Origin of the sequence: Streptomyces sp. NPDC059906 (assembly GCF_042730645.1) — a bacterium.
Taxonomy (GTDB): Bacteria; Actinomycetota; Actinomycetes; order Streptomycetales; family Streptomycetaceae; genus Streptomyces; species Streptomyces rubrogriseus.
Genome location: NZ_JBHWKU010000003.1, coordinates 243,957 through 299,772 on the forward strand (window position 1 = coordinate 243,957; position 55,816 = coordinate 299,772).

51 protein-coding genes (1 of these 51 running past the window's edge) are annotated in these 55,816 nt (G+C 73.0%); 21 read left to right on the top strand and 30 right to left on the bottom strand.

Translation table 11 applies throughout. The features are described from left to right. Positions 1–315 precede the first annotated feature (315 nt). The 4 genes from ACFV9J_RS06530 to ACFV9J_RS06545 are packed head-to-tail and all read right to left on the bottom strand — an operon-like array spanning position 316 to position 5,490. Positions 316–1,440: a DUF917 domain-containing protein gene (locus ACFV9J_RS06530; RefSeq protein ID WP_385350714.1), complete on the bottom strand. Its 1,125-nt coding sequence runs from the start codon at positions 1,438–1,440 to the stop codon at positions 316–318. Between the two features lie 10 nt (positions 1,441–1,450). Further along, complete coding sequence (locus ACFV9J_RS06535; protein ID WP_385350716.1) at positions 1,451–2,530, bottom strand: DUF917 domain-containing protein; 1,080 nt, start codon at positions 2,528–2,530, stop codon at positions 1,451–1,453. After that, entirely contained in the window at positions 2,523–4,085 is a 1,563-nt protein-coding gene (locus tag ACFV9J_RS06540) for a hydantoinase/oxoprolinase N-terminal domain-containing protein (RefSeq protein ID WP_385350718.1), read from the bottom strand. Before ACFV9J_RS06540 ends, ACFV9J_RS06535 begins: the two co-directional genes overlap by 8 nt. 55 nt (positions 4,086–4,140) lie before the next feature. After that, a complete protein-coding gene (locus ACFV9J_RS06545) occupies positions 4,141–5,490 on the bottom strand; it encodes a purine-cytosine permease family protein (protein WP_385350720.1) in 1,350 nt (449 codons plus the stop codon). 339 nt (positions 5,491–5,829) lie between these two features. On the opposite strand from ACFV9J_RS06545, the gene ACFV9J_RS06550 reads away from it, so the two are divergent. Further along, positions 5,830–6,549, top strand: coding sequence for an aspartate/glutamate racemase family protein (locus ACFV9J_RS06550; protein ID WP_385350723.1), 720 nt, complete (start codon positions 5,830–5,832; stop codon positions 6,547–6,549). A 75-nt stretch (positions 6,550–6,624) separates the two neighbouring features. Continuing rightward, positions 6,625–7,827 carry a cysteine desulfurase-like protein gene (locus ACFV9J_RS06555; RefSeq protein ID WP_385350725.1) on the top strand — a complete coding sequence of 401 codons (1,203 nt, stop codon included), beginning with the start codon at positions 6,625–6,627 and terminating at the stop codon, positions 7,825–7,827. A 130-nt stretch (positions 7,828–7,957) separates the two neighbouring features. Here the strand turns inward: ACFV9J_RS06555 and yicI are convergent, their stop codons facing one another. Continuing rightward, positions 7,958–10,228, bottom strand: a complete 2,271-nt coding sequence (gene yicI, locus ACFV9J_RS06560) for an alpha-xylosidase (RefSeq protein WP_385350728.1) — start codon at positions 10,226–10,228, stop codon at positions 7,958–7,960. A gap of 284 nt (positions 10,229–10,512) precedes the next feature. On the opposite strand from yicI, the gene ACFV9J_RS06565 reads away from it, so the two are divergent. From ACFV9J_RS06565 to ACFV9J_RS06580, 4 genes are read left to right on the top strand one after another with little or no spacing between them, the layout of a single operon-like run. Continuing rightward, on the top strand, positions 10,513–11,799 hold the full coding sequence (locus ACFV9J_RS06565) for an ABC transporter substrate-binding protein (protein WP_385350730.1): 1,287 nt from the start codon (positions 10,513–10,515) through the stop codon (positions 11,797–11,799). A gap of 12 nt (positions 11,800–11,811) precedes the next feature. Beyond that, the gene (locus ACFV9J_RS06570) at positions 11,812–12,780 is read left to right on the top strand and encodes a carbohydrate ABC transporter permease (protein WP_385350733.1); all 969 of its coding nucleotides are present in this window, start codon (positions 11,812–11,814) and stop codon (positions 12,778–12,780) included. Positions 12,781–12,785: 5 nt separating this feature from the next. Further along, positions 12,786–13,613: a carbohydrate ABC transporter permease gene (locus tag ACFV9J_RS06575; protein WP_385350735.1), complete on the top strand. Its 828-nt coding sequence runs from the start codon at positions 12,786–12,788 to the stop codon at positions 13,611–13,613. 56 nt (positions 13,614–13,669) lie between these two features. Next, positions 13,670–15,049: a GH1 family beta-glucosidase gene (locus ACFV9J_RS06580; protein WP_385350738.1), complete on the top strand. Its 1,380-nt coding sequence runs from the start codon at positions 13,670–13,672 to the stop codon at positions 15,047–15,049. A 46-nt stretch (positions 15,050–15,095) separates the two neighbouring features. Here ACFV9J_RS06580 and ACFV9J_RS06585 read toward each other — a convergent pair whose 3' ends face one another. The 6 genes from ACFV9J_RS06585 to ACFV9J_RS06610 form a co-directional block, all read right to left on the bottom strand. Then, positions 15,096–16,337: an ROK family protein gene (locus tag ACFV9J_RS06585; protein ID WP_385350741.1), complete on the bottom strand. Its 1,242-nt coding sequence runs from the start codon at positions 16,335–16,337 to the stop codon at positions 15,096–15,098. 55 nt (positions 16,338–16,392) lie between these two features. After that, positions 16,393–18,060 (bottom strand): ricin-type beta-trefoil lectin domain protein, encoded by a 1,668-nt coding sequence (locus ACFV9J_RS06590; protein WP_385350744.1) that lies wholly within the window; start codon positions 18,058–18,060, stop codon positions 16,393–16,395. A gap of 89 nt (positions 18,061–18,149) precedes the next feature. Then, a complete protein-coding gene (locus tag ACFV9J_RS06595) occupies positions 18,150–20,234 on the bottom strand; it encodes a glycoside hydrolase family 2 protein (RefSeq protein ID WP_385350747.1) in 2,085 nt (694 codons plus the stop codon). A gap of 75 nt (positions 20,235–20,309) precedes the next feature. Beyond that, positions 20,310–21,203, bottom strand: a complete 894-nt coding sequence (locus tag ACFV9J_RS06600) for a carbohydrate ABC transporter permease (protein WP_385350750.1) — start codon at positions 21,201–21,203, stop codon at positions 20,310–20,312. A gap of 2 nt (positions 21,204–21,205) precedes the next feature. Then, a complete protein-coding gene (locus ACFV9J_RS06605; RefSeq protein WP_385350754.1) occupies positions 21,206–22,141 on the bottom strand; it encodes a carbohydrate ABC transporter permease in 936 nt (311 codons plus the stop codon). Next, positions 22,138–23,499 carry an ABC transporter substrate-binding protein gene (locus ACFV9J_RS06610; protein ID WP_385350757.1) on the bottom strand — a complete coding sequence of 454 codons (1,362 nt, stop codon included), beginning with the start codon at positions 23,497–23,499 and terminating at the stop codon, positions 22,138–22,140. Before ACFV9J_RS06610 ends, ACFV9J_RS06605 begins: the two co-directional genes overlap by 4 nt. A gap of 278 nt (positions 23,500–23,777) precedes the next feature. On the opposite strand from ACFV9J_RS06610, the gene ACFV9J_RS06615 reads away from it, so the two are divergent. The 3 genes from ACFV9J_RS06615 (at position 23,778) to ACFV9J_RS06625 (ending at position 26,949) form a co-directional block, all read left to right on the top strand. Next, positions 23,778–24,800, top strand: coding sequence for a LacI family DNA-binding transcriptional regulator (locus ACFV9J_RS06615; protein ID WP_385350760.1), 1,023 nt, complete (start codon positions 23,778–23,780; stop codon positions 24,798–24,800). A 147-nt stretch (positions 24,801–24,947) separates the two neighbouring features. Continuing rightward, positions 24,948–26,120, top strand: coding sequence for an MFS transporter (locus ACFV9J_RS06620; protein WP_385351328.1), 1,173 nt, complete (start codon positions 24,948–24,950; stop codon positions 26,118–26,120). Positions 26,121–26,208: 88 nt separating this feature from the next. Further along, positions 26,209–26,949: a maleylpyruvate isomerase family mycothiol-dependent enzyme gene (locus ACFV9J_RS06625; RefSeq protein WP_385350763.1), complete on the top strand. Its 741-nt coding sequence runs from the start codon at positions 26,209–26,211 to the stop codon at positions 26,947–26,949. 22 nt (positions 26,950–26,971) lie between these two features. On the opposite strand, the gene ACFV9J_RS06630 is transcribed toward ACFV9J_RS06625, so the two are convergent. Next, a complete protein-coding gene (locus tag ACFV9J_RS06630) occupies positions 26,972–27,370 on the bottom strand; it encodes a MarR family winged helix-turn-helix transcriptional regulator (protein WP_385350766.1) in 399 nt (132 codons plus the stop codon). 75 nt (positions 27,371–27,445) lie between these two features. On the opposite strand from ACFV9J_RS06630, the gene ACFV9J_RS06635 reads away from it, so the two are divergent. Next, positions 27,446–27,730: a DUF6332 family protein gene (locus tag ACFV9J_RS06635; RefSeq protein ID WP_385350769.1), complete on the top strand. Its 285-nt coding sequence runs from the start codon at positions 27,446–27,448 to the stop codon at positions 27,728–27,730. Here the strand turns inward: ACFV9J_RS06635 and ACFV9J_RS06640 are convergent. From ACFV9J_RS06640 to ACFV9J_RS06650, 3 genes are all read right to left on the bottom strand, one after another. After that, positions 27,691–28,356, bottom strand: a complete 666-nt coding sequence (locus tag ACFV9J_RS06640) for a response regulator (protein WP_385350771.1) — start codon at positions 28,354–28,356, stop codon at positions 27,691–27,693. The genes ACFV9J_RS06635 and ACFV9J_RS06640 overlap by 40 nt on opposite strands. Then, entirely contained in the window at positions 28,353–29,600 is a 1,248-nt protein-coding gene (locus tag ACFV9J_RS06645; protein ID WP_385350774.1) for a sensor histidine kinase, read from the bottom strand. Before ACFV9J_RS06645 ends, ACFV9J_RS06640 begins: the two co-directional genes overlap by 4 nt. A 317-nt stretch (positions 29,601–29,917) precedes the next feature. Next, positions 29,918–31,186, bottom strand: coding sequence for a geranylgeranyl reductase family protein (locus tag ACFV9J_RS06650; protein WP_385350776.1), 1,269 nt, complete (start codon positions 31,184–31,186; stop codon positions 29,918–29,920). Positions 31,187–31,340: 154 nt separating this feature from the next. On the opposite strand from ACFV9J_RS06650, the gene ACFV9J_RS06655 reads away from it, so the two are divergent. Then, the gene (locus ACFV9J_RS06655) at positions 31,341–32,696 is read left to right on the top strand and encodes a dipeptidase (protein WP_385350780.1); all 1,356 of its coding nucleotides are present in this window, start codon (positions 31,341–31,343) and stop codon (positions 32,694–32,696) included. Positions 32,697–32,808: 112 nt separating this feature from the next. Here the strand turns inward: ACFV9J_RS06655 and ACFV9J_RS06660 are convergent, their stop codons facing one another. The 3 genes from ACFV9J_RS06660 to ACFV9J_RS06670 all read right to left on the bottom strand — a co-directional run bounded on the left by ACFV9J_RS06660 (position 32,809) and on the right by ACFV9J_RS06670 (position 35,263). Next, on the bottom strand, positions 32,809–33,852 hold the full coding sequence (locus ACFV9J_RS06660) for an NUDIX domain-containing protein (protein WP_385350783.1): 1,044 nt from the start codon (positions 33,850–33,852) through the stop codon (positions 32,809–32,811). Positions 33,853–34,019: 167 nt separating this feature from the next. Next, entirely contained in the window at positions 34,020–34,214 is a 195-nt protein-coding gene (locus ACFV9J_RS06665; RefSeq protein ID WP_385350786.1) for a hypothetical protein, read from the bottom strand. Positions 34,215–34,309: 95 nt separating this feature from the next. Further along, a complete protein-coding gene (locus ACFV9J_RS06670) occupies positions 34,310–35,263 on the bottom strand; it encodes an ROK family protein (RefSeq protein WP_385350788.1) in 954 nt (317 codons plus the stop codon). A gap of 214 nt (positions 35,264–35,477) precedes the next feature. On the opposite strand from ACFV9J_RS06670, the gene ACFV9J_RS06675 reads away from it, so the two are divergent. Together ACFV9J_RS06675 and ACFV9J_RS06680 are read left to right on the top strand one after the other, a co-directional pair. Further along, positions 35,478–36,554: a LacI family DNA-binding transcriptional regulator gene (locus ACFV9J_RS06675; protein WP_385350791.1), complete on the top strand. Its 1,077-nt coding sequence runs from the start codon at positions 35,478–35,480 to the stop codon at positions 36,552–36,554. 259 nt (positions 36,555–36,813) lie between these two features. Continuing rightward, complete coding sequence (locus ACFV9J_RS06680) at positions 36,814–37,677, top strand: hypothetical protein (RefSeq protein WP_385350794.1); 864 nt, start codon at positions 36,814–36,816, stop codon at positions 37,675–37,677. Here the strand turns inward: ACFV9J_RS06680 and ACFV9J_RS06685 are convergent. From ACFV9J_RS06685 to ACFV9J_RS06705, 5 genes are all read right to left on the bottom strand, one after another. Next, entirely contained in the window at positions 37,658–38,956 is a 1,299-nt protein-coding gene (locus tag ACFV9J_RS06685; RefSeq protein ID WP_385350797.1) for a DUF6986 family protein, read from the bottom strand. The genes ACFV9J_RS06680 and ACFV9J_RS06685 overlap by 20 nt on opposite strands. Positions 38,957–39,136: 180 nt before the next feature. Then, the gene (locus ACFV9J_RS06690; RefSeq protein ID WP_385350799.1) at positions 39,137–40,099 is read right to left on the bottom strand and encodes an electron transfer flavoprotein subunit alpha/FixB family protein; all 963 of its coding nucleotides are present in this window, start codon (positions 40,097–40,099) and stop codon (positions 39,137–39,139) included. A gap of 55 nt (positions 40,100–40,154) precedes the next feature. Further along, positions 40,155–40,943: an electron transfer flavoprotein subunit beta/FixA family protein gene (locus ACFV9J_RS06695; RefSeq protein WP_385350802.1), complete on the bottom strand. Its 789-nt coding sequence runs from the start codon at positions 40,941–40,943 to the stop codon at positions 40,155–40,157. 220 nt (positions 40,944–41,163) lie between these two features. After that, positions 41,164–41,673 (bottom strand): flavin reductase family protein, encoded by a 510-nt coding sequence (locus tag ACFV9J_RS06700; RefSeq protein ID WP_385350805.1) that lies wholly within the window; start codon positions 41,671–41,673, stop codon positions 41,164–41,166. Positions 41,674–41,819: 146 nt separating this feature from the next. Then, positions 41,820–42,200 carry a TlpA family protein disulfide reductase gene (locus tag ACFV9J_RS06705; protein WP_385350807.1) on the bottom strand — a complete coding sequence of 127 codons (381 nt, stop codon included), beginning with the start codon at positions 42,198–42,200 and terminating at the stop codon, positions 41,820–41,822. A 265-nt stretch (positions 42,201–42,465) separates the two neighbouring features. Between ACFV9J_RS06705 and ACFV9J_RS06710 the strand changes: the two genes are divergently transcribed. Next, a complete protein-coding gene (locus tag ACFV9J_RS06710; RefSeq protein WP_385350810.1) occupies positions 42,466–43,194 on the top strand; it encodes a lysophospholipid acyltransferase family protein in 729 nt (242 codons plus the stop codon). Positions 43,195–43,204: 10 nt separating this feature from the next. Here ACFV9J_RS06710 and ACFV9J_RS06715 read toward each other — a convergent pair whose 3' ends face one another. The 4 genes from ACFV9J_RS06715 to ACFV9J_RS06730 all read right to left on the bottom strand — a co-directional run bounded on the left by ACFV9J_RS06715 (position 43,205) and on the right by ACFV9J_RS06730 (position 47,150). Next, positions 43,205–43,777 carry a transglutaminase domain-containing protein gene (locus ACFV9J_RS06715; protein ID WP_385350813.1) on the bottom strand — a complete coding sequence of 191 codons (573 nt, stop codon included), beginning with the start codon at positions 43,775–43,777 and terminating at the stop codon, positions 43,205–43,207. Between the two features lie 87 nt (positions 43,778–43,864). Next, positions 43,865–44,935 carry a threonine aldolase family protein gene (locus ACFV9J_RS06720; protein ID WP_385350816.1) on the bottom strand — a complete coding sequence of 357 codons (1,071 nt, stop codon included), beginning with the start codon at positions 44,933–44,935 and terminating at the stop codon, positions 43,865–43,867. Next, positions 44,932–45,678, bottom strand: a complete 747-nt coding sequence (locus ACFV9J_RS06725; protein WP_385350819.1) for an SDR family NAD(P)-dependent oxidoreductase — start codon at positions 45,676–45,678, stop codon at positions 44,932–44,934. Before ACFV9J_RS06725 ends, ACFV9J_RS06720 begins: the two co-directional genes overlap by 4 nt. 68 nt (positions 45,679–45,746) lie before the next feature. Beyond that, positions 45,747–47,150 carry a DUF6421 family protein gene (locus ACFV9J_RS06730; protein WP_385350822.1) on the bottom strand — a complete coding sequence of 468 codons (1,404 nt, stop codon included), beginning with the start codon at positions 47,148–47,150 and terminating at the stop codon, positions 45,747–45,749. Positions 47,151–47,376: 226 nt separating this feature from the next. Between ACFV9J_RS06730 and ACFV9J_RS06735 the strand changes: the two genes are divergently transcribed. Beyond that, complete coding sequence (locus ACFV9J_RS06735; protein WP_385350825.1) at positions 47,377–48,060, top strand: glycerophosphodiester phosphodiesterase; 684 nt, start codon at positions 47,377–47,379, stop codon at positions 48,058–48,060. Positions 48,061–48,063: 3 nt separating this feature from the next. Here ACFV9J_RS06735 and ACFV9J_RS06740 read toward each other — a convergent pair whose 3' ends face one another. Beyond that, the gene (locus ACFV9J_RS06740; RefSeq protein ID WP_385350828.1) at positions 48,064–48,603 is read right to left on the bottom strand and encodes a GNAT family N-acetyltransferase; all 540 of its coding nucleotides are present in this window, start codon (positions 48,601–48,603) and stop codon (positions 48,064–48,066) included. 83 nt (positions 48,604–48,686) lie between these two features. On the opposite strand from ACFV9J_RS06740, the gene ACFV9J_RS06745 reads away from it, so the two are divergent. Together ACFV9J_RS06745 and ACFV9J_RS06750 are read left to right on the top strand one after the other, a co-directional pair. Further along, on the top strand, positions 48,687–49,079 hold the full coding sequence (locus tag ACFV9J_RS06745) for a VOC family protein (protein WP_385350831.1): 393 nt from the start codon (positions 48,687–48,689) through the stop codon (positions 49,077–49,079). 121 nt (positions 49,080–49,200) lie between these two features. Then, positions 49,201–49,965 (top strand): VOC family protein, encoded by a 765-nt coding sequence (locus tag ACFV9J_RS06750; protein WP_385350834.1) that lies wholly within the window; start codon positions 49,201–49,203, stop codon positions 49,963–49,965. A 40-nt stretch (positions 49,966–50,005) separates the two neighbouring features. Here ACFV9J_RS06750 and ACFV9J_RS06755 read toward each other — a convergent pair whose 3' ends face one another. After that, positions 50,006–50,596 carry a MarR family winged helix-turn-helix transcriptional regulator gene (locus ACFV9J_RS06755; RefSeq protein ID WP_385350836.1) on the bottom strand — a complete coding sequence of 197 codons (591 nt, stop codon included), beginning with the start codon at positions 50,594–50,596 and terminating at the stop codon, positions 50,006–50,008. Further along, on the bottom strand, positions 50,593–52,329 hold the full coding sequence (locus ACFV9J_RS06760) for an FUSC family protein (RefSeq protein WP_385350839.1): 1,737 nt from the start codon (positions 52,327–52,329) through the stop codon (positions 50,593–50,595). Before ACFV9J_RS06760 ends, ACFV9J_RS06755 begins: the two co-directional genes overlap by 4 nt. A 199-nt stretch (positions 52,330–52,528) precedes the next feature. Here ACFV9J_RS06760 and ACFV9J_RS06765 point away from each other — a divergent pair, with 199 nt between their 5' ends. The 4 genes from ACFV9J_RS06765 to ACFV9J_RS06780 form a co-directional block, all read left to right on the top strand. Continuing rightward, positions 52,529–53,113, top strand: a complete 585-nt coding sequence (locus ACFV9J_RS06765; protein ID WP_385350841.1) for a DUF5134 domain-containing protein — start codon at positions 52,529–52,531, stop codon at positions 53,111–53,113. A gap of 390 nt (positions 53,114–53,503) precedes the next feature. Continuing rightward, positions 53,504–54,439, top strand: coding sequence for a M56 family metallopeptidase (locus ACFV9J_RS06770; RefSeq protein WP_385350843.1), 936 nt, complete (start codon positions 53,504–53,506; stop codon positions 54,437–54,439). 56 nt (positions 54,440–54,495) lie between these two features. Continuing rightward, positions 54,496–55,167, top strand: coding sequence for a phosphatase PAP2 family protein (locus ACFV9J_RS06775; RefSeq protein WP_385350846.1), 672 nt, complete (start codon positions 54,496–54,498; stop codon positions 55,165–55,167). An 83-nt stretch (positions 55,168–55,250) separates the two neighbouring features. Next, positions 55,251–55,816: the 5' portion of an HAD family hydrolase gene (locus ACFV9J_RS06780; RefSeq protein WP_385350849.1), read on the top strand. The gene runs 124 nt beyond the window's last position; the window shows 566 of its 690 coding nt (coding positions 1–566); its start codon is at positions 55,251–55,253; its stop codon lies beyond the right edge, outside the window.

Consider the following 55,816-nt stretch of genomic DNA (forward strand, 5'->3'; position numbering starts at 1 on the left):
AGACCGAAAGCACCGGCACCGGCCAGGGATCCCGCCCCGGCAGGCCGCACGGGCAAGGACGGGAGCCGCAGCAGCATCAGACGGCAGCCGCTACGGAGCCGGACGGCGGCGCCACAGGCCGCGGTCATGACCGGCCCCACGGCGAGACAGCGCAGAGGCCCGCGACCGGACCCGGCGGCCGCGCCAGGCCGAGACCGAAAGCACCGGCACCGGCCAGGGATCCCGCCCCGGCAGGCCGCACGGGCAAGGACGGGAGCCGCAGCAGCATCAGACGGCAGCCGCTACGAAGCCGGACGGCGGCGCCACAGGCCCCGGTCATGACCGGCCCCACGGCGAGACAGCGCCAGGGTCCGCCACCGGGCCGGTGGGCGGCGCCAGGTCGAGACCGAAGGCGGTGGGGCCGACCAGGGGTTCCGCCTCGGCGGGCCAGGTGTGCAGGGGCGGGAGACGGAGCAGGATCAGGTGACCGCCGGTGCGGAGCTGGTCGGCGCGCAAGGGGCGGCGGCCGCTGGGATCGACGGCGGCGATGATCTGCGGGGCGGCGGACCGGGCGACGCCGTCGACCGTGACGGCCAGGTACTCGTCCAGGAGGTCCACCCGGACCACGGCGCCGGTACGCCCGTCGGTGAGGGTCGCCCATCCGGGGGTGAGGTCCTGGCGGGGGACCAGCTCCTCGACGCGGCCGGCCGCGAGCAGCTCGGCGCCGAGGGCGTCGGCCAGGCCTTCGGGGGTGCCGCCCGCCTCCCGGGCGGTGAGGAGTCGGTCGCCGAGTCCGAGGCAGGCGGAGACGGAGCCGCGCACCCCGATCGCCGCGAGCCGGGCGGCGGGCAGGGGGTGGACGGCGAGGGCGGCGGCCCCGCCGAGGGCGAGGACATTGGCGCGCAGCAGCCGTTCGGCCAGGCGGCGTGAGCACTCGCGGACGACGACGGTGTTCCCGCCGGGGCCGACCAGGACGAGCGGCGCCGGGTCCACCCCGGCCACGGCGGCGACGGTCTGGTCGATGCGCGGGAAGGCCCGCCCCATGAGATCGCCGTCGACCAGCGGCAGGCCGAGCCGGGCGGCGGCGACCGCGGCGACGACGGCGTTGAGGCCGCCGATCTCGATGACCCCGACCGCACCCGCCGACCCGCCCACCACCTCGCCGGCGGTGCGTACGGCGTCGGCGAAGTCGTCGGGGTCGGCGAGCCGCTCGGCCAGTACGTCGGGGGCGCCGACGAGGCCGGTGTGCACCACGAGGGTGTCCGGCGCCAACGCCGCGACGGGGAGCAGCGGCACCGGTGCCCCGGCCAGCTCGCGGCTCAGCAGCAGCGCGCCGGTGGCCACCTCTCCCCCGCCGCCGGAGCCGAGCAGCGTCGCCCCGGCGGCCAGCGCCGGCACCCGCGCGGCGGTCAGCGGCGCGGGAGACACGGGCGAGGGGGGCTCGGTGAGAGTGCGGGTCACCCTTCGATCATCACACTTCGGCGCCCACAAACGGGACGTACTCGTGCGCGTAGCCGAAGTAGCCGGGCCCGGCCAGGTCGAGCCCCGCGGGGGTGCGCCAGCGCGGGTCGCAGGGCACGCCGAGGACGCTGACCCGCAGGCCGTAGCGGAGCGTCTCGGTGGTGACCGGTTCGCCGGAGTCGGTGTCGAGGACGCAGATCAGGTCGGGGACGCTGACGACGACCTCGCCGTCGCGGGTGGCGACCAGGTTCTCGTTCTGGAAGGACAGCTCCAGCGCGGACCCGGTGTCGGCGTCGAGGCCGGTGAGCCGGGCCGTGCCGCGGGCGAAGCCACCCGTCGTGGTGCGCTGCACATCCCCGATCTTCCCGGTGAAGACCGTCCGGCCGCCGAGGACACCGGATGCCGCCGCCACCGGGTCCGCGTGGCCCTCGCGGGCCTCGCGGATGGCCCGGCCGATCCGCTCGCACAGGGTCAGGGTGCCGGGCACCAGGTGGTCCTTGGCCTGGCGGCCGGTGAGGGCGTAGAGGCTGACGGCCGCGCTGCAGCCCATCTCGACGGTGGCGGCGCGGGCGAGGCGTTCCGCCCAGGCGTTGCCGTCGGTGCGCAGGGTGACGGAGTTGCCGCGCTCGTCGGCGAGCGCCATCGGGGATGCCTGTACGCCGCCCAGGGTGGGCAGCAGCATCTGCAGTTCGGGGAAGGCACGGCCCATGCCGTCGGCGTCGATCAGCGGGACGCCCGCCTCGGCGGCGGCGACGAACGGCGACATGGAGTTCAGGCCGCCCGCCTCGATGGAGACGGTGTGGGTGGCCTTGCGGCCGAGCAGTTCCTCCAGCGCCCGCATGGCGCCGATGATCTCGTCGCCCGAGGGGAGCTTCTCCAGCATCACCGTGGGCGCCCCCATGAAGGCCGTCGGGACGATGAACGCCCCGTCGTCGATCTCGTCGAGGCCGAGGAGGGTGACGGGCCCGTTCCGCTTCAGCGCCTGCTCGGCGAGGAGGCGGCCGACGAACGGGTCGCCGCCTCCCCCGGTGCCGAGCACGGCGGCCCCGCGGGCGAGGTCGGGCAGGTGGTCGGCGGTGATCTCACGCACGGGGGCCTCCCAGGCTCAGCTCTCCGACGGCCTTGACCCGGATCCGGGTGGCGTTGCCCGGCAGGTAGGCCAGCGGTACTTCCTCGATGTCCACGATCTCGACGGAGCCCGGCCGGGCTCCGGCGGCCACCGCTCGGTCGACGGCCTCCTGACGGGCCTCGTCGAGCACGGTGTCGCGCTGCTGCGGTACGACCGAGTAGACCCGGTCGACCTCGCCGCCGACCTGGGCGATCGCCGCGCCGATGGCGTTGGCCACGGCGAAGTGGTCGGGGCGCACCACGCGGGACGCGCCCGCGAGGTCCTCGGGCACCAGGATGCTGCCGCCGCCGACGGCGACGACCGGCACCGGTTCGGCGGAGGCCCGCATCCGGTCGACGACCTCGGCGAGCCGGTCGTCGACGACGCGCAGGGCGGCGTCCACCACGCTCTTGTCCAGGTGGGCGACGAGCGAGGCGTCCCCCACCTCGGCGCGCCCGCCGGCCACCGCGACGTCGGTCGCGGTGAGGCGGGTGCCGCCGAAGACGAGGGCCTCCTGGGCGAGCCGGTAGCCGACGCTGGCGGGGCCGACGGCGGTGCCGGACGCCTGGTGCAGGACGTGGCTGCCGCCGCCGATGCCGATCGAGAGCACGTCGGGCATGCGGAAGTTGGTCTGCACGCCGGCCACGTTGACGTCCGTGGACGCCTCGCGCGGGAAGCCCTGCTGGAGGATGCCGACGTCGCTGGTGGTGCCGCCGATGTCGACGACGGCGCAGGACGGCAGCCGGGACAGGAACGCGGCGCCGCGCATGGAGTTGGTCGGTCCGGACGCGAAGGTCGCCACCGGGTAGCGGCGGGCGTAGTCGACGTCCATCAGGGTGCCGTCGTTCTGGCTGAGGAAGACCGGCGCGTTGATGCCGGCCTCCGCGACCGTGCGGAGCAGTCCGGTGGCGACCTGGTCGGCGAGGCCGCGCAGGGCGGCGTTGACGACGGTGGCGTTCTCCCGGCCGAGCAGGCCCATGCGGCCGATCTCGTGGGAGAGGCTCACCGGCGCACCTGGCAGCTGCTCTGCGATGATCTCGGCGGCGCGGGTCTCGAACTCCGCGTTGACCGGGGAGAAGACGGAGGACAGCGCGAAGGAGGTGGCGCCGGCGGCGACGGCCCGGTCCAGGACCGCACGGAACTCGGCCTCGTCGAAGGCCGCGATGGGCGTGCCGTCGTACTCGTGGCCGCCGTGGCACAGATGGCTGTGGCCGCCGATCGCGGTGACCAGGCGGTCGGGCCAGTCGACCAGCGGGGGCAGGGCGCGGGTGGCGGGCAGCCCGAACCGGATGGCCGCGGTCTGCGCCAGGCGTTCGCCCTCCACCAGCGCGTTGATGAAGTGCGTGGTGCCGATCATCACCGCCTGCACGGCGGCCGGGTCGAAGCCGGTGGCCTGCCGGAGGTCGCCGAGGGCGGTGACGATGCCGCCGGTGACGTCGGCCGTGGTGGACGCCTTCACGGCGCCCAGCACCCGGTCGCCGTCGATGAGGACGGCGTCGGTGTTGGTGCCGCCCACGTCGATGCCCAGTCGGAGCATGTGGGTTGTCCTGCCTTTCTCTTTCGGTGGCCGCGTACGCCGGTGGCGTGCGCGGTCAGGCGGCGGGGACGCCGGGGGTGCCGGTCGCCGTCCCGGGGACGGCGCGGCGGGTCGGTGCGGTGCCCACCCCGCGGACCAGGCCGAGGCGGGCGGCGGCGAGGTAGAGCACGAAGGCGACGGCGATGGAGTTGATCGACGGCAGGCCCCAGTCGACGTACTTCCCCACGACGGCCGCGACGATCCAGGTGATCAGTCCGGCGGGCACCCACATGGGCGAGGCGGCGGGGAGTTCGCCGCTGTCGCGGGTCTCGTCCAGGCCGGAGCGCCAGGTACGGGCGACGAAGTACTCGGCGACCATGATCCCGGCGATCGGCGGGAAGAGAACGCCCAGCAGGTCGAGGAAGTCGGTGAAGTTGTCGAGGACCCCGGCCGCGCCCAGCAGGGAGCCGAGCACACCGACGACGACGGTGACGGCGCCCCGGTGGAGGCGGCGGCCGAAGGCCTGGTCGACGAAGGTGACGACGCCGAGGGAGGCGGCGTACAGGTTCCAGTCGTTCACCTTGATGGTGGCGGCCACGATGATCAGTGTGCCGAGGAAGCCCGAGGTGGACGTGACGATGGCGATGACGTCGTTGGTGCGCAGGGCGAGTGCGAGGAGCACGCCGATCAGGCCGATGACGTACTCGCCGACCGTGATGCCGACGACCGTCTGCTTGACGACGTCCTTGCCGCTGCGGTTGAAGCGGCTCATGTCGGGGGTGATGACCGCGCCGACGATGAAGCCGCCCGCGACGATGGTGGTGCCCTGGAGCAGCGACAGCGGGGGTCCGGCGGGCTGGGCGGAGGTCAGCGCGCCCAGGTCGTGCCGGGACAGTTCGACGGCGATGGACCAGCCCGCCATCAGCAGGAAGGCGGGGACGGTGACGTAGGCGGCCCACGCCATGGAACCGACGCCCTGGACCACGATCGCGGTGATGGCCAGACCCACGACCAGGGCCCAGCCCCACGCGGGCAGGACTCCGACGAGGTCCACCAGGCCGTCGGCGGAGACCGCGTTCTGGATGCCGAACCAGCCGACGGCGCTGAGGCCGATGGCGAGTCCGATGAGCGAGGCGCCGGCCGCGCCGAACCCGGTCCAGCGGGCCAGCAGCGACGTGGAGAGCCCCTCGCGCTGGCCGGCGATGCCGGTGAAGACCGTCATGACTTCGAGGATCACCGCGCCGAGGGTGATGGCGAGCACGGCGTTCCAGAAGGTCATGCCGAAGCCGAGGGTCGCGCCGATGAGGAAGCTGGCCAGGGTGGAGAGCTGGCCGAAGCGCTGGGTCGCCACCGAGAACCAGTGGAACCGGGCCGTCTGCGGCACGCGGGCCAGCGCGTGGTCGTCGTGTCCTGAAGAGGACGCCATGGGGACTCCAGAGGGGCGGGCGGGGGGCGCCGGATGCGGTGCGCCGAGACTAGGCCGCCGCCCTCGGACGGTCACCGTGCATCAGGCACCGGTTCGCGGCATCGGCAGGGCACCCCGCACAGTCGGATGGCGGCTGCGAGCGGGGGCGAGAGTGTCGGCGGTGCGGTCGCCCCGGGCGGGGCGGGCGCTTCGGCGGGGCGGGCGTGCACGGGCGGGGCGGGCGCGTAGGCGGTGCGGTCGGCACGGTCGTCGCCGCCCGGCTGTGCGCCTCGCACCTTGTGCCCCTCGGCGGGCCCGCACAGGGTGGGCCGACCGCCCCGCCCACACCCTGGAGGTGCTGTGAAGCTCACGGTCGTGCTCCCCGTCATCACCGACGCGTTCACCGAGGAGGTCCGCCGCGAGGTGGGCGCCTGGGTGTCGCCCGGCACGGAGGTCGAGGTCCGCCGCATCGCGCGCGGCACCGCCTCCATCGAGTCCGAGTACGACGAGGCCCTCGCCGGCCCGGGCATCCTCGACGCGGTCCGTGAAGCCGCCGAGGACGGCGCCGAAGCGGTGTTCGTGAGCTGCTTCGGCGACCCCGGCGTGCAGGCGGCCCGGGAGATCGTGGACATCCCGGTGGTCGGCGGCTTCGAGCCCGCCGTGCTCACCTCCCTCGCGCTCGGCGAGCGCACAGGGGTGATCACCGTCCTGCCGAACGTGCTGGGGATGCTGCACGGCCTGGTCCGGCGCTACGCGCTGACGGAACGGGTCGGACCGATCCGGGTCGTCGACATCCCCGTCCTGGACCTGGACCCCGGCGACCGGCTCGTCGAGGCACTCGCCGAGCAGGCCCGGGCCGCGGTGGCGGCACGGGAGGCGGACGTGATCGTGCTGGGCTGCACCGGGATGCTGGGCGTCGCCGCGGCCCTCCAGGAGCGGCTGGCCGCCGAGGGCCCGTTCGTCCCTGTCGTCGACCCCACGGGGGCTGCGATCATGTGGCTGGAGTCGCAGGTGCGACTCGGGGTGCGGCCCAGCCGTACCACCTACCTGCCGCCCCGGCCGAAGGACCGCATCGCCTGACGACCATCCCCGCCGTCCCCCGCCCCCCGTCCCCCGTCCCCCGTCCACCTGGCCCCACGACCCTGGAGTTGCCCCATGGCCCTCGACGTCGCCGCGATCCGCGCGCACGTGCCCGCCCTGAAGTCCGGTACCGCGCGGTTCGACGCGCCGGGCGGTACGCAGACCCCGCAGCCGGTGATCGACGCGATCGCGGCGGCACTGAGCGCCCCGCTCGCCAACCGGGGGCGCAACACCGAGGGCGAGCGCAACGCGGACCGGATCGTCACCGAGGCCCGGTCCGCGCTCGCCGACCTCCTCGGGACCACGCCGGGGACGGTCGTCTTCGGGCGCAGCGCCACCCAGCTCGCCTACGACCTGTCGCGGACCCTGGCCAAGGGCTGGGGGCCGGGCGACGAGGTGGTGGTCACCCGGCTCGACCACGACTCGAACATCCGGCCCTGGGTGCAGGCGGCCGAGGCGGCCGGGGCACGCGTGCGGTGGGCGGACTTCGACCCGGCCACGGGCGAGCTGCGTCCCGAGCACCTCGCGGCGGTACTGGGGCCGCGCACCAGGCTGGTCGCGGTCACCGCCGCGTCGAACCTGATCGGGACCATGCCGGACCTGCCGGCGCTGGCGTCCCTCGTCCACGCGAACGGCGCGCACTTCCACGTCGACGCGGTGCACTACGCCTCGCACGCCGTGGTGGACCTGGCGGCGACGGGCGCGGACACGCTGGTGTGCTCGCCGTACAAGTTCCTCGGTCCGCACCTGGGCGTGCTGACCGGCCGGGCCGAGCTGCTGGAGTCGCTGCGCCCGGACAAGCTGCTACCGTCCGCCGACACCGTGCCCGAGCGTTTCGAACTGGGCACCCTGCCCTACGAGTTGCTGGCCGGGGCGAGCGCGGCGGTGGACTTCCTGGCGGGGCTCGACCCGGAGGCCGGGGGCTCCCGCCGGGACCGGCTGGTCGCCTCGTTCGCGGCGCTGGAGGCGCACGAGGACACGCTGCGCGAGCGGCTCGAACGAGGGCTCTCGCAGCTCGGCGGGATCACCGTGTACTCGCGGGCGGCGCGGCGCACTCCGACGCTGCTGTTCACCGTGGCGGGCCTGCGCCCGGCCGACGTCTACCGGCAGCTCGCCGAGCGGGCGGTCGACGCGCCGGCCGGTTCCTTCTACGCCGTGGAGGCCGCGCGCCGGCTGGGCCTCGGCGACGAGGGCGGCGTACGCGTGGGCCTCGCTCCGTACAGCAGCGCGGAGGACGTGGACCGGCTGCTGACGGCGCTCGGCGCCCTGGAGCGCTGAGGCCCCCCGCGGAACGCCACGCGAAGCGAAGCGGCACGCGCCCTCGCGTGCCGCTTCGCCGTGTGGTCCACCCGCCGTGCCGGGGTCAGGTCAGGTCAGGTCAGGTCAGGTCAGGTCAGGTCAGGTCAGGTCAGGTCAGCGGCACGGTCACCTCCCCGGCGCCCTCCGCGCTCGCGCCGCCCGCGACCCGGACCGTGAAGGGGCGGTCGGTGCCGCTCGCGGTGACCCGCAGGACGTCCCCGTCGCGCCGCACGCGGAAGGTGGCGGCCGGCGTGCCCAGCAGGTCGGGCACGGTGGCGTCGGCCGTGTAGTCGGCGGCGGCGGACGGGTGGACCAGCAGGGTCGGCGCGTCCAGCCAGTCGCCGTCGGGGCGCCGGTCGTCGGAGCCCAGCGGCAGGACGGCGCCCTCGCGGACGTACAGCGGCAGGCTGTCGTAGCCGTGCCGTTCGGTGCGCCAGGCCGGGCCGGTGACGCGCTCGCCGGTCAGCAGGTGGGTCCAGGTGCCCTCGGGGAGGTAGACCTCGACCTCGCCGTCCTCGGTGAAGACGGGGGCGACCAGGACGTCGGAGCCGAGCATGTACTGGCGGTCCAGCGGACGGCACGCCGGGTCGTGCGGGTACTCCAGGACCATCGGCCGCATCATGGGCACGCCGGTGCGGTGGGCCTCGGCGGCGACGCCGTACAGGTAGGGCATCAGGCGGTGCTTGAGGAGGGTGAAGCGGCGGGCGACGTCGACGGCCTCCTCGCCGAACTCCCACGGCACCCGGTACGACGAGGAGCCGTGCAGCCGGCTGTGCGAGGAGAGCAGGCCGAAGGCCAGCCAGCGCTTGAAGACCGCCGGGTCGGGCGTGCCCTCGAAGCCGCCGATGTCGTGGCTCCAGAAGCCGAAGCCGCTCAGTGACAGGGACAGGCCGCCCCGCAGTGACTCGGCCATCGCCTCGAAGGACGACCAGCAGTCGCCGCCCCAGTGGACGGGGTACTGCTGGCCGCCCGCGGTCGCCGAGCGGGCGAACAGGACGGCCTCGCCCTGGCCTCGCTCCTTCTCCAGGAGTTCGAAGACGGTGCGGTTGAACAGGTGCGTGTAGTAGTTGTGCATGCGCTCCGGGTCGGCGCCGTCGTGCCACACCACGTCGGTGGGGATGCGCTCGCCGAAGTCGGTCTTGAAGCAGTCCACGCCCTGGTCGAGCAGCGGCTTGAGCTTGCCGGCGTACCAGTCGCGGGCGGCGGGGCTGGTGAAGTCGACCAGGCCCATGCCGGCCTGCCACAGGTCCCACTGCCAGATGTCGCCGTCCGGCCTGCGCACCAGGTGCCCGAGGGCGGCGGCCTCCTCGAAGAGCGGGGACTTCTGGGCGATGTAGGGGTTGATCCAGGCGCTGACCCTGAGCCCCTTGGCCTTGAGCCGGGCGAGCATGCCGTCCGGGTCCGGGAAGACGTCCGGGTCCCATTCGAAGTCGCACCACTGGTACTCGCGCATCCAGAAGCAGTCGAAGTGGAAGACGGAGAGCGGGATGCCGCGCTCTGCCATGCCGTCCACGAACGACGTCACCGTCTGCTCGTCGTAGGAGGTGGTGAAGGAGGTGGTGAGCCACAGGCCGAAGGACCAGGCCGGCGGGAGGGCGGGGCGGCCGGTGAGGGCGGTGTAGCGGGTGAGGACGTCCTTCGGGGTGGGCCCGGCGACGACGTAGTACTCCAGCGCCTGGTCCTCGACGCTGAACTGCACCTGGCCGACGGATTCGGAGCCGACCTCGAAGGAGACGGCGCCGGGGTGGTTGACGAAGACGCCGTAGCCGCGCGAGGAGAGGTAGAACGGGACGTTCTTGTACGCCTGCTCGCTGCTGGTGCCGCCGTCGGCCTGCCACATGTCGACGACCTGGCCGTTCTTCACGAACGGGGTGAAGCGCTCACCGAGGCCGTAGATCTGCTCGCCGACGCCGAGGGCGAGGCGGCTCAGCATGTGGTGGGCGCCGTCGCCGGTGGTGGCGAAGGCGGTGCCCTTGGCGTTGGCCCGGGTCAGCTCGCGCCCGTCCGCGTCGTGGAAGGTGAGGCCCCAGGGGCCTTCGCGGTCCAGGCGGAGGGTGAGGGGGCCGCTGGTCAGCTCGGTGACGGTGCCCTCCTGGCGCACCTCGCCGACGCCGTCCTCCGCCTCGGTGAGCGCGAAGTCGGGGCCCGGCCGGCGCTTGCCGGCGTGGTGGGTGACGCGGACGCCGATGACGCCCTCGGCGGGTGAGAAGCACTCGACCGTGAGGAGCGGCGCGTTGAGCGTGTCCCCCCTCCGCGTCACCTTCTTCACGGCGGCATGGGCGGTGAAGCGCTTCGATTGGGGGCGTACATCGCGTACCTCGGTGGCGTACGAGAGATGCACGCCCTCGCGGATGAGCCAGAAGCCGTCGGTGAACTTCATGATCTTCCTTGGGTGGGGCGGGAGCTGTCCGGGTGGGAGCACGAAGGCCGTCTCACAGCGTTTTGATCGTACACAAAACAAATCCCGACGCCGAGGCGTTCACCTCGGCACCACTGCGCTGAACTGGCATTATTACGCAAGAGAACGACCTCCTCACCCCGCGGAACGAAGAGAGCGGGGCCACTTTGCTCTAGCGCGGAAGCGGGTTCGTGACGTATTAGTCATCACATCAAACAAAACAGTCCGGCGAGGAAGCCGGACGGTACGACAGCAAGGGCCGCACCATGTCGAAGCGCTTCACCTCGCTCGCCTTGACAGCACACCCCCCGGCTGCCACGCGCCGCGGGCGAGGACGCTCACGCCGAGTCGTCGCCCCGTTCACCGCGGTGTCCGTGCTGGTCGCCGGGGCGGCACTGGCCGGCTGCGGACAGCAGCGCGACGCCGACACGTACACCGTGATGAACTCCTCGACCGACGAGTCGTACCACCGCTGGGACGCGGAGGCGATGGCCCGCTGCGGCAAGGAGCTGGGCGTCACGATCGAGCAGCAGAGCGTCCCGGCGGCGCAGGTGATGACGAAGGCGCTGCGCATGGCCTCGTCCAAGTCGCTGCCCGACATCGTGCAGTTCGACGCGTCCGAGATGCCGACCTTCGCCGACGCGGGTGGCCTGGTCGACCTCAGGACCCTCGGGCTGAGCACCGACGACATCCCCGACGGGATCGTGGACTTCGGCTCGTACAAGGGCACGTACTACGGTGCGGCCCGCTCCGTGAACACCCTCGCCCTCTTCTACAACAAGGACGTCCTCGACCAGGCGGGCGTCGAGGTGCCCACCACCTGGGCCGAACTGCGGGAGACGGCGAAGAAGCTCACGCAGGGCAAGCAGTACGGCCTGGCGCTCAGCGCGGGCGGCGCGGAGGACGGCGTCTTCCAGTTCACGCCGTTCATGTGGTCCAACGGCGGCGACGAGACCGACCTGGACGGCCCGAAGGTGGTCGAGGCCCTGGACTACTGGAAGAGCCTGCTGAAGGACCGTTCGCTGTCGAAGTCGACGGTCAACTGGACGCAGGCGGACGTCAACGACCAGTTCATGGCCGGGAACGCGGCGATGATGATCAACGGCCCGTGGCAGGTGGAGACCCTCAACAGCGACAAGTCGCTGCACTGGGGCATCGCGCCGATCCCGGTGCCCGAGGCCGGGGACGACTCGGTCGGCCCGCTCGGCGGTGCCGTGCTCACCGTGCCCAACACCGGTGACGAGGCCCGGGAGAAGACGGCCGGCAAGATCGTCGCGTGTCTGGCGAGCGAGCAGGAGCAGCTCACCTACGCGCTCAACAGCTGGATGGTCCCGGCCAACGCCAAGGCCGCCGCCGTCTGGCGCGAGAAGGTGCCCGAGCTGGACTCCCTGGCCGACCAGGTGGCCGTCGCCCGGTCCCGGACGGCGAAGCTCGGCGCCGGCTGGTCGAGTGTGTCGCTCGCGCTCCAGAGCGCCTTCCAGTCCGCCCTGACCGGCCAGTCCAGTGAGACCGCCCTGAAGCGCGCCCAGCAGCGGGCCACGAGCGGGAACTGAGGTACGACCCCCATGACCACGCCCATGCCCACCACCTCCACCGTCGGCGCGCAGACGCCCGCCAAGGCGTCCGAGCCCGCCTCCGCTCCCGACCCCGGCCGGATCGCGCGCCGCCGCAGGCTCGCGCAGTGGGGGTTCGTCGCCCCCGCCGTCGTCTTCATGCTGCTGTTCTTCGGCTACCCGCTCGTGCGCAACGTCGTGATGAGCTTCCAGGACTACACGCCGAAGACCTTCTTCACCGGTGAGGCGCCCTTCAACGGCGCCGACAACTGGTCCAACGTGTTCCAGGACGCCCTGTTCGGCAAGGCGCTGTGGCACACGCTCGTCTTCACGGCGGGCTCCCTGCTCGGCCAGTTCTGCATCGGCCTGGCGCTCGCGGTGTTCTTCAGCCGCCGCTTCCCCCTCAACGGGGTGCTGCGCTCGCTGATCCTGCTGCCCTGGCTGGTGCCCATGGTGGTGTCCGGCATCGTCTGGCGGCGCATCCTCGACCAGGACACGGGCGTGCTCAACTCGTTCCTGGACACGCTCGGGATCGGCGGGCACACGCCCTGGCTGACCAGCCCGGAGATGGCCCTGCTCTCGGTCATCCTGGTCAACATCTGGATCGGCATCCCGTTCAACATGGTCATCCTGTACGGCGGTCTCCAGGAGATCCCGAAGGAGCTGCACGAGGCGGCCGCCCTGGACGGCGCGTCGGCCTGGCGGACCTTCCGTTCGGTGACCCTGCCGATGCTCAAGCCCGTCGTCACGGTCGTCCTCGTGCTGGGCTTCATGTCGACGGTGAAGATCCTCGACCTGATCCTCGCCCTGACCGACGGCGGCCCGGCCGACGCCACCCAGACGCTCGGCACGCTGACCTACCAGAACTCGTTCGTCCAGCTGGACTTCGGCGCGGGCGCCGTCGTCGGCAACGTACTCATCCTGATCTCCGCCGTGTTCGCGGTGTTCTACCTGCGGGCCAACCGCACCGAGGGGAAGTGACGTCCATGGCCTCCCACCCGCCCACCGCCTCCCGGCGCCGCTGGGGCTCCACTGTCGCCGGCGTTCTGATCCTGTGCGTGATGCTGTTCCCGCTGTACTGGATGCTCAACACGGCGCTCCAGCCCGACTCGGGGCTGCTCCAGGTCGACCCGGTGCCGGGCAGCCTGGACCTCTCCGGCTTCTCCAAGGCGATCAGCGACCAGGGCGGGCACCTGCTGACCTCGCTCGCGGTCTCGCTCGGCGCGGTCGCCATCTGCCTGGCGATCTCGGCGCCCGCCGCGTACGGTCTCGCGCGGTTCGGGCTGCGCGGCTCGCGCACCATCGTGTTCGGCACGCTGATCACCCAGATGGTGCCGGGCATCGTCATCGCCAACGCGCTGTACAACTCCTACGTCGACCTGGGCCTGGTCAACTCCTACTTCGGCCTGATGCTGGCGGACGCCTCGCTGGGCATCCCGTTCTCGATCGTGCTGATGCGCTCCTTCATGGTGTCGATCCCGGGCGAGGTGATCGAGGCTGCGCAGATCGACGGCGCCGGTCCGGTGCGCACCTTCGTACGGGTGGTGCTGCCGATGAGCCGCAACTCGCTGATCACGTCAGGGCTGTTCGCGTTCCTGTTCTCGTGGAGCGACTTCATGTTCGCGCTCACCCTGAACACGACCGACGACGTCAAGCCCATCACCCTGGGCATCTACCAGTACATCGGCGCGCACGTCGGCGACTGGGGCTCGGTGATGGCCGCGTCGGTGCTGTCCGCGGTGCCCGCGGCGATCCTCCTCGTCCTCGCCCAGAAGTACATCGCCGCCGGGATCACTGGCGGTTCCGTCAAGTGAATCCCGCCCGCCCCTGAACCCGCACGCCCCGCAAGCACGGAGATGAGCAGCACAGCATGAGTGAGTACCCCGGTTTCCCGCCCGGCTTCGTCTTCGGCGCCGCGACCGCCTCGTACCAGATCGAGGGCGCGGCGACCGAGGACGGCCGCGGACCGTCGATCTGGGACACCTACAGCCACACTCCCGGCCTGGTGGTGAACGGCGACACCGGTGACGTGGCCTGCGACCACTACCACCGCTACCCCGAGGACGTGGCCCTGCTGCGCGGCCTCGGCGTGGACTCCTACCGCTTCTCGATCGCCTGGCCGCGCATCGTGCCGGACGGCTCGGGCGCGGTGAACCCGAAGGGGCTCGACTTCTACTCCCGGCTGGTGGACGAGCTGCTCGCGGCGGGCATCGAGCCGGCCGCCACCCTGTACCACTGGGACCTGCCGCAGGCCCTGGAGGACCGGGGCGGCTGGCGGGTGCGCGAGACGGCGGAGCGGTTCGCCGAGTACACGGCGGTGGTCGCGGAGCACCTGGGCGACCGGGTGCCCCGCTGGATCACCCTCAACGAGCCGTGGTGCAGCTCCTTCCTCGGCTACTCCATCGGCCGGCACGCGCCGGGCGCCCAGGAGGGCCGGGGTGCGCTGGCCGCCGCCCACCACCTGCTGGTCGGGCACGGGCTGGCGGTGCGGGCGCTGCGGGCGGCGGGGGTGCGCGAGGTCGGCATCACGCTCAACCTGGACCGCAACCTGCCGGCCACCGGCTCCCCGGCCGACCTGGCGGCGGTGGTCCGCGCGGACACCCAGCACAACCTGGTGTGGACCGAGCCGATCCTCGCGGGCCGCTACCCGGCCACCGAGGAGGAGACCTGGGGCGAGCTGATCACCGGCGCGGACTTCCGGCGGGACGGCGACCTGGAGCTGATCTCGCAGCCCCTGGACTTCCTCGGCGTCAACTACTACCGGCCGATCGTGGTCGCCGACGCCCCGCACCGCGAGAGCGACCCGGGGCGGCGCGTGGCCACGGACAACCGGTACGAGGAGGTACGGCACCCCGGAGTGCGGCACACGGCGATGAACTGGCCGGTCGTGCCGGACAGCTTCACCGACCTGCTCGTCGCCCTGAAGCAGCGGTACGGCGACGCGCTCCCGCCGGTCCACATCACCGAGAACGGCTCGGCGGAGGACGACGCGGCCGCCGCCGACGGCACGGTGCACGACACCGACCGGGTCGCCTACCTGCGCGACCACCTCACCGCGCTGCGGGCGGCGATCGACGCGGGCGTGGACGTACGCGGGTACTACGTGTGGTCGCTGCTGGACAACTTCGAGTGGGCGTACGGCTACGACAAGCGCTTCGGCATCGTGCGGGTCGACTACGACACGCAGCGACGCACGCCGAAGGACAGCTACCGCTGGTACCGGGAGATGATCGCCGCCAACCGCGGGTGAGCGCGGCGGGCCGATGCGGCGGGCTGCCGGGCGGCCGTCCTCCGGGTCAGTCCGCGTCCCGTTCCGCGTACGCCGCCGGGTCGGCCAGTACCTCGCGGACGATCGCGCCGGCCGCGCCCCGGGCCGCGTCGCCGAGCGGGGAGGCGGCCCGCAGCCGTTTGCCGTCCTCGCTCCACAGTCCGGAGACCACGCGCCGGGCCAGTTCGCGGTCGACGGCCGGGGCGAGCCAGTCCATCAGCTCGCGGTAGACGCCGCCGAGCATCACCGCCTCGGGGTCGAAGAGGTTCACCGCGCCCGAGAGTACGACGCCCAGTTGCCGTCCGGCCCGTTCGATCGCGGACAGCGCGGACGGGTCGCCCTGCCTGGCGCGGCGTTCGAGTTCGGCGACGCCCCGCGCGCCCGCGTCCGCGTCGATCCGGGCGGCGGTGAGCAGCGCGGCCTGTCCGGCGTACTGCTCCAGGCAGCCGTGGGCGCCGCACCGGCACAGCGGGCCGTCCGGGTCGACGACCATGTGCCCGATCTCCCCGGCGAAGCCGTGCGCGCCGCGCAGCAGCTCGCCGCCGAGCACCAGGGCACCGCCAACGCCGATCTCGCCGGTCAGGTAGAGGAAGCTGCGCACACCCTCGGTGCCGGCGCCGAACCACAGCTCGGCGAGGGCGGCGGCGTTGGCCTCGTTGTCGGAGCTGACCGGCAGCGGCCGGTGGGCCGGGCGCAGGGCGAGGAGCGCCTGGGCGAACAGCCCCTCCACGGCGACCCGCCGCCAGCCCAGGTTGGGTGCCTGGCGTACGGCGCCGCCGGTCACCAGGCCGGGCAGGGCGACGTGGACGCCGGCCGGTGCGAGGTCCTGTTCCGCCGCCGAGCCGACGGCGCGCGCCGCCAGCCGGGCCGCGCGCGCCAGGACCTCGGAGGGCTCGACCCCCCGGTTGTCGACGTGCTCGACGAGCCGCACCCGGTCGGTGCCGGCGAGGTCGACGACGCACACCGCGATGTAGTCGATGTTGATCTCGACGCCGAGTCCCGCCGGGCCCGAGCGGGACACCTTCAGGACGGTGCCGGGCCGTCCCGCCTGACCGCTGCTGGTCTTGCCCCACTCGGAGACGACGCCGTACTCCAGCAACTGCTCGACCAGGGACGACACCGCCGCGCGCGTCAGTCCGACGTGCGTGGCGACACCGGCCCTGGTCGCCTCCCCCGCGTCGTGCACGGCCCTCAGGACCAGGCTGAGGTTGTGCCGTCTGACCGTGGCCTTGTCGGCCTTCGGCTCCAAGGGGGTGGGGTTGTTCATCATGGTGCTGTCGAGCGTATGCGACACCCGGGGCGCGGGGCCCCGGGTGCTCCCGCGACTAGACCGGCAGGTTCCACTTCTGGGTGCCGAGGCCGTTGCAGTCGTAGATCTGCAGCTTGGTGCCGTTGGCGGTGCCGCCGGAGGGGATGTCCAGGCAGCGGCCGGACTGCGGGTTGAACAGCGAGCCGTCGGCCCGGTGGCGCCACTGCTGGCCGCCGACGCCCGGGGCGCAGTCCCACACCTGGACCTTGGTGAAGTTGGCCGTGCCGTTGCCGTCGATGTCCAGGCACTTGCCGAACGCGCGCACCGTGCCGTCGGGGGCGACGGACCAGCGCTGGCCGGTGGCGCTGCTGCAGTCCCACAGCTGGGCGGCGTTGCCGTTGCCGCTGGTGTTGGTGTCGACGTCCAGGCACTTGCCCGCGACCCACGGCGTGGTGACCTGGCCGACCGGTCCGCCGAGGCCGCCGGTGCCGAAGCGGACCTGGCACTGGTTGCCGGTGCCGAGCCAGGTGGCGGTCAGGTAGAGGAAGGAGGTGCCGTCGGCGCGCGGCACGATCGGCGAGCTGTAGCCGGGGCAAGAGGGCTCGCCGGGGTTGTAGCCGCCGGTGGGGTCGGTCAGGACCGGGGCCTCGATCTCGGTCCACTCCCCCGCGCCGAGGTGGGTGTTGGCGAAGACCACGGCGCCGGACTCCGACAGCACGGTCTTGTTGCCGGTGGGTCCGCTCACCACGCGCTGGCCGGACATCAGCAGCGTGCCGTCGGGGCCGCCGCCCGGTACCCAGGCGAGGTAGGGGGTGTGCAGCAGTTCCCTGCCGTCGGCGGTGCGCACCAGGGTGCCGGGGTTGTCGGCCGGCGCCCAGTTCAGGCCGTCGGGGCTGGTCTTGGTGTACACCTCGCAGGCGTGGTCGGCGTCGGTGGCGTCCCGGCACATCTCGTAGGCCATCATGAACCGCCCGTCGGGCAGCGGGACGACGATCGACATGCCCGGGCGGGCGAGGTTGTCGGCGGGGAAGGCGACGTCCTGGGTGAGCGTGCCGCTCCAGGTGCGGCCGCCGTCGGTGGAGGTGTAGTGGCCGATGACCTGGTTGTTGGTGGGGCTGCCCGCGGGCCGTTCGTCGGAGATGAAGCAGGCCAGCGTGTTGTCGGGGGCGAGCAGGAACCAGGGTTCCCAGATGCCGTGCCCGATGGTGTCGGGCAGGCCGCTGGTGCGGGTGCAGTCGGAGAGGTGCTGCCAGCTCTGGCCGTGGTCGGTGCTCTTGAACACCTCGACGCGCTGGGTGGTGTAGTCACCGGCCTGCCAGGCGGTGCCGGCGGCGAGGAGGTCGCCCTGGTTCAGGCCGTTCGCGGTGCGCGGCACCTCGTAGAGGACGGGTGCCTCGATGTCCCAGCCCGGGGTGTGCGAGGTGATGGTGGAGATCGGGGCGGCGCTCCAGGTGCGGCCGCCGTCGGTGCTGCGGTGGACGGGCAGCGTGTTGGTGGCGCCCTGTTCGCGCCGGGCGTAGGTGGCCAGCATGGTCTGCCCGGCCGAGCCGTCGTGGTCGAGGCGGACGGCGCGCGGGTAGCTGTCGTCGCCCTGCGGGTGGGCCGCGAGGTCGGGCGACGCCAGGACCTGTCCGGCGGGCGCGGCCGACGCGGGCTGCGACCACAGGGACAGCAGGGCCGTGAGGAGGGCCAGGACACCGAGCAGGGCCGGTGATCGTCTGAGGGTGAGTGACGGGTTGCGCACGGATCGACTCCTTGGTGGTGGGGATGTCGGGTGGTGCGGGATCGGTGGGTCGCGGGAGGTCGGACCCGTCGTAGCGGGTCGGTCGGGAGTCAGGAGGTGGGGCGGGCCTGCGGGTCGTCGCCGATGTACGGGTCGGTCCGCGTGTCCACGTCCAGCGCGGTCCGGGCGGCGACGGTGCCGTCCACGACCAGCGCCAGGTGCAGCCGGCCACTGACCCAGCCGTCGGGCAGCGTGGCGGGCACGGTGACGGCGGCGCCGAGGACGTACGGCTTGGCCTCCGCGCGGCAGCCGGGGACGGCGTCGCCGGGCGCGTCGGGCGTTCTGGCGTACACCGGGGTCCAGGTGGTGTGCAGGGTGCCCTCGACCGGGTCGGCCCCGTGGTGGGAGACGTGGACGTCGACCGTGACGTCGCGGTCGGCGGTGAGCAGGTCGCGGCCGGGTGCCACCGGCGTGACGTCCAGGACGAGGGTGGTCGGCGCGTTGGCGTGGGCCGGGTCGACGCCCGCGAGGTCCTTCGTGCCGCGCCCGAAGTCCAGCAGTCCGGCGCTCTCGTGCTCGATGTCGTACAGCTCGGTGTACACGTACCCGGCGAGCCGGTCGTGGCGGCGCAGCTCCTGCGTCTGCCAGCGCAGGTGCCAGGCGCGGTCCAGGCCGGTGAAGCCGCCGCCGTACTCGCTGTTGAGGTTGGGCAGGCCGCGCAGCGGCTGACCGGGGACGGCGAGCTTCTTGTGGACGACGAAGTCGGGGCCGAGCTTGACGGGGAAGTCGTCGCGTTCGCCGGAGAGCAGGTCGGCGACGGTGGTGGCCCAGGAGGCGGCGCTCTCGTCGTAGTAGTGCCAGTCGAGCAGGTCGGTCCTGACGTGGGTCCAGCCGGAGTTGTCGACGACCGGACGGGTGGGGTCCAGTGCCTTGAGGCGGTCGTAGGCGTCGGCGGTGGCGTGCTGCTTGGCCGGGTCGCCGGGGATGTCCCAGTCCAGGCCCCATTCCTCGTTGTACAGGCCCCAGATGACGATGGCGGGGCTGTTGCCGTCGCGTTCGACCATCGGCTCGATCTGCTCGGCGAAAGCGGTGACGGAAGCGGGTGAGAAGCGGCCGGGCGAGGCGGGTTCGGCCCACAGGAGCATGCCGAGGGTGTCGGCGTGGTGGGCGAAGCGGGGGTCCTCCAGCTTGAGGTGCTTGCGGACGAGGTTGTAGCCGGCCCCGGCCGCGAGTTCGAGGTCGCGGCGCAGGGCGGTGTCGTCGGGGGCGGTGATGCCGGTCTCGGGCCAGTAGCCCTGGTCGAGCACACCGCGTACGAACAGCCGCCGCCCGTTGAGGTACAGGGACTCGCCGTCGACGGTGATGGTGCGCAGTCCGGTGTACGCGGCGACCCGGTCGGTGCCGTCGGCGGAGGTCAGCTCCGCGTCCACGTGGTAGAGGTGCGGGTCCTCCGGCGACCACAACGTGGGCGCGGAGAGCGGGAGTTCGGCATGGAGCCGTCCGTCGGGGTCCACGGTCGCCGTGACGGCGGTGTCCTCGTCGCGTACGCGCAGCCGCAGTTCGGCGCGGTCCGCCGCGGGACCGTGCACGACGGCTTCGACGGTGATGCCGCTCAGGTCGTCGTTCGGGCGCAGCCGGAGGGCGGCGAGGTGGGTGGCGGGGCGGGCCTCCAGCCAGACGCTCTGCCAGATGCCGGAGGACGGGGTGAAGCAGACGCCGTCGTAGTCGTCGCGGGGCATGCTGCGCTGCTTGCCGTGGGCGATGTCCCGCTTGTCGGCGGGGGCGTGGACCCGGACCGTCAGCAGGTGGTCGCCGCCGTCGCCGAGCGCGTCGGTGACATCGGCGGCGAAGGGGGTGTAGCCGCCCTCGTGGTGGGCGACCTCGGTGCCGTTCACCCAGACCGTGGCGGCGTGGTGCACGGCACCGAAGTGCAGCACGACGCGCTGTCCGGCCCAGTCGGCCGGCACGGTGAACGTCCGCCGGTACCAGGCGGTCCGCAGCCAGTGCTCGGCGATCCCGGAGGCGGGGGTCTCCCAGGCGAAGGGCACGGTGATCGCCCGGTCGTAGCCGTCGGACGCGTCGGCGGAGTACCTCTCGGCGGGGTCGGCGCGGAAGTCCCAGGCGCCGTTGAGGGTGAGCCAGGAGTGGGACCGGTCGAAGTGCGGGCGGGGGTACTCGGGGCGAGGGGTGGTCATGTGCGTGTCTGCTCCGATTCGATGCGCGGGGGATGTTGACGGAATCGACGGAATCAGCGGTGTACGGGCGGGGTGTCAGCCCTTGACGCTGCCCGCGAGGATCCCGTTGATGAAGTGGCGTTGCAGCAGGACGAACAGGGCCAGCACGGGCAGCATCGCGATGCTTCCGGCGGCGAGCAGTTCGCCCCAGACGGTCGCGAAGTCGGCGCCGACGCGGTTGCCGGTGACGTTCTGCGCGAGGGTGGAGAGCACGACCTGCAGCGTCTGGTGGCTCTCGTCGTTGACGGCGACGACCGGCCAGACGAAGTCGTTGTAGATGTTCATGGCGGTCAGGACGCCGAGCGCGGCGATGCCCGGCCGGATGACCGGCACCACGATCCGGGCGAAGATGCCGAACTCGCTCGCCCCGTCCACGCGTCCGGCGTCGAGGAGTTCGTCGGGCACGGCCGCGATGGTCTGCCGCATCCAGAAGATGCTGAAGGCGTCGATGCTGCCGGGCAGGATCAGCGCCTGGTACGTGTTGACCCAGCCCAGTTGGCTCATCTCGAGGAGCAGCGGGATGACCAGCACGAGGGTAGGCAGCATCAGCGTGAGCATCAGCACGCCGAAGAGCAGGTTCTTGCCGGGGAAGCGGTACTTGGCGAAGGCGTAGCCGGCCAGCGGGCAGAAGAACATGGTCATCGCGCCCTTGACGGCGACGACGAGCACGGTGTTGACGAAACCGGTGCCGATCGGCACGTCGTCGAACATCGCCCGGTAGTTGTCGAGCGTGGCCGAGCCGAGCGAGAAGGACAGCGGGTCGCGGACGATGTCGGCCGGCGGCTTCAGCGAGGAGCTGACGGCCCACCAGATGGGATAGGCGAACACGAGGGCGAGGAGGCCGAGCACGAGGTACTGGAGCGGCCCCGGCCGGGGCTGGGACAGGCTCCTGCCCGGCTTCTCGGTCCGGCTGGTCATGAGGCTGGTCATGGTCACTCGTCTCGGGAGCGGAGCAGGCGCACGGACAGCAGGGACAGGGCGAACACCAGCAGCACGAGCAGGAAGGAGTTCGCGGCGCCGGTCCCGAGGTCGGACGCCAGGATGTGGTTGTAGAGGTAGAGCCCGCCGGTCTTGGTCGAGCCGTACGGGCCGCCCTGGGTGACGACGAACGGTTCGGCGAACATCTGGAACACCGCGAGGGTCTGCACCACGACGAGGAAGGCGATGCTGCGCCGGACCAGTGGCAGGGTCAGCGACCAGAACTGCCGTTTGCGGGAGGCGCCGTCGAGGGCGGCGGCCTCGTACACGTCGCCGGGCACGGCCTGGAGCCCGGCGAGCAGGATGATGATGGCGAATCCGGTGGTCTTCCACAGGAACAGCAGCGCGAGCGTCGGTTTGGCCCAGACGGTCGACTGCAGCCAGTCGACGTCCGGCAGACCGACCAGGTTGAACAGGTGGTTGACCAGCCCGTAGTCCGTGTCGAAGGCGACGATCCACACCTGGGCCATCGCCACCAGCGGGGTGACGAACGGCGCGATGAAGGCGACCCGGAACATGCCGCGCAGCCGCAGCTTCGCGTTGGCCAGCAGCACCGCGGCGGCCAGGCCGCCGACGATCTGGAGGGGCACGATCAGCAGCCACATCACCGCGCTGTTGCCGAGCGAGGACCAGAACTCCTCGCTGGTGAGCAGGTAGGTGTAGTTCTCCAGGCCGATGAACTTCGCCTCGCCGGCGCCCTTCCAGTCGGTGAAGCTCAACTGGAGCGCGAAGACGAGGGGGTAGAGGCCGAAGGCGGCGAAGACGATGTAGAACGGCGCGACGAAGAGGTAGGGCGCGAGGAAGGGCCCCCGACGGGAGCGGCGGGCGGGGCGCGGCGAGGCGGGTGCCGCCCGTTCCTTGCGGGGCGGGGTGAGGGTGCCGGTGGTCATGCGCGGTCCACCAGGTTGCGCTGGATCTTCTTGGTGGAGTCGTCGATGACGTCGTCGGGGGCCATCTTCCCCTCGATGAGCCGCTGGAGGTTGTTGCCGAGGTAGTCGACGGACTTGGCCCACCAGGCGGGGATCGGCGCGGCGGACGGGATGGTGCCGGCGGCGTCCACGGCGACCTTCCACAGGTCCTGTCCGCCGAGCGCGGCCACCGGTTCGAACAGCGGCTTGTCGGGGCGGCGGGCGGGCCCGTAGCTCGGCACGGAGGTGGTCAGACCGCCCGGGTAGACCTCGCTCGGCCCGTACACCGCGCTGTAGCCGGGCTCCTTGAAGCACAGGAACTCGTACAGCAGCCAGGCCAGTTCGGGGTTCTTCGCCTTCGCCGGGATGATGAAGCTGCTGCCGCCCATGGCACCGCTGCGCGCCCCGCCGGGGGTCCAGGCCGGCAGCGGTGCGGCGCGCCACTTGCCCCTGCCCTTCTTCAGCAGCTGCTGGGGCGCGAAGGACCACCACACCGCCCACGGGACGAGGGCCTGCTGTCCGTTCTCCAGGGCGGCGAGGTCGGCCTGCTTGAGGTACTCGGCGTGGGTGACCAGGTCGTCGTCGACGGCGTCGCGGACCCAGTTGAGGACGTTGCGGTACTCCTTGGAGTCCAGCCGCACCTGCCCGTCGGCGTCGGCGAGGCTGGTGCCCTGCTGGCCCGCCAGCATCTCCAGCCAGAGCTGGCCGAGGAAGGGGTCCTTCTCCATGTGCAGGGGGCGGGCCTCGGGGTTCTTCTCCCGCAGCGACCGGGCCGCCGCCAGCAGGTCGTCGTAGGTCTTCAGCCCGGCCGGGTCGACGCCCGCGTCCTCCAGCAGGTCCTCGCGGTACCAGAGCAGCCCGGGGTCGAGGTCCCAGGGCACGCCGTAGATCCGGCCGTCCACGGTGTTGACCGAGAGCTTGTACGCCGAGGTCTTGTCTCGGTAGGGCGCTATCAGGTCCGTCAGGTCGTACAGGTGCTCCGCCTGCCCGCCGATCTTGGCGTCGTCCCAGAAGCTGCCGTCGGGCAGGTCGGTGCCGCTGATCAGGGTGTTGGCGAGCTTGGCGTCGATGTCTACGGCCTGGTGGTTGACCTTGATGTCCGGGTAGGCCTTGCGGAAGGCGTCGATCGCCGCGTCGAAGACCTTGAACAGGTCGCCCGAGCGGTTCCAGATGGTGATCTCGCCCTTGGCCGACGCGCTGGGCGTCCCGGTGAGCTTGCGCGGCTCGGACCCGGAGGAACCGGGGGCGCACGCGGCGAGGGGACCGGCGGCCGCGGCGAGCGCGCCGGCGCCGAGCGCGCCGCGCAGAACGCTGCGCCGCGGGACGAATGATCTGGACATGAGCACGGCTCCTCGGTCGGGAATGCGAGCTGGGGTGCGCGAGACGGAGTGGCTGAGCAGGGGTGGACGTGGACGCGCGCAGGCGTCGTCGGCGGCGCGGCGGCCGGCACGGGGTCCGGGCCGCCGCCCACGCTTTGCAACGATGCAGAGATGATGCGTCGCCTTTTGCAACGATGCAATAGCTGAGTAACATCAACCTGCATCTGCGCTGGTCCACACCGGCGCGAACACGAGATGCTGCCGACCGAGGCCCCGCGGGGGCCGTGAGGGGGAACCGGATGGCCGGCTCCACGCTCCGCGACGTCGCCCGACGCGCCGGAGTCTCGATTCGCACCGTGTCCAACGTGGTCAACGGTTCGGTGCCCGTCTCCGACGAGTTGCGGGTCCGGGTGCAGGCCGCGCTCGACGAACTCGACTACCGGCCCAACCTGGTGGCCCGCAATCTCCGCCGGGGCCGCAGCGGCATGATCGCCCTGGTCGTCCCCGAGCTGGACGTGCCGTACTTCGCGGAACTGGCCCGCGAGGTGATCACCGCGGCCCGCACCCACGGGTACGTGGTCATGCTGGACCAGACGGACGGCGACGGCGAGCGCGAGCGGGAGCTGCTGGGCCGCGAGTCCCGCGCCACGATGTTCGACGGCCTGCTGCTGAGCCCGCTGTCCATCTCTGCGGACGAGCTGCGCCGGCGCACCAACCGGGTGCCCGTCGTGCTGCTCGGCGAGCACATCTTCAACGGAAGCCTCCACCACGTGGCGATCGACAACGTCGCCGCGGCCCGGGACGCGACCGAACACCTCGTCGGCCTCGGCCGCCGACGGATCGCCGCCATCGGCGACCAGCCCTACAGCACCGGCGAGACCGCGCAGTTGCGTACGACCGGGTACCGCCAGGCGCTGGAACGCGCCGGGCTCACCGTGGACGAGGAGCTGATCGTCCCCACCCCGCGCTTCCACCGCCACCTCGGCGCCCAGGCCATGGAGCGGCTGCTCGCCCTGCCCGAGCCGCCCGACGCGGTCTTCTGCTACAACGACCTGCTGGCCATCGGCGCCATGCACGCGCTGACCCGGGCCGGGGTACGGGTGCCCGACGACATCGCCGTCGTCGGGGTCGACGGCATCCAGGAGGGCCGGTACAGCTCGCCGTCGCTGACCACCGTCGCCCCGGACAAGGCCGCGATCGCGCGCACGGCGGTCAGCACCCTGCTCGGCGTGATCGACGGTTCGGCGCCCGCGCCGACGGAGGCCAAGGCGCCGCACCGGCTGGTGGTGCGGGAGAGCACGGCAGGGGCACCGGCCGACTGACGACGCCCGGGCTCCCGCACGCCACGGCGCTTCCCCGGCCCCGGACACCCTTGCGCGTCCCCGGTCCGGCCACCCTTGCCGCGCCGCCGGTCCCGCACCTAACCTGACTTTGTGCCGCAAATAAACAAAGCCCGATCGCACAACGCCGTGCCGGGCTCCCGCGACGACCTCACCCGTCTCCGAATCGCCCTGACCGCCTTCTTCGCCCTCGACGGCTTCGTCTTCGCCGGCTGGGTGGTCCGGATCCCCGCCATCAAGGAGCAGACCGGCGCCTCCGCCAGCTCCCTGGGGCTCGCCCTGCTCGGTGTCTCGGCGGGCGCCGTGATCACCATGACGCTCACCGGACGGCTGGTCCGCCGCTACGGCAGCCATCCCGTCACCGTCGCCTGCGCGGTCCTGCTCTGCCTCAGCATCGCCCTGCCCCCGCTCACCCACTCCGCTCTCGCCCTCGGCGTCGTCCTGCTGGTCTTCGGCAGCGCGTACGGCGGGATCAACGTGGCCTTCAACAGCGCCGCCGTCGATCTGGTGGCCGTACTGGGGCGCCCGATCATGCCCAGCTTCCACGCGGCGTTCAGCCTCGGCGGCATGGTCGGCGCGGGGCTCGGCGGTCTCGTCGCCGGGGCGCTGTCGCCGACGCGGCACCTGCTCGCCCTCACCGTGACCGGCCTGCTGGTCACCCTCGTCGCGGGCCGGGCCCTGCTGCGCTGCGAGCCCGCCGCGCCGCCGGACCGCACTCCCGAGGAGGACGGTACCCCGCGCCGCCCGGACCGCCGTACCCGTCGCCTCGTCATCACCTTCGGCCTGATCGCCCTGTGCACGGCCTACGGCGAGGGTGCCATGGCCGACTGGGGCGCCCTGCACCTGGAGCAGGACCTCGACGCCTCGCCGGGCCTGGCGGCGGCGGGCTACTCGTGCTTCGCGCTCGCCATGACCGTCGGCCGGCTGACGGGAACCACGCTGCTGGAACGCCTGGGCCGGACGGCCACGGTGGTGGCGGGCGGCAGCACCGCGGTGGCCGGCATGCTGCTCGGGTCGCTCGCCCCGTCCGTGTGGGCGGCGCTGTTCGGCTTCGCGATCACCGGCCTCGGGCTCGCCAACATCTTCCCGGTCGCCATCGAGCGGGCGGGCGCGCTCGGCGGCCCGAGCGGGGTCGCGACCGCGTCCACCCTGGGCTACGGCGGCATGCTGCTCGGTCCGCCCGCGATCGGTTTCATGGCCGACTGGTTCTCCCTGCCGGCCGCCCTCACCAGCGTGGCGGTGCTCGCGGCGGTGGCGGTGCTGGTCGCGGTCGCGACGCGGCGCGCGGCGGTGCCCGGCTGAGCCCGGCTGAGCCTGGGCGCAGCCCGGGAACGGGAACGTGCCGGGAAGGCCTGCCGTCGAGTGCGCTCCATGCGGCACACTCCCTGCCATGAAGACCGCGGCGTACGTCGAGACCCTGGACCGAGAAGGCGCGTTGCTGGCCGCCGCCGCCGAGGCGGCGGGCAGCGACGCCGAGGTGCCGACCTGCCCCGGCTGGCGCGTGCGGGACCTGCTGCGGCACACGGGGATGGTGCACCGGTGGGCGACGGCGTTCGTCGCCGAAGGGCACACCGGTCCCCGGCGTGCCGACGACCCGCCCGCGCTCGACGGCGCCCGGCTGGTGAGCTGGTTCCGGGACGGGCACGCACGGCTCGTCGACACCCTCACCGGGGCCGCGCCCGGCGTGCGGTGCTGGCAGTTCCTGCCCGCGCCGTCACCGCTGGCCTTCTGGGCCAGGCGGCAGGCGCACGAGACGACGGTGCACCGGCTCGACGCCGAGTCGGCGCGCGGCGGTGAGGCCACCGGCATCGGCGTGGACTTCGCGGTGGACGGCATCGACGAGTTGCTGTGCGCCTTCCACGCCCGCCCGAAGAGCGCCGTGCGCACCGAGGAGCCCCGCACGCTGCGGGTGCGGGCGACGGACGCGCCGGACGCCGTGTGGACCGTACGGCTGTCCGCGCAGCCGCCGGTGACCGTGCGGGAGGCCGCCGGGTCCGCCGACTGCGAACTGTCCGGCCCCGCCGCACTCCTCTACCCGGCACTGTGGAACCGCCGGCCGTTCCCGGAGGTGACCGGCGACGGCTCGCTCGCCGCGCTGTGGCGCGAGCGGTCGGGCGTCACCTGGAGCTGAGGGGGTGTCCCGGCGGCGTCGGTCAGCCGGCCAGCATCCGGTGCAGCACCGCCCGCTGCACCGGGAGCGCCGCACCGTGCCGGGCGCGTCCCCTCGGCGTGAGCGCCACCCGCACGCCCCGCCGGTCCTCGGGGCACAGGGAGCGCTCGACGAGACCGTCCTTCTCCAGCCGGGCGACCAGCCGCGACAGCGCGCTCTGGCTGAGGTGGACCCGCTCGGAGATCTGCTGGACGCGGTATCCGCGGGAGCCGGAGCCGTCCTCGTCCCGGGTGCCGGCCAGGACGTCGAGAACCTCGAAGTCGCTTCCGCACAGGCCGTGTCCGTGCAGGGCACGGTCGAGTTCGCACTGGACGCGGGCATGGAGGACCAGGATCGAGCGCCACCGGGTCACGAGCGCCTGTTCGGCCTTCTTCGCCGCCATCCGCGCACCGTAGCAGAGCTCCGCGCGCCGGACACCACGCTGTCAAAACGCCGCCGCTCTGGGAGACTTGCCGCCATGGATGCCCACGGGGGACGGCGCACGCAGGGCGAGCGGGACGCCATCACGGTCGAGATCGGCTACGCGCTGTGCAGCGCGGCGTTCGCGGCGGCTGTGCTGTTCGGTGCCGTGGCGGGGCCCGCGTATCTCTTCGGCCTGACCGGCGGGGTGCGCTCCGCGCTCGTCGGGGCGGGCGTGGTGCTCGCCGTGGTGGTGTTCGCCGTCCGGGTGGTGAGCGTGCTGGTCCGGTTCGCGCGCGGCGGTCAGCCGAGCCAGCCGGGGCGCACCAGGCCCGACTCGTAGGCGAGGACGACCAGTTGGGCCCGGTCGCGGGCACCGAGTTTCACCATGGTGCGGCTGACGTGGGTCTTGGCGGTCAGCGGGCTGACGACCAGTCGGCGGGCGATCTCCTCGTTGGACAGTCCGATGCCGACCAGGGCCATCACCTCGCGCTCCCGTTCGGTCAGCCGGGCCATCTCGCCGGCCGCCGCGGGCTCCTTGGAACGGGCCGCGAACTCGGCGATCAGCCGCCGCGTCACCCCCGGCGACAGCAGCGCGTCGCCGTCCACCACCGCCCGCACGGCGCGCAGGAGTTCCTCGGGTTCGGTGTCCTTGACCAGGAAGCCGGAGGCACCGGAGCGGATCGCCTCGAAGACGTACTCGTCGAGTTCGAAGGTGGTGAGCATGACCACCTTCACGTCGGGCAGCCCCGGGTCGCCGGTGATCCGGCGGGTCGCGGCGAGGCCGTCGAGCAGGGGCATGCGGATGTCCATGAGGACGACGTCGGGGCGCAGTTCGCGGATCGAGCGCACCGCCTCCTCGCCGTCGGCGGCCTCCGCGACCACCTCGATGTCCGGCTGCGAGTCCAGCAGCGCCCGGAATCCGGCCCGTACCAGTGACTGGTCGTCGGCGAGCAGTACGCGGATCACCGGCCGTCCTCCTTCGTGCGGTTCGGGTGCTTCACGTCGATCGGCAGGGCCGCCAGGACCCGGAAGCCGCCGTCGGGACGCGGGCCCGCCTCGATGGTGCCACCCAGCGCCGCCGCGCGCTCCCGCATCCCGGCCAGCCCGTTGCCGCTGCCGCCCGCCTCGGCCCCCGTCGCGGGACCGTCGTCGTCGACGCGCAGCAGAAGCGTGCCCCCGTCCCGGTCGAGACGGACGCGCGCGTGCCGCGAGCCCGAGTGCCGTACGACGTTGGTGAGCGCCTCCTGCACGATGCGGAACGCCGCGAGGTCGGTGCCGGGCGACAGGCGCGGCGCCTTCCCCTCCACCTCGACGGTGAGGCCCGCGCTCGCCGCCTGTTCGACCAGCTCCGGGAGCCGGTCGAGGCCGGGAGCCGGAGCGCGCGGCGCGTCCCCGGGGGTGCGCAGGGTGTCGAGTACCTGCCGCACCTCGCCGAGCGCCTCCTTGCTCTGGTCCTTGATGGTGGTGAGCGCGGTGCGGGCCTGTTCCGGGTCGGTGTCCAGGAGGGCGAGTCCGACGCCTGCCTGCACGTTGATGACGGAGATGCTGTGCGCGAGTACGTCGTGCAGCTCGCGGGCGATCCGCAGCCGTTCCTCGTCCGCTCGGCGCCGCGCCGCCTGGGCCCGCTCGGCCCGCTCCCGCGCCCACTGCTCGCGGCGCGCCCGGGCCAGCTCCGACAGGGCCGCGATGGCCACCACCCAGGTGGCGATCACGAGTTCCTGTCCCCAGGAGGCGGCCGAGTCCCCGGACGGCGGCAGCCACCGGTAGAGCCAGTGCGCCACCAGGGCGTGCCCGGCCCACAGGGTTCCCATCGCCGCCCACGCGGCCCTGCGGTGCCCGGCGACGACGGCGCTGAAGCAGGCCACCGCGACGGCCACGAACACCGGGCCGTAGGGGTATCCGGCGCCGAGGTAGACCAGGGTGGTGACCGCCGTGCCGAACACGACCGGCACCGGGTACCGCTGCCGCCACAGCAGGGCGGCTCCCGTCACGAAGAGCAGCACGCGCGCGAAGGGGTCCAGTCCGACCCGCTCCGCCTCCTGGGCGTGGGCGGCGAAATTGGAGCCGACCAGCACGAACACCGTGACGAGCACGGTGGAGCGCCAGGGCCAGGCGGGGCGCTGTTCCTCGTCGCCCCGCCGGTTCCACCACGGGGGCCCGTGCCGCCACCACTGCGGCGCCCGGCCCGCGCGCTCGCGCTGTCCGTCCATGACCGCCACGCTAGACGCCGGGCCCGGCGGGCGGCGTCACCCGCGCGTGGTGATCACACGTACTCCCGGCGAAGTACACCCCTGCACGGCCCGGTGCGCCCGGACGAGCGAGGCGGTCCGCCGGGTGACAAACGGCTCGGCCCCGCAGGCCACCCTCGCCGTCACGGTCCCGGGCGGCGGGTCGGGGGGCCGGGGATCCGTCCGACGGGCCCCGCGCGGTGGCTCGGTGGGCAGTACCGGCTCGGCGAGACCCTTGCCCGGGTGTGCCGCGCGGTCAGGTCCTGACCGGGCGGGCGCCGACGGCCGGGCACCCGCGGTCAGGCGCCGGTCTCTTCGCCCGCGGGCGACGCGGACCGGGCGGACGCCTCGGCCGCCTCGGACCGGCGGTCCATCGCCCCCAGCGCCCGCTGGGCCAGCGGATGACTGCGAACCAGCTCGCCCAGCGAGGTCGAGCCCTGCGTGATGTCCCTGAACGCCTTCCAGGCCGGACGGAAACCGGTCAGGGCCGCGTGGAAGAGGCCGGGCCTGCGCTCGAACACCGTCAGCATCCGCTTGCCGACGCTCATCTCCACGCCCAGCCCGGCCTTGATCGCGAACGCGTAGTTCAGGGCCTGCTTGCGCGCGTCCACCGCGTCGTGGGCCTCGGAGATGCGCACCGCCCACTCCCCCGCGAGCCGTCCCGAGCGCAGCGCGAAGGAGATGCCCTCTCGGGTCCACGGCTCCAGGAGCCCGGCCGCGTCCCCGCACACCAGGACCCGGCCGCGCGAGAGCGGCGAGTCGTCCGCGCGGCAGCGCGTCAGGTGGCCGGAGGAGATGCTCGGTTCGAATCCGGCGAGCCCGAGCCGGGCGACGAAGTCCTCCAGGTACCGCTTGGTCGCCGCGCCCTCGCCGCGCGCCGAGATGACCCCGACCGTGAGCGTGTCCCCCTTGGGGAAGACCCAGCCGTAACTGCCGGGGATCGGGCCCCAGTCGATGAGCACCCGGCCCTTCCAGTCCTCGGCGACCGTCTCGGGCACCGGGATCTCCGCCTCCAGGCCGAGGTCGACCTGGTCGAGCTTCACCCCGACGTGCGCGCCTATCCGGCTGGCGCTGCCGTCCGCGCCGACCACGGCCCGGGCCAGCACCGTCTCACCGCCCTGGAGGACGACGGCGACCGTGCGCCGGTCCGGCACCGCCGAACCGTGCTGCTCCACTCGGGTCACGGTCGCGCCGGTGCGCAGCTCGGCGCCCGCCTTCTGGGCGTGCTCGACGAGCTGCAGGTCGAAGTCGGGCCGGTTGATCAGCCCAAACAGCATCTGCCGGGAGCGCCGGGTCCGGGTGAAGCGCCCGTTGTTCGAGAAGGTCACCGCGTGCACCCGGTCCTGGAAGGGCAGCTCGAAGCCGGGCGGGAGGGTGTCGCGCGAGGGCCCGATGATGCCGCCGCCGCATGTTTTGTAGCGGGGCAGCTCGGCCTTCTCCAGCAACAGGACACGCCGCCCCGCGACCGCCGCCGCGTAGGCGGCCGAGGCCCCCGCCGGTCCCGCGCCCACCACGACCACGTCCCAGACCTGACGCGCGTCGTCCGCCGAAGAGTTCTCGCTGCTCACGATGGTCTACTGCTCCGATCAAACCGCATGCCGCACCTGACCCCCGCATCCTACGGCGGGCATCGCCGCAGGCCACTGTGGGAGGATCGGCCCGTCATTCCAAGTCATTCCAAGTACTCCTTGGTACAACGTCGCACCCACAAGGAGCGTGCCCATGTCGTCGAATCCGGTCGCGGAGACCGTCGCTTCGCTGATGCCCCGCGCGAAGGAGGAACTGGCCGCGCTGGTGGCCTTCAAGTCGGTGGCCGACTTCGACCAGTTCCCGCGCAGCGAGAGTGTGGGCGCCGCCAACTGGATAGCGGCGGCCCTGCGCGCCGAGGGTTTCCAGGACGTGGACCTGCTCGACACGCCGGACGGCACCCAGTCGGTGTACGGGTACCTGCCGGGCCCCGAGGGCGCCAAGACGGTGCTGCTCTACGCCCACTACGACGTGCAGCCTCCGCTGGACGAGGCCGGCTGGGCCACCCCGCCGTTCGAGCTGACCGAGCGCGACGGCCGCTGGTACGGGCGGGGCGCCGCGGACTGCAAGGGCGGCGTGCTGATGCACCTGCTGGCGCTGCGCGCGCTGAAGGCGAACGGCGGCGTCCCGGTGCACGTCAAGGTGATCGCCGAGGGTTCCGAGGAGCAGGGCACGGGCGGCCTGGAGCGGTACGCCGAGGCGCACCCGGAGCTGCTGGCCGCTGACACCATCGTCATCGGGGACGCGGGCAACTTCCGGGTCGGTCTGCCGACGGTCACCTCCACGCTGCGCGGCATGACGCTGCTGCGCGTCAAGGTCGACACGCTCGAAGGCAACCTGCACTCGGGCCAGTTCGGCGGCGCGGCGCCCGACGCGCTGGCCGCCCTGATCCGGGTGCTGGACTCGCTGCGCGCGGAGGACGGCTCGACGACGGTCGACGGTCTGGCGGCGGACCGCACCTGGGAGGGCCTCGCCTACGACGAGGAGCAGTTCCGCCGGGACGCGCGGGTGCTGGACGGCGTGGAGCTGATCGGCTCCGGTTCGGTCGCCGACCGGATCTGGGCGCGGCCGGCCGTCACGGTGCTCGGCATCGACTGCCCGCCGGTCGTCGGCGCCACCCCGTCGGTGCAGGCGGGCGCGCGGGCGCTGGTGAGCCTGCGGGTGCCGCCGGGCGTGGACGCGGCCGAGGCCACCAAGCTCCTCCAGGCCCACCTGGAGACCCGTACGCCGTGGGGCGCCCGGGTCGCCGTCGAGCAGATCGGCCAGGGCCAGGCGTTCCGCGCCGACACCACGAGTCCGGCGTACCAGGCCATGGCGGACGCGATGGCGGTGGCGTACCCCGGCGAGGAGATGCAGTACGCCGGTCAGGGCGGCTCCATCCCGCTGTGCAACACCCTGGCGTCCCTCTACCCGGAGGCGGAGATCCTGCTGATCGGCCTGAGCGAGCCGGAGGCGCAGATCCACGCCGTGAACGAGAGCGTGTCCCCGGAGGAGCTGGAACGGCTGTCGGTGGCGGAGGCGCACTTCCTGCGCAACTACGCGGCGAGCTGAGCCGGGTCGCGGTCGCTGGTCGACGGGGGTGTGCCACTCGGTGTGCCCGACGTCGGCCGGGACCGTGCCGTAGCCCTCGGCGGGCGCGGACGTGCGAGGCCGTGAGCCGGCGTCAGCCGACCGGCGTGCCCGCCTCCAGATAGTGGGCGGCACCACGCTCCCGGGCCCGCAGCGCCCAGCGCAGCCGCTCGTAGCGGACCGGGGGCAGCAGGTCGGCGGCCTCGTCCTCGGTGGCGAAGCGCCAGTCGCGCAGCTCGGGGCCGGGCAGGAGCACCCGGCCGGCGTCCGCGGCGTCGAGCCGGCCGCCGTCGAAGAGCAGCCGCAGCCCTCCGTAGGCGGGAGGGGCCGGTGGTTCCCAGTCGACGACCAGCAGGGCCGGTACGTCCGGGAGGCTGAGGCCGGTCTCCTCGGTGACCTCGCGCATGCCGGCGCGGGCGGGCGCCTCGCCGGGTTCGACGACGCCGCCGGGAAACTCCCAGCCGGGTTTGTAGGTGGGGTCCACCAGCAGGACCCGGTCCCGCTCGTCGAAGAGCAGGACGCCGGCGGCGACGGTCTCGCCGGTGGGCTCGGGTGTCTGGACGATCTCGCAGGCCGGCACGGCACCCGAGCCGACTGCCTCGGCGACCCGGACGGCGGCCTCGTACGGGGTGAGGGCGCCGGTGTCGACGGGGTGGGCGTCGGCGGTGAGCCAGGAGGCGAGTGCGGCGCGGTAGGGCTCGATGTGGTCGTAGGACCACTGCCGTATCCGCAGCTCGCCGTCCGGGAGGTCCCGCGGCACCTCGCGGCTCGCTATTCGCTCCCGCAGGATCGTTTCGGCCGGGGCCAGCAGGACGTGCCGGACCTCGATACGGCGGGCGGCGAGACCGCCGAAGATCTCGTCCCGGTACTCCTGGCGCAGCAGGGTCATCGGGACCACGAGCGTCCCGCCGAGGTCGGCGAGCAGCGCCGCCGCCGTGTCGATCACCAGTCGGCGCCAGATCGGCAGGTCCTGGAAGTCGCCCACCTCGGCCAGGCGTTTGGGCGGCAGCAGGTGCGCGAGTGCCCCGCCGACGACCTCGGGGTCGAAGAGCGTGCTGTTCGGGATCAGTTCGATCAGTTCCCGTGCGGTGGTGGTCTTCCCCGCACCGAACGCGCCGTTGATCCAGACGACGGTCACAGGTCCCCCTCTTCTGTTGGCCCACTGTGGCTTGCCCGCTTCACCCCGCCACGGAAACCAGCCCGGCCGGTGACGTGGGAAAGGGCATATGACAGCGGCGCCGACGCCCCCTCGGGGGCAACGGCGCCGTGTGGATCCGAGCGGGCGCGTCGGCCCGGTCCGGGGTGTCAGCCCAGCTGTCCCAGGGCGTCGTCGTCGAGGGTCAGGCTCTCGTTGGCGACGGTGTCCTCCAGGGTACTGACGGTGTCGTCCACCCCGAGATTGAGCGGGAGGTCGCTCGGGGCGGCGTGGGACGGGCTGACGGCCGCGACGACGAAGCCGGTGGCGAGGGTCGCGAGGGCGAGGATGCTGCGCTTCTTCATGCCCCGTTCAACTACGCCGCCGCCCCGGGGTCACGGGCAGGACCGCGCAAGTCGCCCGTGCCACGGAGTCCGCCCCGGCCGCCGCGGGGCGGGGCTCAGACGTGCGCGGCGGTCACGGCCGCCGTCCTCGACAGGGCCGCGGCGGCCGCGCCGACCAGCCCGGCGTCCGTGCCCATCTGGGCGGGGACGACCGCGAGGCGCTGGACGAAGGACAGCGTCGCGTAGTCGGTGAGGGCCTTGCGCAGCGGGGCGAAGAGAACGTCCCCCGCCTTGCCCACGCCCCCGCCCACCACGGCGATGTCGATCTCGACGAGGGTCGCGGTGGCGGCGATACCGGCGGCCAGCGCCTGCGCGGCCCGTTCGAAGGAGGCGACGGCGACGGGGTCGCCGAGGCGCGCCGAGGCGGCGACCGCGGCGGCGGAGGTGTCGCCGTCCGGTCCGGGCAGCCAGCCGGCCTCCAGCGCGCGGCGGGCGATGTTGGGGCCGCTCGCTATGCGCTCCACGCAGCCGCGCGCACCGCACGGGCAGGGGTCGCCGTCCAGGTCGACACTGATGTGGCCGATGTGGCCGGCGTTGCCGGTCGGTCCGGGGTGCAGCCGGCCGTTCAGGACCAGACCGCCGCCGACGCCCGTCGACACCACCATGCACAGCGCGTTGTCGTGCCCGCGGGCGGCGCCCTGCCAGTGTTCGGCCGCCGTGATGGCCACCCCGTCGCCGATCAGCTCCACCGGCAGGCCGCCGGCGGCGGCCCGGACCCGCCGGACCAGCGGGTAGTCGCGCCAGCCGGGCACGTTCACCGGGCTGACCGTGCCGGCCGAGGCGTCCACCGGACCGGCACTGCCGATGCCGACCGCCGATGCCCGCTCCCACAGGGGCGACGCGGTCAGCTCGGCGAGCACGTCCTCGACGGCCCGCATCACGGTGTCACCGCCCTCCCGGGCCGGTGTCGCACGCTGTGCGCGCGCCTGGATGCGGCCGTGGCCGTCCACCAGCGCGCCGGCGATCTTGGTGCCGCCGATGTCCAGCGCTGCCACGAGGTCGGTGTGCATCAGAGTCGGATCTCCCCGTCGGACCGAAAGCGAAAAATGCCGTACACAAGAGCGCGCAGCGACCGGTCCCACGGTGGGGACGAGGACCGGAGAGTGCGATGGACAGTGTCTCCCGCATCTGACAACGTTGTCCAGGCTCTATGCTCGACGCCACATCCTCATACAAGCCCATGACCGACACATCCCCCTGGACTACAGGAGCCGACGCATTCCCGTGGACGACAGGACAGGACACCGCATCGTGCCCGACACGACCCGCCGCGCAGACCGCCTCCCCGGGAACCGTTACGGCAATCGCCCGACCATGAAGGACGTCGCCGCCCGGGCCGGGGTCGGCCTCAAGACCGTCTCCCGGGTGGTCAACGGGGAGCCCGGCGTCACCCCGGAGACCGAGCGGCGCGTCCAAGAGGCCATCGACGCGCTGGGCTTCCGTCGCAACGACAGCGCGCGGGTGCTGCGCAAGGGCCGCACCGCGAGCATCGGCCTGGTCCTGGAGGATCTGGCGGACCCGTTCTACGGGCCGCTCAGCCGCGCCGTGGAGGAGGTGGCCCGCGCCCACGGCGCCCTGTTGATCAACGGGTCCAGCGCGGAGGACCCGGACCGCGAGCAGGAGCTGGTGCTCGCCCTGTGCGCGCGGCGCGTGGACGGTCTCGTGGTGATCCCCGCCGGGGACGACCACCGGTATCTGGAGCCCGAGCTGAAGGCGGGCGTCGCCACGGTGTTCGTGGACCGTCCGGCGGGTCGGATCGACGCGGACGTGGTGGTCTCCGACAACTTCGGCGGTGCCCGCGACGGGGTGGCCCACCTGATCGCGCACGGGCACCGCAGGATCGGCTTCATCGGCGACATGCCCCGCATCCACACCGCCGCCGAGCGGCTGCGCGGCTACCGGGCGGCGATGGAGGACGCGGGCATACCGGTCAAGGACTCCTGGATGTCCCTGGGTGTCACCGATCCCGTGCGGGTGCGCCGGGCGGCCGAGGAGATGCTCGCCGACCCGCAGCCGGTCACCGCGATCTTCACCGGCAACAACCGGGTGACGGTCACCGTGATCCGGGTGCTGGCCGAGCACACCCGGGGCGTCGCCCTGGTCGGTTTCGACGACATCGAGCTGGCCGACCTGCTCCGGCCGGGCGTCACCGTGGTCGCGCAGGACGCGGCCGCCCTCGGCCGCACCGCCGCCGAGCGGCTCTTCCGCCAGCTGGACGGCTCCCTCCTCGCCCCCGACCGCATCGAACTGCCGACCAGGCTGGTCACCCGGGGCTCGGGCGAGCTGCCGCCGTCGGACTGATCGGGACGCGCGGACCGGCGGCCATACGGCACCGGGACCATACGGCACCGGGTCCGTCCGGCGTCCGATCCGGTCGGCGGAGGCGCGCGGCCCCGCACGGGCGTCCCGCACCCACGTCCCGCACGGCCCTCGGCTCCGACGTCCGGCCGACGCGCCGCGGTCGGGCCCGCAGGGTGCCGCACGCCCGCCGGCCGCCACCACGCGCGTGTCCGGTCACAGCGCCCCGCCCACCCCTGTCACCCCCGGGAGGAAGCACACCGTGTCGCCACCAGTGAGCGAGGGCCGTGGACCCGCGCGGCCGCCCGGCCAGGACCGCACGCTGGATGCGCTCGGGCTGGCCGGGGTGCCGCGCGAGGAGCCGCTGCTGTACCCGGGTGCGTGGCCGCGGGAGTCCGGGCTGCTGGACGGGGACCGGCTGCTGCCGCTGGACCGGGCGGTGTACGAGGAGGGCGACGGCCGGGTCCCGGTGCTGGCGATCGGCTCCAACGCGAGCCCCGGCCAGCTGCGGCACAAGATGGCCGAGTTCGGGATCGACTCGCCGATCCCGATGGTGAGGTCCCGGGTCACCGGACTGGACATCGGCGTCTCCGCGCACGTGAGCCGCATGGGCTACGTGTCCGCGTCGCCGGTGGGCGCCCCCGGCACCGTACGGGAGCTGTTCGTCCTGTGGCTCGACGCCGAGCAGCTCGCGGTGATCGACGCGAGCGAGGGCGTCCCGATGGCGGGCGGCAACTTCGACCGGGTCTGGCTGCCCGCGCCCGACGTACGCGTCGAGCCGGGGGACGGCTCGGTGCTGGCCGGCGCGTACGCGTACGTCAACCGCCACGGCGTCCTGCACGACGGCACCGGCGCGCCGCGGCGGCATCCGGGGGCGCAACGGCCCCTGATCACCGAGTTGCTGCACGGGTCGGCCCGGCTGCGGGAGCTGTTCGGGACGACGCCCGAGGAGTTCAGCGCGCGGGCGCGGGCGGACCGGCGGCTGTGCGACCGCGGGACGCGGCTGTTCGCCGAGGAGGAGCGGGTGACGGCGTCCGGCCTGGAGCGGTACGTGGGCTCCGGGCCGGAGGATCCCTTCGCCGGGGGCCGGACGCCGTCGGCGGACCCTACTGCGCCGATGCCGTGAGGTCGCCGCGCCGCGGGCCGGAGAAGCCCTCCAGGTCGGCTCGGGTGAGGCCGGTCAGCCGGGCGACCTCGCCGATGTCGAGGGCGCCGCAGTCCAGGCCGCGCAGCAGGTAGCCGCTGAGCGCCTTGGCGGTGGCGGGCTCGTCCATGACGTCGCCGCCGGTGCGGTTGGCGTAGCGGGCGAGGCGGGCGGCGGCCTGCTCGAAGCCCTCGCGGTAGAAGGCGAAGACGGCCGCGTACCGGGTGGGGATGTGGCCGGGGTGCATGTCCCAGCCCTGGTAGTAGGCGCGGGCCAGGGCGCGGCGGGTGAGGCCGTAGTGCAGCCGCCAGGCGTCGTGGACCTGCGCCGTGGGGCCGACCGGCAGGACGTTGGTGGAGCCGTCCGAGACCCGAACGCCGGTGCCGGCGGCGGCGACCTGCATGACCGCCTTGGCGTGGTCGGCGGCCGGGTGGTCGCTGGCCTGGTGGGCGGCGGAGACGCCGAGGCAGGCGCTGTAGTCGAAGGTGCCGTAGTGCAGGCCGGTGGCGCGCCCCTCGGCGGCCTGGATCATCCGGGCGACGGTGGCGGTGCCGTCGGCCGCGAGGATGGACTGGCTGGTCTCGATCTGGATCTCGAAGCCGATCCGGCCGGGCGTGAGGCCGCGCGCCTTCTCGAAGGCCTCCAGGAGCCGCACCATGGCGGTGACCTGCTCGGGGTAGGTCACCTTGGGGAGGGTGAGGACCAGTCCGTCGGGCAGGCCGCCGGCCTCCATCAGGCCGCTGAGGAAGACATCGAGGGTGCGGATGCCCCGGGCGCGCACGGGAGCCTCCATGCACTTCATGCGGATGCCCATGTACGGGGCGGCCGTGCCCTGCTCGTACGCCTCGGCGATCAGGCGGGCGGCGCGGGCGGCCGCCTCGTCCTCCTCGGCGTCCGTACGGTTGCCGTAGCCGTCCTCGAAGTCGACGCGCAGGTCTTCGATCGGCTCGCGCTCCAGTTTGGCGCGTACGCGGGTGTACACGGGCTCGGCGAGGTCGTCGGCGAGGCCGAGGACGGCGGCGAAGGACGCGGCGTCCGGGGCGTGTTCGTCGAGCGCGGCCAGCGCCTTGTCGCCCCAGGAGCGGATCGCGTCGGCGGCGAAGACGTCGCCGGGGACGTAGACGGTGTGGACGGGCTGGCGGGTGCCCGGGTCTCCGGGGTAGCGGCGCTCCAGCTCCGCGTCGACCGGTGCGAGGGAGGCACTGATCTCCTCGCCGACGGCGCCCGCGAGGCTCGTTGCCACCTTCTCCTGCTGACCCATTCGACACCCTCCTGGTGTTCATTCCTGCTGTTCATTTTTCCGCTGACCGGAATCAGTTATCCGTAGAGTGAAGTTATCTGCCGGTCCCTCGCGGGTCAACACCATCCTGCGCGCACGCCTAGGCCCCCGCGACGTCCGTGGACGTCGCGGGGGCCTCGGTGTGCGGTGCGGCGGGGAGGTTCAGCCCTTGCGGGTCCTGACTTCCTCGGTGAGCTGCGGGACGACGTCGAAGAGGTCGCCGACGACGCCGTAGTCGACCAGGTCGAAGATCGGGGCCTCGGCGTCCTTGTTGATCGCCACGATCGTCTTCGAGGTCTGCATGCCCGCGCGGTGCTGGATCGCGCCGGAGATGCCGGAGGCGATGTACAGCTGCGGGGAGACGGACTTGCCGGTCTGGCCGACCTGGTTGGTGTGCGGGTACCAGCCCGCGTCCACCGCGGCGCGCGAGGCACCGACGGCCGCGCCGAGCGAGTCGGCGAGCGCCTCGATGATCGCGAAGTTCTCCGCGCCGTTGACGCCGCGGCCGCCGGAGACGACGATCGCGGCCTCGGTCAGCTCCGGGCGGCCGGTCGACTCGCGCGGCGTGCGCGAGGTGACCTTGGTACCGGTGGCGGCGGCGGAGAAGGTGACCGACAGGGCCTCGACCGCGCCGGCGGCCGGAGCGGCCTCGACGGCGGCCGAGTTCGGCTTGACCGTGATGACCGGGGTGCCCTTGGAGACGCGGGACTTGGTGGTGAAGGCGGCGGCGAACACCGACTGGGTGGCCACCGGGCCCTCGTCGCCGGCCTCCAGGTCGACGGCGTCGGTGATGATGCCCGAGCCCAGGCGCAGCGCCAGGCGGGCGGCGATCTCCTTGCCCTCGGCGGAGGACGGGACCAGCACGGCGGCCGGGGAGACGGCGGCGACGGCGGCCTGGAGGGCGTCGACCTTCGGCACGACCAGGTAGTCGGCGTACTCGGCGGCCTCGTGGGTGAGGACCTTCACCGCGCCGTGCTCGGCGAGGACGGCGGCGGTGTCACCGGCGCCGTTGCCCAGCGCGACGGCCACCGGCTCGCCGACGCGGCGGGCCAGGGTCAGCAGCTCCAGGGTCGGCTTGCGGACGGCACCGTCCACGTGATCGACGTAGACGAGAACTTCAGCCATGGGACTTCTTCTCTCCTGCTTGCGAAAGATGAGGGGCGGTGGGGGCGGCGGGCCCTCAGATGAACTTCTGGCCCGCGAGGAACTCGGCGAGCTGCTTGCCGCCCTCGCCCTCGTCCTTGACGATCGTGCCCGCGGTGCGCGCCGGACGCTCGGCGGCCGACTCCACGACCGTGTAGGCGTTCTCCAGACCGACCTCGTCCTCGTCGATGTCGAGGTCGGAGAGGTCCCAGGACTGAACCGGCTTCTTCTTGGCCGCCATGATGCCCTTGAAGGAGGGGTAACGCGCCTCGCCCGACTGGTCGGTGACCGACACGACCGCCGGCAGGGACGCCTCCAGCTGCTCCGTGGCGGAGTCGCCGTCCCGGCGGCCCTTGACCGTGCCGCCCTCGACCGAGACCTCGGACAGCAGCGTCACCTGCGGCACGCCCAGGCGCTCCGCGAGCAGCGCGGGGACGACGCCCATGGTGCCGTCGGTGGAGGCCATGCCGGAGACGACCAGGTCGTAGCCGGCCTTCTCGACGGCCTTGGCCAGGACCAGGGAGGTGCCGATGGCGTCGGTGCCGTGCAGGTCGTCGTCCTCGACGTGGATCGCCTTGTCCGCGCCCATGGACAGCGCCTTGCGCAGGGCGTCCTTGGCGTCCTCGGGGCCCACCGTCAGGACGGTGACCTCGACGTCGTCGTCCGAATTCTCCGAGATCTGCAGCGCCTGCTCGACCGCGTACTCGTCCAGCTCGGAGAGCAGACCGTCCACGTCGTCCCGGTCGACGGTCAGGTCATCGGCGAAGTGCCGGTCGCCGGTGGCGTCGGGCACGTACTTCACAGTGACAACGATCCTCAAGCTCACGCCGGCTCTCCTACTGCGTCGACATTTCAGTGCTGCCTCTTGCAGGCAGCATAGGCGCCCCAAGCGGCCGATCCCGGTCGGGGCGGCCTGCGCTCCGCCCGGAATATTACTCGTCAGTACACCCAGTTCCTGCCCGCTAAGCAAGCGCTTTGAACTGTGACCTTCGCAACGCAGCGTAACCGGAACCCGACGCCTTCGCAGCAGCCGTCCCGCTGACCGGTCAGTCGCGCAGACCCCGGTAACGCCCCTGGTGGTACAGCAGCGGCTCGCCGGCTCCGGCGGGGTCGCCGAGGAGGACTTCCGCCAGCACGATCCGATGGTCCCCCGCGGGCACCCGGCCGACCACCCGGCACACGAGCCAGGCGAGCACGCCGTCCAGCACCGGCACACCCTCGGGCCCCTCCCGCCAGGCGGTGGGCGCGGCGAAGCGGTCGGCGCCGCTGCGGGCGAAGGTGGCCGCCAGCTCCTCCTGGTGCTCGCCGAGCACGTGGACGCCCACGTACTCCGCCTCGGACACCGCGGGCCAGCTCGACGAGCCGGTGCCGATGCCGAAGGAGAGCAGCGGCGGGCGGGCGGAGACGGAGGTGAGGGACGTGGCCGTGAAACCGACCGGGCCGCCGGGGCCCCGCGCGGTGATCACGGCGACGCCCGCCGCGTGCCGCCGGAAGACGGACCGCAGCAGGTCGTCGGTGGCGGGCCGGGGTGCGGCCAGGTCGGGTGTGACCGTCATGCGGGGTGGTCCTTCTGCGTTGCGCCTCGGTCCCGGAAACGGCGAGCGGGGCATGGGGGCAGGCTGACGACGGGTGGCACACACAGTCAATTACGTCCCGGGATGTGGGGGCTGTGGAGAAGACCTCACCACTGGCGTGGCGCTTGTCACACCGCCTCTCCCAGCGCGGCGATCACGTCCGCCCTGCGCGGCTGACCGGTGGCACGCCGCACGACGCGGCCGTCGGCATCCAGGACCAGCACGGTGGGGGTCTTGAGCACGTCGAGGGCGCGGACCAGTTCGAGGTGCCCCTCGGCGTCGATCTCGACGTGGGCGACACCGGGGACCAGGCCGGCCACCTCGCCCAGTACCCGCCGGGTGGCCCGGCAGGGCGCGCAGAAGGCACTGGAGAACTGTACGAGCGTCGCGCGGGAGCCCAGCTCCGCACCGAGATCGGCCGCGTCGACCCGTACGGCGGTGGCCCCCGGCCCGTTGCCGTCGTCCTGCCCGCGCACCAGCGCGCCCCCGTTCCGCCGCCACCGCGGCACTCATGGCGGCGTGTACTCCGCACGCCACCGGTTCGGTACTCCGAAGGTGCAGCGTCCGCGGAGCCGCGGAGATTCCCGCCCACCGGCGCATTTCGGCCACGCGAGGGCCCGGCAAGTGATGAGGATCTCGCCGCGCACGGGCACCAAGGCTGGTACACCGGCCGTTCTTGGGGCACGATCTGCGACAAGCCGCAAACCTACGGCTGCGTAACTTTCGACTGGGAGTTTCCCTTCCCAGGCTGACAAGGAAGGGTCCGACCCGCCCATGGCAGAACTCGTCTACCGTCCGGTCATCGGTCTCGCCCGCACCATGTTCAAGGTGTGGGACCTCAAGATCGACTGCCGTGGGTCGGAGAACATCCCGCGCACGGGCGGCGCCGTACTGGTGAGCAACCACATCAGCTACCTGGACTTCATCTTCGACGGCCTGGCCGCGCTGCCGCAGAAGCGGCTGGTGCGCTTCATGGCGAAGGAGTCGGTCTTCCGGCACCGGATCTCCGGTCCGCTGATGCGCGGGATGAAGCACATCCCGGTCGACCGCAAGCAGGGCGAGGCGGCCTACGCGCACGCCCTGGACTCGCTGAAGTCCGGCGAGATCGTCGGGGTCTTCCCCGAGGCGACGATCTCCGAGTCGTTCACCCTGAAGAGCTTCAAGTCGGGTGCCGCGCGGCTCGCGCAGGAGGCGGGCGTCCCGCTGGTCCCCATGGCGCTGTGGGGTACCCAGCGGCTGTGGACCAAGGGCCACCCGCGCAACTTCAAGCGCAGCCACACCCCCATCACCATCCGGGTCGGCGAGGCGATGGAGGCGCCGCGCGAGCAGTACGCGGGTGCCATCACCCGGCGGCTGCGCGAGCGGGTGCAGGAGCTGCTGGAGGCCGCGCAGCGCGCCTACCCCGTGCGCCCCAAGGGAGCCGACGACACCTGGTGGATGCCGGCCCATCTCGGCGGCACGGCCCCGACGCCCGAGCAGCTGCGCACCGCCCAGGCGCACTGAGCCGGGCGTTTCAGAGCGCGGTGGGGAGGGTCTCCCACAGGTGCGGGCGGTCGGTGGCCGCCTTGAGGACGTCCAGGACGGCGGGATGCGGCGCCGCGTACAGCTCCGGGTAGTCCGCCTCGCCCGCCGCGTGGTCCGGCGTGAAGGCCAGTTGCTCCCTGCCCAGAGAGAACCGCGCGTCCACGCCGGGCTTGTTCCCGCGCGGATCCTGCCGGTGCCAGGCACCGTCGAGGCGTACGGCGACCAGCCCGTGCACCACGTCGAACCGCTGGTAGCACAGCGCGGTGGGGATGTCCTCGGCCCGCAGCAGCGCGGCCAGGGCGTGGGCCATGGCGTAGCAGATGCCGGTGCGCTGCTCCAGGACGTCGGAGGCCCGCCAGGTGACGCGCGGGTCCCCGGAGTCCTGTGAGTGCGGGATGGTGTCGCGCACGAACTCGAAGGCCAGTCGCGCATAGGCATACGAATCCTCCGCGTGTCTGGCGAGTCCGCCGGCCACCTCCCGCACGCGCGGATGGTCATGGTCGACGGCCTCGTCGGCAGCCAGATAGGCGGACAGGTCGGGGGTCTTCTGGATCAGCTCCATGCCCGCAGAGCATAGGAAAGCGATCACCCGTCAGTCAATGACTTTTCAAGTGACCGCATACCTATGCAACGCCGGGAGGTGCTGCCGTCAGCGCGCCATCTCCTCCTTCAGGGCGGCCACGAACGCGTCGACATCGTCCTCGGTGGTGTCGAAGGCGCACATCCAGCGCACGTCGCCGGCGGCCTCGTCCCAGAAGTAGAAGCGGAACCGCTTCTGCAGGCGCTCGCTCACCTCGTGCGGCAGCCGGGCGAAGACCGCGTTGGCCTGCACCGGGTAGAGGATCTCCACGCCGTGCACGGCGCGCACGCCCTCGGCCAGTCGCTGGGCCATCTCGTTGGAGTGCCGGGCGTTGCGCAGCCACAGGTCCTTGGCCAGGAGCGCCTCCAGCTGCACGGACACGAAGCGCATCTTGGAGGCGAGCTGCATGGACAGCTTGCGCAGGTGCTTCATGTGGCGCACCGCGTCCTGGTTCAGCACCACGACCGCCTCGCCGAACAGCGCCCCGTTCTTGGTGCCGCCGAGCGAGAGCAGGTCGACGCCGACCGCGTTGGTGAACGTGCGCATGGGGACGTCCAGCGAGGCGGCGGCGTTGGCTATCCGGGAGCCGTCCAGGTGCACCTTCATGCCGTGCGCGTGGGCGTGCTCGCAGACGGCGCGGATCTCGTCGGGCGTGTAGAGGGTGCCCAGCTCGGTGCTCTGGGTGATCGAGACGACCTGCGGCATCGCCCGGTGCTCGTCGTCCCAGCCGTACGCCTGGCGGTCGATCAGCTCGGGGGTGAGCTTGCCGTCGGGGGTGGGGACGGTGAGCAGCTTGAGGCCGCCCATGCGCTCGGGGGCGCCGCCCTCGTCGACGTTGATGTGGGCGCTCTCGGCGCTGATCACGGCGCCCCAGCGGTCGGTGACCGCCTGGAGCGCGACGACGTTGGCGCCGGTGCCGTTGAAGACCGGGAACGCCTCGGCGCCGGAGCCGAAGTGGCCGCGGATCACGCGCTGGAGGTTGGCGGTGTAGTCGTCCTCGCCGTACGCGACCTGGTGCCCGCCGTTGGCCAGGGCCAGGGCCGCGAGCACCTCCGGGTGGGCCCCGGCGTAGTTGTCACTGGCGAAACCGCGGACCTCGGGGTCGTGATGGCGACGCGCGTCGGTCTTCGGGGGGTTCACGGCTTCTCGGTCAGCCACAGACGGTTTCCGTTCACTTCCGCGGCGGGCTTGTCCCAGACACCGGCGACGGCCTCGGCGAGGTCACGCACGTCCGTGAAGCCCGCGAACTTCGCGTTGGGGCGCTCGGCGCGCATCGCGTCGTGCACCAACGCCTTGACCACCAGGATCGCAGCCGCCGACGTCGGTCCCTGCTCGCCCCCCGCCTTGCGGAAGTAGTCCGCCATGGCCAGCGTCCACGCCTCGGCGGCGGCCTTGGCGGCCGAGTAGGCGGCGTTGCCCGCGGTGGGGCTGGACGCGCCGGCGGCGCTGATCAGGACGTAGCGACCGCGGTCGCTGCGCTGGAGCGCCTCGTGGAAGGCGAGGGAGGTGTGCTGCACGGTGCGGATGAGCAGCTTTTCCAGGAGGTCCCAGTCGCCGAGTTCGGTCTTGGTGAAGGTCTTGCTGCCGCGCCAGCCGCCCACGAGGTGGACCATGCCGTCGACCTGGCCGAACTCCTTCTCGGTGCGGTCGGCCCAGGCCCGGGTGGAGTCCAGGTCCAGCAGGTCGACGCTCTCGCCGGTGACGGTGGCGCCGCCGTGCGCGTAGCGCGCCGCGTCCACCGCCTCGGCCAGCCGCTCCGGGTCGTTGTCCGCGCCGACGACGGTCGCACCCGCCTCGGCGAGCCGCAGCAGCGCGGCCCGTCCGGCGGGTCCGCCCGCCCCGGCCACCGCGATCACCGCGCCGTCGAGCGCCCCGTTCCCCATGGTCCTCGCCTCCCGAGCCTGCTGAGCCTGTGTCTGCCGTACATCTTCCCGCGTGCCGCCGCCGTCGCTCACGCGGCGGCCCGCTCGGCGCCGTCCGCGGCCGCGGTGATGCCCCGGGTCGAGGCGATCACCTTCTTCAGCTTCTTGGACAGGGCCTCGTAGAACATGCTCAGCGGAAACTCGTCCGGAAGCACGTCGTCGACGAGTTTGCGCGGCGGCAGGGTCAGATCCAGGGCGTCGGGGCCCTTGGCCCACTTCGAGCCCGGGTGCGGGGCGAGGTAGGTGGAGACCAGCTCGTAGCCGGCGAACCAGTGGACGATCTTCGGGCGGTCGATGCCGTCGCGGTAGAGCTTCTCGATGTCGGCGCACAGCTGGTTGGTGACCTGCGGGGCGCGCTGCCAGTCGATGAAGAGCTTGTTGTCGGTCCAGCGGACGACGTCGTGCTTGTGCAGGTAGGCGAAGAGGAGCTGGCCGCCGAGACCGTCGTAGTTGCGCACGCGCTCGCCGGTCACCGGGAAGCGGAACATGCGGTCGAAGAGCACCGCGTACTGCACGTCGCGGGCCTGCGGGACGCCGTCCGCCTCCAGCTTCACGGCCTCCTTGAAGGCGGTGAGATCGCAGCGCAGCTCCTCCAGGCCGTACATCCAGAACGGCTGGCGCTGCTTGATCATGAACGGGTCGAAGGGCAGGTCGCCGTGGCTGTGGGTGCGGTCGTGGACCATGTCCCACAGCACGAACGCCTCCTCGCAGCGCTTCTGGTCGTCGACCAGCGCCGCGACGTCCTCGGGCAGCTCCAGGCCCAGCAGGTCCACGGCGGCGTCGGTGACCCGGCGGAAGCGGGCGGCCTCGCGGTCGCAGAAGATACCGCCCCAGGAGAAGCGCTCGGGAGCCTCGCGCACGGCGATGGTCTCCGGGAAGAGGACGGCCGAGTTGGTGTCGTAGCCGGCTGTGAAGTCCTCGAAGGTGATGCCGCAGAACAGCGGGTTGTCGTAGCGGGTGCGCTCCAGCTCCGCCAGCCAGTCGGGCCAGACCATGCGCAGCACGACCGCTTCGAGGTTGCGGTCCGGGTTGCCGTTCTGCGTGTACATCGGGAAGACGACCAGGTGCTGGAGGCCGTCCGCGCGGTTCGCGGCGGGCTGGAAGGCCAGCAGCGAGTCGAGGAAGTCGGGCACCTCGAAGCCGCCGTCGGCCCAGCGGGCGAGGTCGGTCACCAGGGCCTCGTGGTAGGCGTGGTCGTGCGGCAGCAGGGGGGACAGCTCGCGCACGGCCTCGGTGACGCGGCGTACGGCGTCCTCGGCGGCGGACCGCTCGGGGGCGCCCTCGGCGTCGAAGTCGATCGACCCGTCCTTGGACTGCCATGGCCGGATCCGCTCCACGGCATCCTTGAGCACGGGCCACGCCGGGTGTTCCACCACCCTGCTCGCCGGAGGAACGTCGCCCTCCACACCCACCTGCACAAGAATTTCCGTCATGTCCCATCCTCCACGGGAGAAGCTTGCGTCAAGACACCGTACGCATACGACGTTTCTCCAATCAAGGGGCGACTCCGTAAATTATCCTGCCTCACCCCGGGCTGCGCCGCACTTTTTCCTGTCGAGCGCCGGATTCGTATACCCGGCGCGGCACGGGGGAAACGGTCCGGCAGGGCCGTTAGGCTGCCGCCCTGCCACGCCGACGTCGACGGAAGCGAGTCGAGCCTTGAACTTCCTCACCATCGGTCACCGCGGAGCGATGGGTGTCGAACCCGAGAACACCCTGCGCTCCTTCGTCGCCGCCGAGCAGGCCGGCCTCGACGTCGTCGAACTGGACCTGCACCTGAGCAAGGACGGCGCGCTCGTCGTCATGCACGACGCGGACGTGGACCGCACCACCGACGGCACCGGCGCGATCGCCGACAAGACCCTTGAGGAACTGCGCGCCCTGGACGCCGGCCGCGGGGAGCGGATCCCGGTCTTCGAGGAGGTGCTGGACGCCGTCTCGGTGCCCTTGCAGGCCGAGATCAAGGACGCGGCGGCCGCGCGCCTCCTCGCCGACGTGATGCTCCGGCGGGACCTGGTGGACCGGGTGGAGGTGATCTCGTTCCACGACGAGGCCATCGTCGAGATCGCCCGGCTGGTGCCGGGGGTGCGGACCGCCCTGGTCGCGCAGTACTACGGCCCCGAGGTCGTGGACCGCGCCGTGGAGGCGGGCGCCAGGACCCTGTGCCTGGACATCAACAGGGTGACGCTGGAGATCGTGCGGAAGGCCCGCAAGGCGGGACTGCGGGTCTTCTGCTGGACCGTGAACACCCAGGACCACCTGCGCCTGGTGCGCGCCCTGGGCCTGGACGGCGCGACGACCGACTACCCGGAGATCAAGCGCACCGGGCGCTTCACGGCCTGAGGCTCACACCAGGGGCTTGACCAGCAGCTCGAACCGGAGGTCGTCGCGCTGCGGGATGCCGAAGCGCTCGTCGCCGTACGGGAAGGGGGTCGTCTCTCCCGTACGGCGGTAGCCACGGCGCTCGTACCAGGCGATGAGGTCCTCGCGCACGGAGATCACGGTCATGTGCATCTCCGTGACACCCCACGTCGCGCGGGCCCGCCGCTCCGCCTCCGCGATGATCGCCTTGCCCAGTCCCCCGCCCTGGAGCGCCGGGCTGACGGCGAACATCCCGAAGTAGGCGTGCGCCCCGCGGTGCTCCAGCTGGCAGCAGGCCACGATCCGGCCGTCCCGCTCCACCGTCAGCAGCCTGCTGTCCGGCGCCTTGACGACCTCCAGCACACCCTGCGGGTCGGTGCGCTGCCCCTGGAGGATGTCCGCCTCGGTGGTCCACCCGGCCCGGCTGGAGTCGCCCCGGTACGCGGACTCTATGAGCGCCACGAGCGCGTCCACGTCGGCGTCGGTGGCGTCGCGGTAGGTCAGCGGGCTGTCGGCGGTGTCCATGGGGCTTCTCCGGTTCGTTCTGGGCCCGGCGCGGGCACCGATGAGCGTAACGCCGCCGAAGGCCGCCACTAGGCTCGGGACGCATGGTGCACGTACTCAGCAGCCGGACCCTGCTCCGCCCCACCGACCCCGACCGCTCCCGCGCGTTCTACGGAGAGCAGCTCGGTCTCGCCGTCCACCGGGAGTTCGGCACGGGTCCCGAGCGGGGCACCGTCTACTTCCTCGGCAACGGCTTCCTGGAGGTCTCCGGGCGCTCCGACGCTCCCCTCACCCCCGGGCTCGCCCTGTGGATCCAGGTCGAGGACGCGGCGGCGGCCCACGAGGAACTGGGCGCCAAGGGCGTCGAGATCGTGCGACCGCCGGTCAAGGAGCCGTGGGGGCTGGTGGAGATGTGGATCGCGGACCCGGACGGCACCCGGATCGTACTGGTGGAGGTGCCCGCGGAGCATCCGCTGCGCTACCGGCCCGGGATCTGACCGGGCGGACGGGCGCCGCGACCGGGGCGCGTACGTGCCGGATGGCCGCGGTCCCGGCCCGGCCTTAGCGTGCTGGAGGGGGACGGACGGTCTGCGGCCCCGGCGGAAGGACGCCAGCACGATGAAGCTCCACGAACCGGTGACCGGCGGGCCCTGCTGGGCGGAGCTGGGGACCACCGACCTCGAGACCGCCAAGCGGTTCTACACCAAGCTGTTCGGCTGGTATCCCGAGACGGACCCGCGGCAGCAGGCGGGCGGCTACACCATCGCCCGGATCGACGACACGCCGGTCGCCGCCCTGACTCCGCTGTACCAGCAGGGGCAGCCGGTGGCGTGGAACGTGTCGTTCGCCGTGCGCGACGCGGACGCGGCCGTACGGCAGGTGACGGCGGCCGGCGGGGTGGCCCTCCAGGGGCCCGCGGACGTCTTCGACTCGGGCCGGTTGGCGGTGGCCGCCGATCCGACCGGGGCGGTGTTCCAGTTGTGGCAGGGACGCTCGTTCCCCGGGGCCGGACTGTTCAACGCGCCCGGCTCGCTGGGCTGGGTGGAGCTGCTGACCCGGGAGCCCGACCGGGCCGCCGACTTCTACACGACGGTGTTCGGCTGGAGCGTCGGCGCCTCGGACCGCTATCCGCAGTGGGGGATCGACGGGGCGGACTTCGGCGGCATGGTGACGATGGACGACAAATTCCCGCACGAGGTCCCGGCGCACTGGCTGCCGTACTTCGCGGTGGCGGACGTGAACACCGTCGCGGTCGACACGACGGACGGCGGCGGCACCGTGCTCATGGAGCCGACCTCCGTGCCCGACGGGCCCCGCATCGCGGTGCTGCGGGACCCGCAGGGCGCGATGTTCGGCGTGTACCGGGCGGGCGACGAGCGCTGATCCGCCCGGTGCGCGGAAGGCCGCGCCGTTCCCGGCCCGCTCAGGCCCGCAGCGCGTCCAGACGGCCCTCCAGCTGGCCGAGGAGCCCCCCGAGGAGCGCCGCCAGCTCCCCCTGCCGCGACCCGGCCACGCCGGACAGGACGGCCGACTCGTAGGCGAGCTGCTCGGGCAGGATGCCGTCGACGAGGTCGCGTCCGGCGTCCGTGAGGCGGACGTGCGCGACCCGGCGGTCGCGGGTGTCGCCGCGCCGCTCGACGAGGCCGCGCTCGGTGAGCTGCTTGAGGCGCTTGGTCACGGCCGCGCCGGAGGAGAAGGTCTCCCGGGCCAGTTCCCCGGGAGTCAGCTCGTGCCCGGTGCGGCGCAGCGCGCCGAGCAGGTCGAACTCGGCACGGCTGAGGCCCGCCCGGCGCAGCGGCGCGTCCTCGGCCTGCTGGAGGAGCGCGGCGCAGCGGTTGATCCGGCCGATGATCTCCATCGGCCCGGTGTCCAGGTCCGGGTGGACGGCACGCCACTGACGTACGACCGCGGCCACGGTGTCCCCGCCCGGCCCCGTCCCGCCGTCACCGGACCCGGGCCCGGCTGCCCCGTCGTGCGCTACCCCGTCGTGCGCTCCCCCGTCGGTTGCGGTCATGGCCGTACGTCCTCCGTTCTCGTGCTCGCGCCCCGGTCCGGACGCGTTGCCTGGCGTCGCACCGCCTCGGCGAGCGTACGGTGTCCGGCCTGCTCGGCGAGCACGACCCTCTCCTGGGGCAGTGCGCGTCCCCACCATTCACCGGCCGCCCCCTCGGCGGTGGCCCGCAGGTCGGTCAGCGCGGCGGCCAGGCCACGGCGCGCGGCCTCCAGGGCGCCGGGGGCGGGGGCGGGCTCGGCGAGGAGGCGCGCGGCGCGCTCCCGGGCCCGGTCGGCCGCGGTCACCGCCTGTTCGACGCGGTTCCCGGCGCGCCGGTTGGTGACGACGACGGCGGCGAGGAAGCCGACCAGGGCGCCGACGACGGTGTCCACGGCCCGCTCGGTCATCAGGTCGCCGGGGGCCTGGTACCCGGCGAACTCGGTGACGAGCAGGGCCATCGGGGTCACGCACACGCTGCCGAGCCAGTAGTTGCGGGTGATGAGTGCCTCGGCGCCGAAGTTGAGGGCGAGGCAGCACAGGACGAGCAGCACCTGCCCGAGGTGGGCGAGCGGGGCTATGGCGGCGAAGAGCAGCACTCCGGCGAGGTTGCCGACCACGCGCTGCACGGCCCGGCTCCAGGTCAGGGTGACGTTGGCCTGGTAGAGCGCGGCGGCGGTGACCAGGGCCCAGTAGGGGCGGCCGATACCGAGGGCGAGGGAGGCGTACCCGGCCAGCGCGCAGCCGAGGGCGGTGCGGGCGGCGATCGGCGTCAGCGGGCCGAGCCGCTGCCACAGGGGCGCGGGGCGGGCAGCGAGTTCGGCGTCCACGCCGAGGAGTTCGTCGGTGTCCCCCGGGGCGTCGCCGGTGCGGGGGATCCGGCCGCCGCCGCGCAGGGCGTGGGCCCAGGCGCGCAGCCGCTCCGGGTCGGTGTCGGCGGGGGCGGCGAGGGCGACCTCGGCGCGGACGACGAGGCGTTCCAGGGCATGCCGGGTGGTGGCGCGGGCGCCCGTGGACGGCAGGGCCAGCAGCGTCTGCCAGGCGGCCTGTACGGCGGCGTACCCGGCGGCGCGGGCGGAGGCGTGGGCGTCGGCGTGGGCGTCGGCGTGGGCGGCGCCCCGTCCCGTGCTGCCCTCTCCGGTGCCGCGGGAGGCGACGGCGTACGCGGCCGCCGCGTTCAGGGCCTGGGCGGTGGCCCGGCGTTCCGGGCCGTGCGGACGGACCGGGGCGGGTGCCATGCCGACGAGCCAGGCCCAGACGCCCGCGGCGGCGGCCAGTGCCAGGTGGCCGGGGACCTGACCGAGGGTCTGCGGGACGAAAAGGGTGGCGGAGCTGATGAAGGTCAGGACCACGTTGCCCGGCGGGCCGACGCGGGTGGCGTCGCACAGGGCCTTCTGCACGGCGGCCAGCAGCGCGCCGACGGTGACGAGGACGACGGCGTTCCGGGTGAGCGAGGCGGTGACCAGGGCGACGGCGAGGCCGCCGAGCATGCCGAGCACCACCCACGCCAGGGTGCGGGCGCGGGCGGCGTAGGGGCGGTTGTGGGCGTAGAGCGCGCACAGGGACCCGGCCATGGTGTACATCGCCAGGTCGAGCCGGCCGAGCGCCAGCAGGAGGAGGTTGGGAGGGGCGACGGCGGCGACCGAACTCAGAGCGGGCTTGAACCAGATCTCGGAGGGCCGGCGCAGGCGCAGCACGCCTGCCAGGGACAGACGTCGGGCCGGGGAGGTGCCGGCGGTGGGGGTCGCACTGCTCATGGACATAAGATTAACAAGTGTTTTATCTGTAAATCAAATACGCGAGTGTGCCGTCCCACATCACCGACCAGCGACGATCCACCGCGGTGAGGGCGCGCGCTCCCCCGGATGCCCCCGCGTACACCCTTGCGCTCGCGTGCGCGCCGCACGGTCCGGGCAGTTCTTGACAGACCGTGGACCGCCGAACGGGGAGGTGCGTGTGCACGGACCGGTGTCACCCGGATGGCTGCTGGTCGCGCTGTGCGCGGCGACCGGTGCCTACTGCCTGCTGCGGATGCGCAGCGGCGTCGAGGAGCAGCGCGGGGCCGCGGGCGGCGAGGCCCTCATGGGGTTCGGCATGGCCGCCATGGCCGTGCCCGCGGCGGTCTTCTCCCCGCCGGGCTGGGTCTGGCCCGCCTACGCGGTGGTGTTCGGCGCCGCAGGGCTGCGGGCGTTGTGGGCGGCCCGGTCGGGGCGCCACCATCTGCACCACGTGGTGGGCGCCGCGGCGATGGTCTACATGGCGGTGGTGATGGCCGCCTCCCCCGCCCACGGGCACGCGCACGGCGCGTCGGGCACACCGGTGCTGACCGGGGCGCTGCTGCTCTACTTCACGGGATACGTGCTGCTGACCGGCGTCCGTCTGATACCCGTCGTGGCGGTGGCGGGGGGCGGCGCGGGGGCCGACGGCCATGTGGGGGCAGACGGCCGTGCGGCGGCCGGGTGGGGCGACCGGCCGGAGCTGGCGCGGGCCTGCCGGCTCTCCATGGCGATCGCGATGCTGGCCATGCTGCTCCCCCTGTGACACCGGCGGGACCGGAGGGGCACGGGCTGCGGGGCGCGGGGCTGCTCGGCGTTCCCCGCGGCGGGTCGGGGCCCAGCGTTCACCACGGCGGGTCGGGGGCCCGGCGCTCACCACGGCGGGGTCAGGGGCCCGACGTTCACCGCGGCGGGTCGGGTGCCCGACGTTCACCGCGGCCGGGTCGAGTGCCCGGCGCTCACCACGGCGGGTCGAGTGCCCGACGCTCACCACGGCGGGTCGAGTGCCCGACGCTCACCACGGCGGGGCCGGGCTGCCCGACGCTCACCACGGCGGGGCCGGGCTGCCCGGCGTTCGCCGCGCGCAATCGTTGCCTGCGTCACTTTGCGCGTCGGCCCGTACTGCCGACGGCACGCCGCTCATAGGCTGCCCCCCATGATTCTCCCCGCGGCACTGCTGCTGCTCGGTGCGCTGACCGCCGTGCTCGCCCCCAGGCTGCTCGCCCGGGCGGACTGGCCGGATCGCGAACCGGTGGTCGCCCTGTGGGTCTGGCAGTGCGCGGTGGCGGCGGTGATCGTGTGCTGCGCGCTGTCGATGACGCTGAGCGCGGCGGCGGCCTGGCACGCGGTGGGCGGGCCCGTCTTCGCGACCGCTCCCGGTCCGGTGGTCGAGGCCTACGCCCTGGGCACGTCCGGGCTCTGGGCGGACACGACGGCCGTCACGCTGGCCTGCGGCGGACTGTGGAGCGCGCTGATGCTGGCCCGGGAGGTGGCACGGGCCCGCGCCCGGCGTCGGCTGCGCCGCGCGGAACTCCGGCACCGCGCTCCGCTGCTGCCGGGCGAGGAGCCCGGCCCGGGTCGGCTCGTCGTACTGGAGGGCGAGCGGCCGGACGCCTGGTGGCTGCCCGGCTCTCCCCCGCAGCTGGTGGTCACCACCGCCGCCCTGCGCCGCCTGAAGGGGCGGCAACTGGACGCGGTGCTCGCCCACGAGAAGGGCCACGCGCAGGCGCGGCACGACTGGCTGCTGCACTGCTCCGCCGCGCTGGCGGACGGGTTCCCGCAGGTTCCGGTCTTCGCCGGGTTCCGCGACGAGATGCACCGCCTGGTCGAACTCGCCGCCGACGACGTGGCCTCCCGCCGTTTCGGCCGCCTGACGACCGCCCTGGCCCTGGTCGAACTCAACGAGGACCGCGGCGTCTTCGGTCCGTGCCCGACCGCCCGGGCCGACGTCCCGCAGCGGGTGCACCGCCTGCTCACCCCGCCGAACCGGCTGACGGCGGCCCGCAGGCTGCGGCTGACCGCGGCGGCCGCACTGGTACCGGTGGTCCCGGTCCTGCTGGCGTTCGCGCCGGGGCTGCGGGCGTTGGGCTAGCCCCTTTCCCGCCACGGCATTGGCCCCGGAGCCACTCATTCGGCGAGGATCGCAGCATGCAGACGCCGCCGGTCGACTCCCCGCCCGCCCCGCCGCAGCCACGCACCGCCCTCCGCGTCACCTGGGTGCTGGCCGTGTGCTCCGCGCTCCTGCTCACCCTGGTGGCCGTCGAATGGCGTCCGTTGGTGCGGCTGGACGAGGACATCGCCGGCACGACCCACCGCTGGGCCGTCGAGGAAGGCGGCCTCACCCACGCCATGCGGATCCTCACCGACTGGGTGTGGGACACCTGGACGATGCGCCTGCTGTGCGCGGTGGTGGTGCTGTGGCTGTGGTGGCGCCGGTCGGACCGGTGGACGGCCGTGTGGCTGGGAGCGACGTGTCTGCTGGGCAGCCTGCTGCAACAGGCCCTCAAGGCTGCGGTGGACCGCCCCCGCCCGGTCTGGCCGGACCCCGTGGACTCCGCGCACTACGCGGCCTTCCCCTCCGGGCACGCCATGACCGCGACGTTCGTGTGCGGCCTGCTGGTGTGGCTGCTCCACCACTACGGCACCGGGCCCGCCCTGCGCCGTACCGGTCTGGCCGTCGCCGTGGTCTCCGTGGCCGGGGTCGGCGTGACCCGGGTGTGGCTCGGCGTCCACTGGGCCACGGACGTGCTCGGCGGCTGGCTCCTGGGCGGTCTGGTCGTGGCGCTCGCGGTGCTGGTGCACCGGCGCGGGCATCCGTGAGCGGCGCGCCGGCCTGCCGGGCCGGGTTCCGCCCGCACCGCGGCACCGCGCCCGCCGCGTCCTTCGCCCCCTAGGATCCGGCCATGACCGCCGTTCTGTTCGACTTCTCCGGGACCCTGTTCCGGATCGAATCCACCGAAGCCTGCCTGCGCGCGGCGCTCGACGGTGCCGGACTGGAGCTCGCCGCGCCGGAGCTGGCCGAGAAGGCCGAGGCTCTCGAGCGGGTGGGAGCGCTGCCCGGCGGCGCACCGCCGCTACGGGTTCCGGAGGAACTCGCCGGGGTGTGGGAGGTCCGCGACCACAGCTCCGCGCTGCACCGGGCCGCGTACACCGGGCTCTCCCGGCAGGTGCCGCTGCCGGACCCGGGCCTGCACGACGTGCTGTACGAGCGGCACATGTCGCCGGACGCGTGGAGTCCCTACACCGACGCCGCCGAGGTGCTGAGCGCGTTGCGCGGGCGCGGAATCGCCGTGGGGGTGGTCAGCAACATCGGCTGGGACCTGCGGCCGGTCTTCCGCGCACACGGCCTCGACCGGTATGTGGACACGTACGTCCTGTCGTACGAGCACGGCATCCGCAAGCCCGACGCCCGGCTGTTCGGCGTCGCCTGCGCGGCGCTGGGCGTGGAGCCGGAGCGGACACTGATGGT

Bases quoted from the DNA above. Each gene is read 5' to 3' on its own strand.
- ACFV9J_RS06615 (WP_385350760.1), top strand. From the start codon at position 23,778: ATGGCCGGCTCCACGCTCCGCGACGTCGCCCGACGCGCCGGAGTCTCG.
- ACFV9J_RS06655 (WP_385350780.1), top strand. From the start codon at position 31,341: ATGTCGTCGAATCCGGTCGCGGAGACCGTCGCTTCGCTGATGCCCCGC.
- ACFV9J_RS06645 (WP_385350774.1), bottom strand. From the start codon at position 29,600: ATGGACGGACAGCGCGAGCGCGCGGGCCGGGCGCCGCAGTGGTGGCGG.
- ACFV9J_RS06625 (WP_385350763.1), top strand. From the start codon at position 26,209: ATGAAGACCGCGGCGTACGTCGAGACCCTGGACCGAGAAGGCGCGTTG.
- ACFV9J_RS06690 (WP_385350799.1), bottom strand. From the start codon at position 40,099: ATGGCTGAAGTTCTCGTCTACGTCGATCACGTGGACGGTGCCGTCCGC.
- ACFV9J_RS06605 (WP_385350754.1), bottom strand. From the start codon at position 22,141: ATGACCACCGGCACCCTCACCCCGCCCCGCAAGGAACGGGCGGCACCC.
- ACFV9J_RS06670 (WP_385350788.1), bottom strand. From the start codon at position 35,263: ATGCACACCGACCTCGTGGCAGCGCTGGACATCGGCGGCACCAAGATC.
- ACFV9J_RS06665 (WP_385350786.1), bottom strand. From the start codon at position 34,214: ATGAAGAAGCGCAGCATCCTCGCCCTCGCGACCCTCGCCACCGGCTTC.
- ACFV9J_RS06630 (WP_385350766.1), bottom strand. From the start codon at position 27,370: ATGGCGGCGAAGAAGGCCGAACAGGCGCTCGTGACCCGGTGGCGCTCG.
- ACFV9J_RS06730 (WP_385350822.1), bottom strand. From the start codon at position 47,150: ATGACGGAAATTCTTGTGCAGGTGGGTGTGGAGGGCGACGTTCCTCCG.
- ACFV9J_RS06715 (WP_385350813.1), bottom strand. From the start codon at position 43,777: ATGGAGCTGATCCAGAAGACCCCCGACCTGTCCGCCTATCTGGCTGCC.
- ACFV9J_RS06700 (WP_385350805.1), bottom strand. From the start codon at position 41,673: ATGACGGTCACACCCGACCTGGCCGCACCCCGGCCCGCCACCGACGAC.
- ACFV9J_RS06775 (WP_385350846.1), top strand. From the start codon at position 54,496: ATGCAGACGCCGCCGGTCGACTCCCCGCCCGCCCCGCCGCAGCCACGC.
- ACFV9J_RS06755 (WP_385350836.1), bottom strand. From the start codon at position 50,596: ATGACCGCAACCGACGGGGGAGCGCACGACGGGGTAGCGCACGACGGG.
- ACFV9J_RS06750 (WP_385350834.1), top strand. From the start codon at position 49,201: ATGAAGCTCCACGAACCGGTGACCGGCGGGCCCTGCTGGGCGGAGCTG.
- ACFV9J_RS06545 (WP_385350720.1), bottom strand. From the start codon at position 5,490: ATGGCGTCCTCTTCAGGACACGACGACCACGCGCTGGCCCGCGTGCCG.
- ACFV9J_RS06610 (WP_385350757.1), bottom strand. From the start codon at position 23,499: ATGTCCAGATCATTCGTCCCGCGGCGCAGCGTTCTGCGCGGCGCGCTC.
- ACFV9J_RS06540 (WP_385350718.1), bottom strand. From the start codon at position 4,085: ATGCTCCGACTGGGCATCGACGTGGGCGGCACCAACACCGACGCCGTC.
- ACFV9J_RS06580 (WP_385350738.1), top strand. From the start codon at position 13,670: ATGAGTGAGTACCCCGGTTTCCCGCCCGGCTTCGTCTTCGGCGCCGCG.
- yicI (WP_385350728.1), bottom strand. From the start codon at position 10,228: ATGAAGTTCACCGACGGCTTCTGGCTCATCCGCGAGGGCGTGCATCTC.
- ACFV9J_RS06745 (WP_385350831.1), top strand. From the start codon at position 48,687: ATGGTGCACGTACTCAGCAGCCGGACCCTGCTCCGCCCCACCGACCCC.
- ACFV9J_RS06570 (WP_385350733.1), top strand. From the start codon at position 11,812: ATGACCACGCCCATGCCCACCACCTCCACCGTCGGCGCGCAGACGCCC.
- ACFV9J_RS06555 (WP_385350725.1), top strand. From the start codon at position 6,625: ATGGCCCTCGACGTCGCCGCGATCCGCGCGCACGTGCCCGCCCTGAAG.
- ACFV9J_RS06740 (WP_385350828.1), bottom strand. From the start codon at position 48,603: ATGGACACCGCCGACAGCCCGCTGACCTACCGCGACGCCACCGACGCC.
- ACFV9J_RS06760 (WP_385350839.1), bottom strand. From the start codon at position 52,329: ATGAGCAGTGCGACCCCCACCGCCGGCACCTCCCCGGCCCGACGTCTG.
- ACFV9J_RS06770 (WP_385350843.1), top strand. From the start codon at position 53,504: ATGATTCTCCCCGCGGCACTGCTGCTGCTCGGTGCGCTGACCGCCGTG.
- ACFV9J_RS06565 (WP_385350730.1), top strand. From the start codon at position 10,513: ATGTCGAAGCGCTTCACCTCGCTCGCCTTGACAGCACACCCCCCGGCT.
- ACFV9J_RS06635 (WP_385350769.1), top strand. From the start codon at position 27,446: ATGGATGCCCACGGGGGACGGCGCACGCAGGGCGAGCGGGACGCCATC.
- ACFV9J_RS06685 (WP_385350797.1), bottom strand. From the start codon at position 38,956: ATGGGTCAGCAGGAGAAGGTGGCAACGAGCCTCGCGGGCGCCGTCGGC.
- ACFV9J_RS06600 (WP_385350750.1), bottom strand. From the start codon at position 21,203: ATGACCAGCCTCATGACCAGCCGGACCGAGAAGCCGGGCAGGAGCCTG.
- ACFV9J_RS06710 (WP_385350810.1), top strand. From the start codon at position 42,466: ATGGCAGAACTCGTCTACCGTCCGGTCATCGGTCTCGCCCGCACCATG.
- ACFV9J_RS06725 (WP_385350819.1), bottom strand. From the start codon at position 45,678: ATGGGGAACGGGGCGCTCGACGGCGCGGTGATCGCGGTGGCCGGGGCG.
- ACFV9J_RS06575 (WP_385350735.1), top strand. From the start codon at position 12,786: ATGGCCTCCCACCCGCCCACCGCCTCCCGGCGCCGCTGGGGCTCCACT.
- ACFV9J_RS06585 (WP_385350741.1), bottom strand. From the start codon at position 16,337: ATGATGAACAACCCCACCCCCTTGGAGCCGAAGGCCGACAAGGCCACG.
- ACFV9J_RS06595 (WP_385350747.1), bottom strand. From the start codon at position 20,234: ATGACCACCCCTCGCCCCGAGTACCCCCGCCCGCACTTCGACCGGTCC.